This window comes from Marinomonas sp. BSi20584, assembly GCF_002792415.1.
Lineage (GTDB): Bacteria > Pseudomonadota > Gammaproteobacteria > Pseudomonadales > Marinomonadaceae > Marinomonas > Marinomonas polaris.
This window is the reverse complement of sequence record NZ_KZ454876.1, coordinates 1-57,671: the sequence shown is the minus strand read 5'-3', so window position 1 is coordinate 57,671 and position 57,671 is coordinate 1. Positions and strand designations below refer to the sequence as shown.

Here is a 57,671-nt window from a genome sequence, read left to right as displayed (position 1 = left end):
TTGGTTAGTCGACCGCTTGATGCGTAACTTGCTAGTCGATATCACAGGTAACACGCATCGTTCTGAATTCTGTATTGATAAGCTTTACGCAGCTGGCAGCGCCAGCGGTAGACAAGGTTTATTGGAATTCCGTGGTTTTGAAATGCCACCGCATCCGCACATGTCTCTCGTGCAAATGCTGTTGTTGCGCTGCTTAGTTGCACGCTTCTGGAAAGAACCGTACAAAAAGCCTTTGGTTCGTTGGGGCACCAGCTTGCATGACAAATTCATGCTGCCACATTTTGTTTGGCAGGACGTTAAAGAAGTGGTCGAAGATCTTCAGCGCCATGGTTTCCCATTCAAACTAGAATGGTTAGCACCATTTGAAGAGTTCCGTTTCCCTCATTATGGTCGTCAAAAAATCGATGACATGGAAATTGAACTTCGTTGGGCAATTGAGCCTTGGCATGTTCTAGGTGAAGAAATCACCGGATCGGGTACTGCTCGCTACGTAGATTCTTCCGTCGAACGTTTGCAGGTAAAACTATCTGGCTTAACCGATGGACGTTATGTGCTTAGCTGTAATGGCCGTCGCGTGCCGATTCGTTCTACAGGTCGCAAAGGCGAATACGTTGGCGCGATTCGCTACAAAGCTTGGGCGCCACCATCTGCCTTGCACCCAACACTAGGGACAGATACGCCACTAATATTTGATTTAATCGATACATGGAACGGCTTATCTGTGGGCGGTTGTACTTATCATGTGTCTCACCCAGGTGGACGTACGTATGACAATGTACCAGTCAATAGCAATGAAGCGGAAGCTCGCCGTGTGAACCGTTTCTGGGATCACGGCTTCACTCAAGGCACGCTATCTCCACCGCCAGCCTTCAGTGCATTGCGCTCTTTTTACCCGAATGGAGACGAGCCTCGTGCAATGTCACCACCAGCTGAAGAGCCAATGAATGAATATCCGCATACATTAGACCTAAGGAAGCAGTATAATGTTCTCTAATAATTAATTTTTTAGGCTCAAGCACATTATGCAACTTCAAACAGGTACTTTTATAACGTCGGTGATAGATGAGAAACCGACGTTATCTTCCGCCTATGATAAACCGATAAATGCTTATGATGAGGCCTTCACGGAAGATCGCCAACCGCGCGCACATTGGGAAGCACTGCTGCGTAACATAAGCAATCTTTCAGACGAGGAAATGCTCGACCGACAACGTCGTGCTCAGCGTATCCTTCGTGAAGACGGAGCTACCTATAATTTAACCAGCGACCCACTCACGCCAAGTGTTTGGTCGCTGGATCTTATTCCCAATATTATTCCGACCGATGAATGGCTTGAGATAGAGCAAGGTTTAGCTCAGCGCTCAAACTTATTCGATCTGATCTTAAAAGACCTCTATGGTCCGCAAGAACTGCTGAAAAACGGCATTATTCCTTCTGAGATTATTTTTAGCCATCCAGGATTTTTACGTCAATGCCACGGTGTTATGGTTCCCGGTGCTCATCAATTACTGCACCATGCGGTGGATCTAGTACGTGACCATGCGGGTCAATTCCAAGTCATTGGCGATCGTACCCAAGCTCCAAATGGCGCGGGCTACGCATTAGAAAACCGTACCGTGGTATCGCGTGTTATTCCGAACAGTTTCCGCGACAGTCAAGTGCGTCGTCTTGCAGGATTTTTCCAATCCTTCAAAAATATGCTGACGTCTCTTGCCAGTCAATGGACAGATACGCCACGTATCGTCATGCTGTCTCCTGGTGCTTATAGTAGCACCTATTTCGAACAAGCCTACTTATCAAACTATCTTGGTTTTCCATTAGTTCAAGGCAGCGATTTAACCGTACGTAATGGCGCGGTATGGATGAAATCTTTAAATGGCTTGGCACGTGTCGATGTTATTTTACGTCGTGTCGATGACGCCTACTGCGATCAAGCCGAACTAAGAGCCGACTCTTTCCTAGGAGTTCCAGGTTTATTAGAAGTAGTACGAGCAGGTAACGTCGTGCTTGCTAACCCATTAGGTAGCGGCATTTTAGAAGCGCCAGCATTAGTTAAATTTTTGCCTGCCATCAGTGAATTTTTGACAGGTAAACAACTAACTTTACCTTCTGTAGCAACCTGGTGGTGTGGTGATAAAGACGACTTAAATTATGTTATCGCCAATCTTAGTAACCTGATTATCAAGCCTGCGATTCGTAGCCATAGCAGCAACAGTATTTATGGTCACACGCTAAGCGAAAAGCAAAAACTTAATACCATAGAAAAAATCAAAAAAGCCCCGCATCTATATGCTGCGCAAAGTTATGTTCCAGGCTCTATGTCGCCTATTTGGTTAAATGGAAAAATACAAGCTAGGCCAAGCCTATTACGAGCTTTCACCGTTGCTAACCCAACCGGCTACACCGTCATGCCTGGCGGTTTATCTCGTGCTGGCGAATCGACAAAAGATTCCATTGTCACCAATATGTCTAGCTCAAAAAGTAAAGACACTTGGATCATCGCCGCAGAGCCAGAAGCGCAAAGTAACTTAATTACTGATCAAGTTTTATTACAAGACGAAGCCTTACAAGCTAATTTACCAAGCCGAGTGGTAGAAAACTTATTTTGGATGGGGCGTTATGCTGAACGTGCAGAAATCAGTATGCGCTTGCTACGTACCATTTTTAAACAGATGAATGGTATTGACCCATTACCAGAAGAAAGCCGCCGTATGTTACTTGAAATGGCGTCTACGCAAACTGGCTGCTTGCCCGGCTTTATGGAAGCAGACGAAAAGCTCCTCGCCAACCCAGAAGCTGAACTCGTTTCTATCATAACTGATGGCAGCCGAGCGGGATCCGTCAAAGCTAACCTGCAAGCCATGTTAAGTTGTGGCGAGCAAGTGAAAGAAATGCTTTCTGCCGATACTCGTATCATCATCAATGAGCTGCGTGACCATATTCATGAGCTAGATCGTGCTTATACCAATGGTTTACCTTCTGCACCGGAAGAATCGTTAGACAGTCTTGTTACCTCTTTGTTGGCGCTGTCCGGTTTGAACCATGAAAGCATGTTACGCGGACTCGACTGGACGTTTCAAGAAATTGGCCGTCGTACCGAACGTGCATTGCAAACAGCAACCTTGTTACGCTCTGCGCTCACTACGCCACTATCATCTGGACCGCAACAGCAAATTCTAGAATCCGTTTTATTAAGCGTAGAAGCACTTATTTCCTTCCGTCGCCGCTATCGTAATCGTGCTCGCGTTGCTTATGGATTGGATCTATTGATGATTGATGGTACTAATCCACGCTCTTTACTTTATCAAGTAGAGCAACTGCGTAAATACATCAGAGAACTGCCCAGAAATGAGACAACAACAGCTGGCCTAAGCCCTGAAAATAAAATCATTTTAAAATCGCTAAATGATATTCAGCTTGCCGATTTGGAAGAGCTTGCCAAAATTGATCCAGATAGCCAAAGCCGTCTAAAACTAGAGCAACTCATGACCGAGTTTTTAGCTCAACTTGAGCAATTCACCGTTCTCATTAGCGATAAGTATTTTGACCATACCGCTGGCCCGCAGTCTTTGACTGAAGCCATCAGAGGAACAAATGTATGAGGTACCGCGTTCGCCATATAACGGAATACACTTATGGAGCGCCAGTGAGCTTATGTTACAACATGGCTCACCTCCTACCGCGAGATACGCGCAATCAGCGCTGCTTGAATCAGAAAATACAAATCAATCCGCCACCAGTTTATCAAAACGATGGCGAAGATTATTTCGGTAATCAGACGTTTTATTTTTCGATTCAAGAAGCCCATAAAAAATTGGTGATTGATGTCACCACTGACTTTGAAATTTCACCATTGAATGTACTTCAATGGCAAATACAAAGCACGCTCACTTGTGGTCAATTACGCGCGCAACTAAGTAATCCAAATACACCTGAACTGCGCATGGCAAAAGAATATCTACTGGATTCTCCGCAAATACGTTGTTCAGAAGATTTAAAGGCCTATGCTCTAAGCACTTTTACAGATGACAAACCTGTCTTACAGGCAGCATTGGCTTTCACTCATAAGATCTTCACTGAATTCAAATTCGACCCAGCTAGTACAACCGTTGCGACGCCACTTGAGCAAGTACTAAAACAGCGCAGCGGTGTATGTCAGGATTTCGCTCATTTAGCCATTGGCTGTTTGCGTTCGGTTGGCATTCCAGCTCGTTATATGAGTGGCTACCTAGAAACCTTGCCCCCACCAGGACAAGAAAAATTGGTTGGTGCGGATGCCTCCCACGCATGGTTCGCGGTGTTTATCCCTGAATTAGGTTGGGTAGAATTTGATCCAACCAATGACCTAATGCCAAGCGATCAGCATATCGTCACTGCATGGGGTCGAGATTATGCTGACGTGACACCACTTCAAGGCGTTATTTTTGAAGGTGGCGGCTCTCAGCAACTTGCCGTTTCGGTAGATGTAAAACGAGTCTAACCAAATAGCTTGGTAAGATACGAATAAGTCTTTGCTCGACATAGTTTGCTCGACACAGTAAGTCGATGCAAAGACGCTTTTACTGCGCTTTTTATTACAACCTCGGCCAGTACAATTATCATCCAAAAGCCATACTACATAGCATGTAGAGCCGATATAAGGTAAGCTTCGCGAAATTCTTGCATAACCTGACCTTTCAGCTTAGCACCTGCCTTTATAAAACATGAGAACATCTATGAGTTTCAACAAACTTGGGCTTTCTGCCCCCATCTTAAAAGCCATTGAAGATCAAGGCTATACTGAGCCGTCTGCAATTCAAGCTCAGGCAATACCAGCCATTCTTGAAGGCCAAGATGTGATGGCCGCAGCCCAAACAGGGACAGGCAAAACAGCCGGTTTTACCTTACCCTTGCTTGAAATTCTAAGTAAAGGCGAAAACGCACAAAGCAATCAAGTTCGCGCTTTAGTATTAACACCAACTCGTGAATTAGCAGCGCAAGTCGCTGAAAGCGTCAAAAATTACGGTCAGCATCTGTCTCTTAAATCGACAGTAGTATTCGGCGGCGTTAAAATCAATCCTCAAATGATGGCACTACGTCGCGGCGCGGATATTTTGATCGCAACGCCTGGTCGCATGATGGATTTATACAACCAAAAAGCAGTACGTTTCGACAAGCTAGAAATCCTAGTGTTAGACGAAGCAGACCGCATGCTGGACATGGGCTTTATCCATGACATCAAAAAAATCCTAGCCATTCTGCCGAAGAAACGTCAGAACTTATTGTTCTCTGCGACCTTTTCACCAGAAATTCGCCAGTTAGCAAAAGGCTTGGTAAACAACCCAATCGAGATTTCCGTTACGCCACGTAATGCGACAGCGGTCTCTGTGGAACAGTGGTTGCACCCAGTCGACAAGAAACGCAAAACTGAGTTGTTAATTCAACTTATCGCTGCCGGTCGTTGGGATCAGGCATTGGTCTTTTCTCGCACTAAACACGGCGCAAACAAGATCACTAAACAATTAGAAGACGCTGGCATTCGTGCTAGCGCCATTCACGGCAACAAAAGCCAAGGCGCACGTACTCGCGCCCTATCAGACTTTAAAGAAGGCCGTATTCGCATTCTTGTCGCGACAGACATCGCGGCGCGTGGACTGGACATCGAACAACTACCTCACGTAGTCAACTTTGACCTACCAGATGTAGCAGAAGATTACGTTCACCGTATCGGCCGTACTGGTCGTGCTGGCGCAACAGGCAAAGCCATTTCATTGGTAGCTGCCGACGAACTAGATCAATTACGAGCGATTGAGCGTTTGACTCAGAAGCTAATTGAACGTCGTTACGAAGATGATTTCATGCCAACACACATGTTGCCTGATACCACATTAGATACACGTCCAATCAAGCCTAACAAGCCAAAAAGACCGCGTGAACAAACCAATGCTCCAAGACAAGGTAATGGCGCGAAACAAGGCAATGCGCCTAAGTCTGGCAATCGTCGCCCTAGTGCACCAAAAGCAGAAATGACACCAGGCCAAGGTCTTCGAAGCAAGCCTTTAGCACCAGCGCGTCGTAATCGTAAACCAGATTAATTCTCATCATCTAATCTGCTAGAATAAATAAAGCCACAGTGAGACTATCTCACTGTGGCTTTTTTGAAAAAATAATAAACGAAATTCACCAACATCAAGGACGTGTTATGGGAATAGTAATCCTCCCTCTTTTTTTATTTTGGGTAATCTGCTTTCTTTTCTCGCTTCGAATCGGCTATGTCTTATTGAAAGAAGAGAAGCTGTTTGTCTACAAGATACTACCAACTATAGCCGCCATTCTTCTCGCCATTATGTATATGAAGCACTCTATCAATCAGTTTGAAGGTAGTGAGTCACTCTGGGCATTTGAAATAATATTTTTCTTCTTGTTTAACCTTGATGCTGCACTCTTATACCTAGCTGCGTTTTTAACCTACTTCCTCATCAAGAAACGCATTAAAAACCCATCAATTAAGTCCCTAATTTTCATTATCGCGTTATCTATTTCATTAGGAACACTGCTTGGCTCATTTAGTAGTGAGAGCTTTATGGAAAAACATAATATTGAACAAACTTATTGAATTTAAATAAGCATATATAGAAGCAGAACAACACCGAAAAATATAAATGAAATTAATATAGGTAAAAACCTATAAACTAAAAAAGGATAAAGTAATGGGATTGATTTTAGGGCCAATTTTGATTTTTTGGATTATTGCAGCTGGATTTTCCATTTATATGGGAAATACTTTATTAGAGGATGGTCAATCATTTATAGCCTATTGGATTGTGGTTATAACAACATTGGTTTATGTTTTGCTGAATTTAGTCATTCGATTTGGCAATAAAAAAGAGTTGTGGGCATTTGAGATTCCCTTCTTTTTCGTAACCAACAAAGTTAGCTTGTTTCTATATGGACTGTCGCTTTGCCTTTACATTTTAAGAGGAGCTCCGCCAGACCAAGAATACGCCAACGGGTTGATCTTCATCATAAACGCTACCGTTACGTTTAGCGCGATTATAGGCACATTTAGTAATGATGTTTTCATGAAGACCTTCGAAATAAAGCGCACTCATTAGGTCTAAAAGCAGATCAAGCTCTTATCATGAAAGCTTGATCTGTTATGTAGCTAACTCAATTTATACGAGCTGATCTCTTTCAGCACATTTTCAAAACGTTGTTTGGCTTGACCAGATCCTTCATCAGTTTTATTGACCAAATCCAGAATTCGCTCTGAACGCTCGCTGACATTTTGAATGTTACGGTTAATCTCTTCAGATACTTGTGATTGCTCTTCTGATGCTGTAGCAACTCGCTCTATAGTCTGAGTAAGTAACTCAATAGCATCAAATAAGCCTTGCATCATGGTGACATTTTCACCGACCACACTAGACGTTTGTGTTGCCATGCTGGAACATTTATCCATGGATTGTAGGGCACTCTTACCAGAACCCACCAAGGCTTCAATCATAGAACGAATCTCTTCAGTCGAATTTTGTGTACGCTGAGCAAGCGTTCTCACTTCATCGGCAACTACAGCGAAGCCTCGTCCTTGTTCACCAGCACGAGCTGCTTCTATCGCAGCATTCAGTGCCAATAGATTTGTTTGCTCTGCAATGGATTCAATGGTTTGCAAGATAGTACTGATTTGCTCTGTATGACCAGTAACCGACTGCACCGCTTTATATCCGCCATCCACTTCTGAAGATAAATTGGCGATGGACTGTAGAATAGTCTGCATCCGCGCTGAACCTTGAGTACTTTGCTCTCGAATATTGTCCGTCGCTTCTGCTGACGATTGCATATCTTGAGAAATAGTATTACTCGTTAAAGACATCTCTTCTACTGCTGACGCCATAAGGTCGGTTTGATTAAACTGATCTTTGGTTTCTTGCAATGCATTTCTCGAATAGCCACTCAGCACGTTCATACTTTCTTTGGATTCAGACGCCATATCGACCATCAAATGAAAAGATTCACTCAAATGGTCTAAATGGACGTTTAAGTACTGAATAATCTCGCCAAGCTCATCTTTTGATGTATTTTCAATTCTTCCGACCAAGTTACGATCAGAAGACACATTTGATAACGCTTGGCTAATACGTTCAACGCGCTTAGAAAGAGATCGAGTAAGGGAAAATGCCAACCAAATAACAGGAGTAATTAATAGAATAAAACCGATAACTAACCCATTTCGATAAAGCTCACTGCGGGAAGTCAACGAAGCGCTAAGGATATTAATTTCGGAACTGATTTTGTCGGCAACGCCTTTTATCAAGCCTATTTTGGCTGTAGCAAGCTCAAACCAGTCAGCAGGGCCACTCACGGATGAAACATCTTTTGTCGCTAAAAAAGCATCAGTAGCTTGGGTAACTGCCTGCCATTTCTCGTTTTTCATGGCAGCATTCAGTAACGCTTCTTCTTTATCTGACGCAGTCACAATAAAATGCTCTAACTGATGATGCTCGTCTTCTATAAAGGCCGCGATCTGTGACTGACGCATAAAATTAGTCGATTTAGCGGCATACACGCCATTTAAAGCACCACGATACTGGCCTGCGCGCTCTTTCATCCACAATAAACTTAAACGGGCCTCAAGTGCCTTGGCGATTTCTCGATTACTAATATCTAGAATGACGCGTTGAATCGAATTTAACGCTTGGCGATTCACCTCAGAATAAAAATCAAAAGCGCCATTATCAGCAGCCAAAGCATCTACTTTTTGTCGAACTTTATTTTTGTCCTGCAACATTGTTAAAACAGGAGTTCGTAAACGATCCAAACGTTCAGAAGTAAGCACCTCGAAAGCTCTATCATCTATATTTTTAAGCGCCGCTTCTGCATTATCGGCTACTTTACGCTGCGCCAACAAAGCGTCCTTGCCGCTGCTACCCTTACTACCAAGGAAACCAGCACTTAAACCACGTTCAACCGCAAAGTTATGCGCTACGCCATCTAAAATGGTCGACAACTTCACCATATCTTCGGCAATACGTCCCTCATGAACACGTACATTTAAATCTTTAACTAAAAACGCCACAATAATAATGGCAAACAGAGATGGTAAAATGCCAACAATGGCTACCGATTGAGATATTTTGAGATTGGAAAATAAGGACACGAGCCTCTCCTTGTCGTTGTTATTAAGCAAGCTTAGATCAAATCATGCACTTTGCATGCCCAGAACTTAATTTTTAAATTATCCAAATTTCGCTACTTTCCTTTTAACCTCCTCGCTTTTCATTCTTGGTTTATTTAATAAGTCACAAAAAAACCACCCGGAGGTGGTTTCTATAAATAAGATGTTGTTACGCTTTGCTATTAACTATTTTTCAGCTCAGCTTCTGGCGCTTCATCTTGTTCAAACACACTCGAATCAGTATGACCAAGCCACTTCGAGGTAATACTACCAGCCGTCATCGCACCATTTACGTTCACAGCAGTGCGCCCCATATCGATCAAAGGTTCGATAGAAATCAACAAGCCAGCTAATGCAACAGGCATATCTAAAGCAGACAATACAATTAAAGCCGCAAATGTCGCGCCACCACCGATGCCCGCAATACCAAATGAACTAATGGTTACGATAGCAATAAGTGAAATAATGAAGCTTGGATCTAATGGATTAATGCCTACCGTTGGTGCAATCATCACAGCCAACATCGCAGGATATAAACCAGCACAGCCATTTTGCCCCATCGTCGCACCAAAAGAAGCAGAGAAATTGGATTCACCTTCACCGTTACCTAGACGTTTAACCTGAGTATCGATATTCAACGGAATCGTTCCCGCACTAGAGCGAGAAGTAAAAGCAAACAACAATACAGGTAGAACTTTCTTAAAGTAGCGAAGCGGTGAAATGCCATTAAATGCCAACAAACATAAATGCATGACTAAAATAAGCGCCAACCCCACATAAGACGCCACAACAAAGTTAAGCAAAGTCAAAATATCGGAAACATTTGATCCCGCAACAACCTTGGTCATCAACGCAAGAATACCGTATGGCGTAAGGCTTAACACCATACGAACTAAGGTTCTAACGATAGATTGAGCTACATCAACAAAATGCTCAAAACTTGCACCTAACTTTGGTTCAGCACGAGCAACCGTTACGCCAGCTACACCAACAAAAGCTGCAAAAATAACCACAGCAATAGTTGAAGTTGGACGACTACCCGTTAGATCGGCAAAAGGGTTGCCAGGGAAGAAAGAGGTAATCATGTCAGCAAACGATACACTTGCTAGTCCATCAAGGCGTGTTTCCAATGCTGCACCACGCGCCATTTCGCGAGCACCCTGCACAATACCATCCGCAGACAAACCAAATAAGTTGCTAACGAAAACACCGATCAAAGCAGAAACAGCCGTCGTCGCCAATAATATGCCAATAATGCCACCAGACATCTTGCCCAAAGAGCCCGTGTCTTTCACCTTAATAATAGCGCCAATAATAGACACTAAAATCAATGGCATTATGATCATCTTCAGCAAACTAATATAACCATAACCAACGATATTTACGTACTCTAATGTCTCGTTAGCTTCAGCGCTGCCAACACCATAGATAAATTGCAATGCAGCACCAAAGGCAACACCTAAACCCAAACCAGTGAATACCTGAGTGGATAATGTCTTTTTCGCTTTTTGCAGTTTGAACAGCAATGCGATCAACAAAGCGAAAACTGCTAAGTTAATAATGGAATACAACATGGAGAGAAAACCTTAAAAAATAAATCATAGAACACCGACCCCTTACTCATCTAAACATCAATAAATAAGGTAAATCGATAAGTTGCCGCCATGTTAACAAAATGCTGACTAAATGGATAAGAAGGAAATATGATTAACTTATATAAGAAAAATGTATAAGGATGAAACTTGAGCGCATTACAAAATACTCAAAAATCACAAATCGTCACACATATTAATTTGCACAAATGAACGAATTCGGTTTGTATTAGAGAAAGTAGAAACGCCCCACCCAAACTCGGCATTCAAAACTTATTACAAGGACGTGAATGGTGACTAGCAAAAAACGGATATTCAAACGATTATCTATCAGAATTCTAGTCGCAAACATGTTCCTTCTGGCTATTGTTATTACAGCCTCTGTTGCCATTTCACTGCAGTACAGTGCCAGTAAAAGAATGGCCGTCAGCCATATGTTATCTAGCATGAATTTACTTTCTGACCATATGAGCGACAGCGTTTATAGCCTAGAGAATGATGCAAAACAGACTGTCAGCTTACTTGCAGAATTAATCAACAGTGATCTATCTGATGCGAGTATCGAACGTAAAAGCAGTTTATTTGCTCAGTTCTTAAAAAAACGTCCCGAGCTATACAGCCTTTACATTGGTGACAAACAAGAACATTTTTTTCAGCTCATCAACCTAGATTCAGCCAAAGATATAAGACAACGAATGGGTGCTCAGCCAGATGATCGTTGGGCTGTTGTCGAAGTCTCAGGCAGTAATGAAAGACGTCTACGACAAACCTACTTTTACACCTCTACTTTTCACCTTAATCACCAGCAAACGGAAAACAGCAATTTCTACCCAACTGAACGACCATGGTTCGCAGCTTCAGCACAAAATGATATCTATAAAACCCCGCCTTACCTTTTTCAGCATCTACAAATATCCGGGCAAACCTACGCTCAACGAATACGTAATACAGACCAGGTAATTGGCTTAGATATTCTCTTATCGTCTTTATCTGATCAACTGTCTCTATCTTCATCAAAACTAATTAATGGGCAAGAACAAGCTTTTTTGTTTAGCCAAAATGGAGAAATTATTGCCTCGAACATTAATAGCACCCACTCTGTTATCACACCTGAAATACAACCAATACTATTAAGTCAGCAACAAAAAGAAGCCATCACCAATCTAGGTCGCCTTAAAGTATCTAATCAGAATGATTGGCGCCCTTTTGACTTCAGCGAGTCAGGAGTACCAAAAGGCTACTTTATCGAGTTGATGCAAATGATTAGCGCTATGACAGGTCTTAAGTTTGACTACATAAATGGCTTCAGCCGTGAACAACTTGTCCAAAAATACAAAGATGATGGGATTGATATTTTACTGTCTGTACAAAAAGCTCAAAACACAGATATTGAAGGATTATACAGCGTTCCATTGCGAGATATTCCGTATGCCATTGTAACAAAAAATATCACGCAAGAACCAAAGTCCTTAAGTGACTTAAATGGAAAAACCGTCGGCTTTTTAGGCCGCTGGTCAGTCCTACCAATGCTCAAAACACACTTTCCAAACATAAAATGGCAAGAGTCCATCACCGAACGAGATCTCATTTCACGCCTACAATCCGGACAATATGACGCCATTATAGGTGCATCTCCTGTCCTAAAATCGACAATAAGCATAATGGAAGCTGAAGGCTTACAAGTGTACGATGAATTAGTAGAAATCAACAATATCGTACCTAGTCACTTTTATCTGGTAACAAAAGAAAAGCAAAAATTTGCGCTCGATTTAATCAATCAGGCATTAAGTCAAATTACACCTGCTCAACGAGATGCTCTAGATGTTGCTTGGCTACAGCAGAATACCCAGTATATGCAAGATCATCTTGATATTCCCTTTAAAAAATTAATCAAAACTGCTGATGATCCAAACGCTAAACAGCCTCTGATTATCAAAAAAAATGACGGTACCCGCTACTATATTTTTATCAAAAATATAGGTAATGACATATTCACCAAACAATACTTTACCGCTGTCATAACAGAGAAAATGCTTTTCCAACAAGCAACTAAAGAGGCTTTTCATTCAGCATTATTAAGCGCCTTAGTGATGGTGATCCTATTACCGATTATCTGGCTTTTCAGTACGCCGATAGTCCGTCCCATTCGACAATTACAGCGAGTAACAGAGAAAATCAAACTACGCCAATTTGACGATGTAGCATTTGTAGATTCCAATATCAAAGAAATCTGGCAACTGTCCAACTCCTTTGTTTCAATGTCACAAGATATTAAACAGCACGAAGCCAGCCAAAAAGGATTTATGGAGGCATTAATTCGTCTAATCGCAACGGCTATAGATGACAAGTCGGCACATACTGGCGGTCATTGCTATCGGGTTCCTGAACTTGGATTGATGCTTTCTGACGCCTTAGAAAAAGCCGAAGAAGGCCCTTATAAAGCGTTCAAATTCGCCAATGACAATGAACGACTAGAGTTCCGCATTGCCGCTTGGTTACACGACTGCGGCAAAATCACCATGCCAGAACACATCATAGACAAAGGCTCAAAGCTCGAATGCACTTACAATCGCATTCATGAAATTCGCACACGTTTCGAAGTCTTATGGCGTGATGCAGAAATAGATTACTTACATAAAGTACATATTGAAAAGCAAGATCCTACCATCGCCTTAACGGTATGGGAGGAACGCCAAACAATACTTCAAGAAGAATTCGCTATAGTTGCCAAAGCAAACGTCGGCAGTGAATTAATGAGCGAAAAAGACAGACAGAAAATAAAAGAAATTGGCGCGCAAGAATGGATACGTCATTTTAGTAATCGCTTAGGCTTATCCCCTGCAGAAGAAATGATGCTCGCCAAACAAGCTCAAGCAGGCAATCTAGAAAGTGAACAGCTTGGCCAACAAGCAGTGATAGAAACCTTGCTGTCCGATAAACTAGAACACATTATCCCACGACTTAAAAATATCAACTATCCACCTTCCTTGGGTATAAAAATGACCATACCAAAACATCAATATAACCAAGGTGAAATCTACAACTTAACGATAAAAAAAGGCACGCTTACTAAAGAAGATAGATTTAAAATCAATGAACACATCATCAGCACCATTACTATGCTGGAGAGCTTGCCATTCCCGCCTGAACTGAGCCGAGTACCTCATTACGCTTCCACTCATCATGAAAGAATGGACGGCCAAGGTTACCCACGAAAGCTCAATGCAGAACAACTCAGCCTTCCTGATAGAGTCCTCATGATCGCCGATGTATTCGAAGCTCTAACAGCCTCAGATCGACCTTATAAAAAAGCCAAACCAATAAGCGTCGCTATCGACATCATGTTTAACATGTGCCAAGAGGGACACCTCGATTTACAGCTATTTCGCTTCTTTTTAGAAAGTGATACCTACTTAAAATACGCCGAGAAATTCTTACCAAAAGACCAGATCGATACCGTTAATATCAAACCTTACTTAGAAAACTTACCTAAAAAACGCACCTAGAAGACTTACCTAAAGATAGGCTAAAAACATCCCCCTCTTGCGCAGATTCGTTATATAACGCAATATATAACGAATCTATATAAATCCTATTTTCAGACAATTCTATAAGGATAAATTCATGCGGTCATTCACCTCACTAAGCATCATGCTATTAAGTTTCTTGGTGCTTAATTCCTCAACTTACGCAGAAGAAATCCATGCTGCGGTAGCATCAAACTTCACGGCCCCTATGAAAGACATAGCCAAACAGTACGAAGAAGATTCGGGTAACAAAGTCATTCTATCTTTTGGTTCCTCAGGTAAATTCTTCGCCCAAATTCAAAACGGCGCTCCGTTTCAGGTATTTCTATCGGCTGATGAAAACAAACCTGATGCCTTAGAAAAAGCAGGATTAATCGTTACAGGTACTCGTTTCACCTATGCTATTGGTGCCCTAGCATTATGGTCAGCTAAGCCTGATTTTATCGATAACAATGATGCTCGTTTAAAAAGCGGTGATTTTAATAAATTAGCATTAGCCAACCCAAAACTTGCGCCCTATGGCGTTGCTGCAACAGAAGTATTAGAGGAGTTAGGACTAACAGAATCAACTAAATCAAAATGGGTAATGGGCGAAAACATTTCACAAACCTATCAGTTTGCCAGTACAGGCAATACAGACTTAGGATTCGTTGCACTGTCACAAATCATGAGTGAAGGGCGAATTGCAAAAGGCTCAAGTTGGATCATTCCCACTGATCAATACAGCCCTATACGCCAAGATGCCGTATTATTAAAAAGCGCAGAAAATAGCACTGCAGCAAAAGAACTACTTGACTACCTACGTAGTGACAAAGCTCGTAGCATCATTCATTCATACGGTTATAAAACGGAATAACACCACAGCATGCTTTCTGCGTCAGACCTAGAAGCCATTTGGCTAACCTTTAAAGTAGCGACAACTGTTACTGTTATTTTACTGCTCATTGGAACCCCAATCGCATGGTGGTTGGCACGTACCCGCTCTCGCCTAAAAGGCCCAGTCGGTGCCATAGTCGCGTTGCCACTAGTTTTGCCTCCCACTGTGCTGGGGTTTTATCTTTTGATAGCAATGGGACCCAATGGCTTTATTGGACAACTAACTCAAGAATTGGGGATAGGAACACTACCTTTTACTTTTTGGGGTCTGATAGTCGCATCAGTGTTTTATTCTCTGCCCTTTGTCGTACAACCCATACAAAACGCCATTGAAGCAATTGGAGAACGACCATTAGAAGTAGCAGCCACTTTACGAGCTGGCAGCTGGGATCGCTTTTTCACTATTGTCTTACCATTAGCAAAGCCCGGTTTTATTACTGCGGCGATTTTGGGTTTTACGCATACTGTCGGTGAATTTGGGGTTGTCTTAATGATTGGCGGCAATATTCCCGGACAGACTCGCGTTGTATCAGTGCAAATCTACGATCATGTTGAAGCACTGGAATATGACCAAGCCCATAAACTTGCCGCTATCATGGTGATTTTTTCATTTTTAGTGTTGCTCGGTCTGTATAGCTTTCAACGAAAAAATACACTATGGGGAGCGAAGTGAGCATGCCAACAAACAACACCACAACAGAGAATACAGAAAGCATAGAAACTACCGAAAAAGGCCTGTATGCCAAATTCCACCTACAACACTCAAATACAAAATCATCAGGTTTTGCTTTAAATGTCGACCTTACTCTTCCGGAAAGTGGCGTGACAGCTATTTTTGGACAATCCGGTTCAGGGAAAACCACCCTACTACGCTGCATCGCAGGACTAGAGCGAGCACAACAAGGGCACTTCATAATGAAAGGGGAGATATGGCAAAACGATACTATTTTCCTACCGACTCATAAACGGCCATTAGGCTATGTGTTTCAAGAATCTAGCCTCTTTACCCATCTAACCGCAAAAGGCAATTTAGATTACGCCATAAAACGCAGTGGCATTCCTCTGCCAGCCAACTTATATGAACAAGTCATTGACTTAATGGGCATCGAATCTGTACTGGCGCATAATTCACAGCAACTTTCAGGTGGTGAAAAACAACGTGTTGCCATCGCCCGAGCCTTACTGATTCAACCCAAAATATTACTCATGGATGAACCCTTAGCATCGCTAGATAATTCAAGAAAACAAGAAATTCTGCCCTACCTAGAAAAGCTTCGTACTACCCTCAAAACCCCCATCTTATATGTCAGCCATTCCGTAGAAGAAGTCATGCGCCTAGCGGATCATGTGGTGCTGATGCAAGACGGCAAAGTGGCCACTCAAGGCTATATAGAGGAGGTTTTTTCGCAGCTTAAATCACCACTGCTGGTGAATAATGACACTGGCGTCATCTGGCAAGGCAAGATTATTGAACAAGACGATAAGTGGCACTTATCAAAAGTATCTTGCGCAGGTAGCGACTTATGGATTCGTAACAACGGCGACACTCTAGAACAGAATGTTCGAGTAAGAATACTCGCCACTGACGTAAGTTTAACGCTCACTTATCATGAAGATTCCAGCATATTGAATCGACTACCAGTAAAAGTCCTCGAAATTGTTGCAGACAAGGACCCAGCCATGGCGTTAGTACGATTACAAACAGAGCAAAATACGCTTATAGCAAGATTGACCTACCGATCCGTTGAGCACCTAACCTTAACAGAAGGAAAAGTACTCTGGGCTCAAATTAAAAGTGTGGCTCTTGTAAGGTAATCACATAAACAGAAAAGAGATAAAGAGACTCAGAAGAGAAGAGAATCTATTCGTCTCTGAGTAATATCACGCTTGGAGCCTTAAATAACGCACAAGCTTTATTACCCACTTCTAGCGCTAATTCCGTGGCACTGATGTTGGTAATAATCGCGGACACAGACTTTCCCCCCCCAATATCTAACGTCACGTCCGTATTAACTACACCTGGTAACAAACGCGAGATCGTACCAACCAGCTTGTTTCGAGCACTGGTGACAACACCTGTATCAGTACTCAAAATCACTGAAGAAGCCTTGATCAAAGCCACTACGTCACGGCCTTTATTCAGCGCAAGTAGCTCAACACTTTCCTGAGTAATCATCGCAATTATCGATTGATTAGTACCGATATCCAACTCAACCTCAGCATTTACAGCACCAAGAGTAATATTACTAACCGTACCTCGAAATTGATTTCTTGCACTCGTTTTCATACTCTCACTCTTCATAAAACTCGCCACATCATTCAAGGTATGCAGCTTATCACCTAAACGCTCAATGAATTTTTGATGCTCTTCCTGCAAAGCTTGAAAGCCCGAAATAACCCGATGGCCCAACTCGGTTAACAAAGTTCCGCCGCCGTGCGCGCCGCCGGTAGAACGAACCACCAAAGGCTGAGCCGACATATTATTCATCGCATCAATACGATCCCAAGCGGTTTTATAACTGATCCCCACCTGCTTTGCCGCCTTAGAAATCGAACCACACTCATCAATAGCCGCCAACAACTCAATTTGCGCAGATGCAAAAGATTTATGCTGCTCGGTTAACAGGAAAACCTCCCCCTTCAATCCAGCCAACGCTGTTTTCTTATCTGTCATAAAAACCTGTTTGCTAATTGCATCTATAATCTTACTAACCAGTTTATATTAAAGACAATTTTAATACCCATGGTATTAAAAAACATCATCAGATAAACCAACGAGAAGAAGTAACAAACTTAATATCGAGAGAGTAATCATGACATATCAGGATGTGAAAGCGAGGGTAGTGGCTTACACAATTTACTGTAGCATTCGCGCGGCATCTTATTTTAGTTAACTGCGAGGTAGTGGAGGTTCTGCCTTACCCTCTAGAGCAGCTTGAACAAGTGATCCTAAAAATTTCGCGAAAGGCTTTATGTTTTGGTTAGTACTTGCCTCTTCAAGTGCTGCCATATAGTCATTGCGTTTTTCTAGCGGCACAATCGTCCAAGGATAGCCACCACTCGCAAGCATTGCATTCATTAAAAAACGTCCCGTGCGGCCATTCCCATCCATATAAGGGTGAATATAAACAAATATAAAATGCCCAAGCACTACGCGCACAGCGGCATCTTCTTCTCCTTGTAGCAACTCAAAGAATGCGGGCATCGCATCCCGCACAGCCTCTTTACTTGGAGGCGTGTGCATGGAACATCGGATAAATACAGGAGCATTCCGATAACCTGCTAAATCGGCAGGCTTGTGGATACCAGCCGTTACTCCGGGCGCAAACATTTCGCGATACCATACTCGATGATCATTATCGACGACTTCCCCTGCATTATGTCCATCAAGTATTTGTTCTATACTTTTGCGCACGGCTTGATAAGCTTGCCAGTATCCTCGGGCGGCTAAAGCATTTAACCTTTCTTTATCGTCGGTATTTTGTTCTGGGTTCCAATCTCCAGCTCGAACACGGTTTATTAGCTCTGGTGTTACGCGATAACCCTCGATAGAAAGCGAGTGATAGGCGTCTGTTACATACACGTCTTCAACATGCTTCATGTACACGGTTTTATAGACAGTTTGCGAAGGAGATATTGGAAAGTGCTCTATCACTATTTCCCGCATATCCTGCCACATAAGCCGAAGACGATTTACGTATGGGGATTGCTCTCGTCGAGAGAAGCTTAGGCTTGACTGACATTCAAACGGGTCTGACTCTCGCAAATCATACCCAGCTGCTCGCATTGTGCTCAAAATATCATCGGCAATTTGATTGCGGCCAATATTCCTGAATGCGCCAGCTAAACGACCAGCAATAGAGCTATGCCCCCCGTCTAACAGTTGCTCTAGGACGTCGGATGCGTCACTAATCATGGATAATGCGGCACGCATGTCTGTTGGGTTTTGAGTGAAACTTTGTTTACTACAAGCAATTAATGCAGCGGAAAGACTGTAGATGCGCAGCCCATTTTTGACACTAACTTTACCACGTTCAGGGAGAGAAGAACGGATATCCAAAAGTGACGTACCATGAGGTAATGCTGTTACATTGTTCCGTGCTTTGATGGCTCGAACCAATAACTGTTTTGGTACTGTCATATTTTCAGAATGAAGCGCGATAGATTGCTCAGGTGACAAACACCAATCATCACCTTTTAAATAATTAAGGTAAGCCGCACAAAATTGCCAAAAGGACGCATACCAAGCCGTGCTTTCACCACGCGTTTCATCGGGTCTCGCTGGCACATACCATCCCTTGATAACTTCCTCAAGGAAGCCATTTTGAACGAGGCGTTCACGATAAGTGCGCGAGAGCTCAGCAGAACGTATAGCCACTAAGCCATTTTTTTGGAGTTGATGAAGGGCTTCTAATGCATCAGCCAGTTTTTCGGAGGGGGTTGCCATTGTACCTGCTCTTCCTATTTGCCTGTGAATAGATTCGCTTATCGTACGTACGTATCTATTATTCGCTTATTGAGTTGTACTACTATTCGCTTATTGAGTTGCACCACTATTCGCTTATTGAGTTGCACCACTATTCGCTTATTGAGTTGTATCACTATTCGCTTATTGCGTCTAATCATAATTCGCTTATTGTGCTGGATAGGTAGTGGGCGCTGAGCATTCAAAAGTAAACTCCTGCCAGAGCATTAAAACACTGTCACCGTGGAATTAAGGCAAGAGGTGTTAGAAATAAATAGTTCAGCCCAATCTGTCTCTCTGAGAGCTAACAACCATTATGCCTTAGGGGGCGATTTAAAGTTATCTCAGAACTTATTGATATCGATGAAATTGACCGTTCCAAGAGGGTTGTCAGGGGGCTTCAACGAAATATTGCAAATTACTTTTGCGCGCATTATTGAGAATTACTCAACGCTAGCGGAAACGAGTCAGGACGTCGGACACGGTATAGCGGCTGATATTCAAACAAAAGAGTGGATAAATGACTATCATGTTTGGGCAAAAAATTGCTTTAATATTTGTCATTGAGGTTCTCTTTCTAGTAATGATCACTTCCTGGCAACGTATTAGGTGCAACCAAGTGTTGACGCTCCTCTTGCAAAGCCTGAAAACCGACAATCACACTTTGACCAAATTCCGTCAACAGCATCCACCGCCTTACGCACTACCAGTTAAGCACATCACTCAAACTCAAGGCTGACTAGACATGTTATTCAATGCATCAATACGATTCCATGCTGTCTTATAAATGATCCCCACCTGCTTAGCAGCCTTGGAAATGTATCTATCGCCACCAACAACTCAATCTGTGCTGACGTAAAAGGTTTATGCTGCTCAGTTAAAAGTCTCTTCAGCCCAGCCAACGCTGTTTTTTTATTATCCATGGATACCCGTTTCAAAATCACACTTAAAAGACTATTAATCAGTTTACAGGTATTCAGTAATTACGGCGTATATTCTAACCAACGGCCCCCCAAAGAGTACTTTTCAGACAATAAAAAAGCCCCGATAAGTCAGTTTTCACTAACCTATCGAGGCTTATTTTATATGGTGGGCCTGCCCAGACTTGAACTGGGGACCTGCCGATTATGAGTCGGATGCTCTAACCAACTGAGCTACAGGCCCTAAAAGCGTTGCAGATTATATCGATATGCTCGCCACTTGCCAAGAAGTGCATGCAATTTATATGTAATAAATCTTCGAAAGTGGTTGATTACCCGGCTATTTTTTAACCAACCAATTACTCAGCCCTCTAGTTCTCTGCGTTTTACTCGTTTTTTATTTATCGTTAGCGACTCATTTAAACTCGCTCAAAAGCATGCCGAATGTCGGTATAGGTAACTTTCGTCTTAATGGCTTCTAACGCGATCAGGTGTAAAAGCTGTTCACGAGTGGTACAAGCATCTGGCAAGATGCTGACTTGATAAAGATCGGCGGCATCAGAAATCGCAGTATGAGTCACGCAGTTTTGCGTCATCATGCCGCAGATCACTAGACGATCTACCGCCAGCTCTTCTAGCACTTGCGTTAGGTTTGTCTCTTGAAAAGCATCGGCGTGTTTTTTGATGATCACTGGCGCATCAGGTGCGGCGTCTAGAATCGCTTGGTGAAGTTTCACCCCTTCGGTACCTTCAACAAAAAATGGCGATTCGCCAGCTGCTACATGTTGTACAAGTACAATGGCGGCATTTTGTTCTTTTGCTGCGTTAATGGCATTAAGAATTTCTTTTAACGTATTGTCAGTATTCCACAGTGGAAAATTACCTTTTTCGAAATAATCGTTTTGTGGATCGATGACTAATAATGCAGTGCGGCTCATAAATTGGCTCCTATTAAACAAAGTATTGGCAAGCACAGTCGTCGTGCAAAAACCTCTATCTAGAATCGCAAAACTATGGATTCCATTACAGTGTCAAATTTGACATATTAGAGGCCTAAAATGACAAACAGGTGATTCCTTGAAACATTATCAAATCGCTGTACTTGCTTATCCTCATTCTCTTTTATCGGCTGTTTATGGTTTTACTGAGACGTTCAAGCTTGCCAATGAAGCCTGTGAAGAAGCAGGTTTAGAAGTTCGTATTACCACCCATATTTTGCATGAAGCCGACCTTCTCAAAAACCAAGAGACTCAACAACCTTATCACGCGGTGCTATTGCCTCCCAGTTTAGAAAAAGCCAGTTACAGCGAGAGAAATACCTGCATCAATAATTTTTTAATCACACAACATCAACGAGGCGCTATGCTTTGTAGTGCCTGCGCAGGCGCGTTTTTCTTAGCTTACACCGGACTCACAGATAAACGCGTAATGACGACACATTGGGCGTTGGAAGGTTTGTTTAAAGAACGTTTTCCTCAGCAAGCCATGGATACTTCGAAGATATTGATTAATCAAGGCGATATAGTCAGTGCTGGCGGTATGATGTCTTGGATGGATTTGGCCATGGAACTAGTACAAGTACTGACGAATGATAATATCGTTCGTCAGTTAGGCAAAACATTAGTGATTGATACAGGTAAAAGAGAGCAACGCTACTACCAACAGTTTCAACCTAATTTCGACCATGGTGATGCGGCGATTTTGACGGTTCAGCATTATTTACAAGGACATTATGCGGAACTGCAACGCACTGAAAGCATGGCCGCTCTCGCTAAATTAACACCGAGAACCTTTTTAAGACGCTTCGCTAAATGCACTGGATTCAACCCAAATGAATATTTGCAGCGTATCCGTATTCAAACGACTTGCGATGCCTTAGAACAAACAACGCTGCCGTTCGAGAGCATCGCCCTACAAGTAGGATATGAAGATGCGGGCAGTTGCCGTAAAGCCTTTCAGAAGATTATGGGATTAACTCCCAGTGCTTTTCGCCAACGTTTTGTATCTTCTATAACAAGCTAATCAAGCAATTATGTAGCACAAAATAAAAAAGCAAAACCTCTGGTGTGGTTTTGCTTTTTCTATCTATTATTAGCCATGCTCAATCTACAGCTCTCGATCAAAAACGCTCAATCTACAATAAAGAGCGTTGCTCCTTCAGAGGTCGAAGAGCGATGTGGCTCGGCATCATCAGCCACTTGGTAGCTCATACCTGCGGATAAAACAAAGGTACGACCGTCTTTTAGTACGGTTTTCAGCTCGCCACTCATGCAAAAAAGAATATGCCCTTTTGTGCACCAATGATCCGCCAAATACCCAGCAGAATACGTAACTATTCGCACACGAATATCACCAAATTGTTTAGTCTGCCAATACGCGAATCCACTTTCACCTTTGTGGGTCGTTTTTTCGACGCCTTGCCAATCTGTAATGCCAAAGGGTAAATCTGTAATCTTCATAAAAACGCCTTAAAATCCTTCTATTAACAAGACAATGCCGCACCATTTGAGCGGCATAACATAATAAGTAGTAAGCGTTAGCGAGGAACTTTGGTCAAGCACTATATTAATAGATTCGAACAATATTTAAGATGTTTAAGCTATCTCTATTTGGTAACAAAACGTCTCTGCTGCACCATGAGAAATCCGGTATTCCAAAGGCGTTTTGTCATAACCATAAGCCACTCGTTCAATGACGGCAACAGGACTGTTTTCAGCAGTTTTTAAAGCTTCTGCAATGCATTTATTAGCAGATTTAATGGTTAAGGTTTCTTTCGCCGAAGCGATAAGTTGCCCGCATTGTTGTTCATAAAATGGATAGAGCAAATTACCAAACTCTGATAATTCTAAATCAATAAGGCTGGTAAAAAGTAACGCTGGCAACCAAATTTCTTCCGTTAATACCACTCGATCTTCCAAAAAACGCAAACGCTCAAGACAAATAGCCTTGTCATTCACATCTATTTTTAATGCATCAGCTGCTGGCTGTGGTGGCTTTTTGAGTGTTCTGGATAGCAATTGGCTTGTGGGCATAACAAAACGCCCGTCGGAAGACATCTGACGGAAAAAGCGAAATAAAGAGGCATTAAAATCGGGGCGACGCACAAAAGTACCACGACCTTGACTACGGTAAAGCAAACCATCACTAACTAAGGTGTCGACCGCTTTGCGAATCGTTCCAATGGCAACATCATAGGTTTTTGTCAGCTCACTTTCAGTAGGAATTGGGGCATCCGGCAGCCAAGTTCCCGCGCTAATATTTTCTAGCAATTCATCACGTACCTGTTGATATAGGGGTAAACGTTGGTCTCGCCCCTGCTTAAATAACGCCATTTTGATCCCTCATTTGTAAAGAACATTATTCTAATCCCCATACAGTAAGCCGTCTACGATTGTTGACTTAATATTCATATAAACATATATTCATATATATGAATTACATAAGTACACAATTCTCCTCATAATGAACAAACTTAACCGCATGAATGTAAAGGTCTCTTTATGATTTCTGACACTAATTTGCCAGTAAAAGGTATAGACACCCACGCGCATATTTTTCGCACCGATCTGCCTATGACAGCAGAACGAAGGTACGCTCCAGACTATAATGCGCTGCCTGAAGACTTTTTAATGCAGTTAGCAAATTACAACATATCGCATGGTGTTTTAGTTCAGCCTAGTTTTTTAGGTACTGATAACAGTTTTATGCTGCAAGCCTTGCATCAATATCCTCAGAAGCTTAAAGGCATTGCGGTCGTAGACCCTAGCATTAGCGATAACGAATTAGATGAGTTGGATGCGGCTGGTGTAGTGGGTATTCGTCTAAACTTGATAAATAAGCCACTGGAAAATTACACGACTCCTCTATGGCAAACATTTTTAACTAAATTAGCAAAACGTAAATGGGTTGTTGAGATTCAGCGAGAACTAGACGATTTAGCAAGCTTTTTACCGGCTATTTTAGAATCTGGTGTTGAGGTCATTATCGATCATTTTGGCCGTACATTGCAGGGTATCCAACCAGCCAATCGAGCACACCAAGACTTCTTAGATTTACTAAGCAGCGGCGCCCCCATCTGGACAAAAATTTCAGCCGCTTATCGCTGCAATGCCAATATTGAGCAAGCACAAGCAATGTTAGCAATATTGCGCACGGCTTATGGGCACTCAGAACTTTTATTATGGGGAAGTGATTGGCCAAACACACAATTTGAAACACAAACAGATTACACAGAACAATACGGTTTTATGGAAGCCTTACTACCCAGCACGGATGAGCGGAATAAAGTACTAATTACCAATCCAAGCAAGCTGTTTAAGTTTTAACCGGCAACCAAATAAGAAATGTAAAGAGAACCATAAAATGAGTCTACTTGTTGTTGGAGCAATCCTACTATCCATCATCCTTGGTTATAAAACCCGTATTAATATCGGGCTTTTCGCCATCGCTTTCTCCTATTTAATTGGTAGTTTTGCGCTTGGATTAAGCCCTAACGACATCATCAAAATGTGGCCATTGAAGATTTTCTTTATCATATTCTCTGTATCGTTATTTTATAGCTTTGCCATTATCAATGGGACGTTAGAGAAACTGGCCGAACATCTTATGTATCGTTGCCGACACTTTCCTCATCTATTGCCATACGCTATTTACATTACGACGACTATCATTTCAGCATTAGGCGCAGGTTATTACACCGTTCTGGCCTTTATGGCGCCTATTACTTTATTACTTTGCCAACGAACTGGCATGAGTATGGTGATTGGTTCTATGTCAGTAGGTTATGGCGCACTGACTGGCGCAAATTTTATGTCTAGTCAAAGCGGTATTATTTTCCGCGGCATAATGGCAAACGCTGGCGTGACGGAAAACCAAGCATTCATCAACTCTATTGGCATTTTCCTAAGTACCGCAGTTATTCCTTTAATCGTAATTACGGCATTGGTTTTCTTTACTAAGCATCGTAGCACCATTGCAAAAGGCGGCTACCAAGCAGACCTTCCTACAGCGTTTAACAAAGAACAACGTCAAACATTGACGTTAACGCTGATGATGATGGGCTTAGTCTTGCTTGCACCAATTTCACATCTTTTATTTCCAGACAATCAGACGATTACCTTCATTAATTCCAAAATGGATATTGGTTTGATTGCTAGCGTGTTCTCCGTGATCGCACTATTGCTTAAATTAGGTGACGAACGCAAAGCCATCGCGTCTGTGCCATGGTCAACGCTTATTATGATCTGCGGTGTGGGTATGTTGATTTCTGTGGCAATCAAAGCCGGCACGATCAACGACCTAGCGTCTTGGATCGGTACTTCAATACCAGCCGTTTTAGTACCAGTTGCATTCGGTATTGTGGCGGCCTTTATGTCCCTTTTTGCCAGTACATTAGGCGTGGTTACACCAGCGCTTTTCCCAATCGTACCGTCAATTGCTCAAAGCTTGTCACTGGATCCGATGATGCTATTCATCTGTATCGTAGTCGGTGCGCAAGCCACGGCAATATCACCTTTCTCCTCTGGGGGAAGTTTGATTCTAGGTGCCTGCCCAACAGAAGAAAGCCGAACAAAACTGTTCCCTCAACTTCTGTTTCGCGCAGCACCACTGGGCTTTGCCGCAGCCCTAATCTTTAATTTGCTGATCACCTTTGTGCTTTAGCACCCCCTAAACCTCTTTGGGCGTATGCATCGCTTGGTGCTGCGCCCTTTTTTTATATGGAGATACATTTATGACCCTTTCACTGCGCACTCGCCTTCTGAGTGTCAGCATTATTGCCGTCGTTATAACGACAGCTTACTTAGTCTCAGAAACAACGCATTCCCTGACTCAGCAAATGCGCGATTCACTATTAAAAGATGTCCGCCATTTTTCAAAAGCCTATGGCGATAACACGAGCGAGTGGCTAAACAGCCGCAAGGTCATTGCAGAATCGCTTGCTAATACATTAGAGCGAGCACCTGAACAATCGCCCTATATAGCTATCAAACAAGCCTACGATAGTGGCAAGTTTGCCTTAACCTATTACGGCAATAACGACGGTAAGATGTATCGTCAAGATCCGGCATTAGACGCAAAACGCGCTGACTATGACCCACGCCAAAAAAGCTGGTACACCGAAGCCATGAGCATTAGTAAAGCCAGCATACTCGGCCCAAATCTAAGCTCTACCACAAAAGAGTTGGTTATTATTTTAACCAATCCAGTAACCAAAAATGGCCAGACATTCGGTATGGTTGGTGCAAACCTAAGTTTGAATCAATTATCTAAACAGGTTGCCGAACTTGATATTCCAGGTTCTGGCTCTGCCATGATGGTGTCATCTAACAACGATATTATTGCTCATGCAGACAAAAATATGGTGATGAAAAAAGCCGAATCTATTTCGCCTATTTTCGCGCCTAAATTCCTATCAAACTTAGCAAGAGAAGATAAGCTAGTAGAAGAAACCTTAGATGGGAATGAGGTCTTTGCCTACGCTCAGAATATCCCTAACACGGATTGGACCTTAGTTTTCACCATGGATAAAAGTGAGCTAATGGCGCCAGTTTACACAGTATTAGTTCGCCAAACTATCACCGCCTTGGCTCTATTAGCAGCCTTCAGTTGCTTCTTATATTGGTTGTTTAAAGTACTCTTTAGTGACTTAAATCGTGTTTCAAAAGCCTTGCAGAATATATCCAAGGGCAAAGGCGATTTACGCGCTCGTATAGAAGTAAAGCGAGATGACGAGATTGGCATACTGGCACAAGGTTTTAACGACTTTGTTAGCCACATGCACGGCGTTGTAGAACGTCTAAAAGTACTGTCTAAAGATGTAGCGGACGAAGCACATAACGTCTCGAATTCCTCTACTCAAAGCGCTTCTCGTGTTGCCACTCAGCAACAAGAAATCGACATGGTTGCTTCTGCCGTCACCGAAATGGCTGCCGCAACCAATGAGATCGCAGGCAATGCAGAACAAACTGCAAAAGCCGCTAGCCATTCTGTTGAACTTGGTCAAAAAGGCAGCGCTCAAGTACAAAAGAGCCGTAACTCAACTTACCAGCTTGCCAACGAAGTGAGCCTTGCCACTAAGCAAATCTCAGCTTTGGATCACCATGCCCAACAAATCAGCGGTATTTTATCAACCATTACTGGCATCGCAGAACAAACCAACTTGCTGGCACTAAACGCTGCTATCGAAGCGGCTCGTGCAGGTGAACATGGTCGTGGTTTTGCCGTAGTTGCCGATGAAGTACGTACATTGTCCCAGCGTACTCACTCTTCTACAGAAGAAATTCAAAAGATGATTGAGTTACTACAAGAGCAGACATCAAAAGCAGTTACTTCGATGCAAAACAGCAGTGCTAAAGCGCAAACCAGTGTGGCCGATGCGGATGCAGCAACAGAAAGCCTAGAAGAAATCGCCAATGCTATCATTAGCATTTCAGACATGGCAACGCAGATCGCTACCGCCGCTGAAGAGCAAACAGCAGTAACTCATGAAATAAGCCAAAACAGCGAAATCATTCGCCAAGTGGCGGCAGATTTAGCCGATGAAAGCAAAACAGGTGTAGAGCAGTCGAAACGACTTAGCCTACTTGCTAAACAAGTCGACACAGAAGTCGGCCAGTTCCAAATATAAGTTCTAATCACTCAAAAAAACTGGACGGAACTATTTTCAGAAAGAGATAATTCCAGAACAGGACATCAAAATAACAAAAGCCTCGCTGGCAATACTAGCGGGGCTTTTTCATTAAAACGAAAGCTCACGACTGTAGATATATCATCAAGATCTTTTTAAAAATTTAAGCAAAAAAAAGTGATGGCTCAAAAAATGAGACATCACCAAAAAAAAGGGAAGTACAGAATGAATCTTTAGCGATTTAAAGAAACATCACCCTAAAAGAAGGGCTACTGACGCTACTTAAAAAATAGAAAAAACTACAAAGTAAGATAGAGAACAGGTTCATTGTCGAATCTGATAAAGCTTTACCAAACTCGCGGAAATTCAAAAGGTTTGAAGGGAGTCCATTCGATAGATTAGACGATATATTTAAGATCTAAAGGCCTTCAACAGAACGTCATAATAAAAAGAAAAATGACTCAAAACAATGCACACAAGGCATCATGAACATTCTTATCTCGTTCCAGCATTTGTGTGCAAATTGATGAAAATTCGCAAGAACCTGTCATTAAAACATAACAAAAGATCACATAAAGCATATCCATTATTCTTTATGCGATTCAAGAACCTATCAAGATTCAAGAACCTACCGATTATGCTTACTTCAAAGATTGGATATCCGTTAACACCCATGCACTGTTATGCTGGGTAAAACCAATTTTAGGGTAATAATCTACCGCCTGAGGAGCAGACAAAAGAATCAAAGAACACTTAGGCTGCAACGCTTCCTTGGTCATTCGCACCAAGGTTTTACCAATACCTGATGACTGCACAGATTCATCTACCGCCAAGTCAGATAAATAACAGCAAAAGGCAAAATCCGTCACCGAACGAGACACGCCCACCAGAGCCTCACCCTGCCATGCTGTAATCAACAAATTGGAGTTTTCCAGCATAGCGTTTACGGTCTCTAAATTATCAATAGGACGACGTGCACCTAATGTAGTTTTCGACAGCAGCTCAATAAACTGAGCCGCCGTAATCGCCTGATTTACCTTGTATGTAATAGCCAGTTCTGTGGATTGCTCAACGGACATTATTCGGACTCCTTTAAAGTTAGCTAGCGCTACGCCAAAGATATTATTTAGCATTTTTTCGTATAAACAATCCATTTTAAATTGGTTTTGTTTGTATAACTGTTTACTTAACCTTTCCTTGTCTTTAACACCTCAGGCTAGATCTCATTTCATCAAGGAAAACAGAAAATGACTTTTAAAAAACGACTCAGTATATTGCCCTTAATTATTAGCGCTACGGTGGCTAGCCAACAGCTTATTGCAAAAGACATCACCTTGCTCAACGTATCTTATGACCCAACTCGCGAACTTTATCAGGCATTTAATCCGCTGTTTATCAACTATTGGAAGCAGCGTACTGGTGATGACGTAACGATCAAACAATCCCATGGTGGCGCAGGCAAACAAGCACGTGCTGTGATTGATGGTTTGCAAGCCGATGTAGTGACGTTAGCATTGGCCTACGACATCGACGCGATTGCCGAAAAAACTGGCAACATAGATCCAAATTGGGAGGAAAAACTCCCCAACAACAGCGCGCCTTATACATCAACCATCGTTTTCTTAGTTCGAAAAGGCAATCCTAAAAACATCCAAGACTGGGACGATCTAGTCAAACCCGGCACCCAAGTCATCACGCCTAATCCAAAATCCTCTGGCGGTGCTCGTTGGAATTATTTGGCGGCTTGGGGTTACGCAGAAGAAAAGTACGGCAGTGAGGAAAAAGCCAAAGACTATATTAAACAGCTATTTAAAAATGTCCCTGTGCTAGACAGTGGTGCCCGTGGCGCAACCAATACCTTTGTTCAACGTGGCATAGGCGATGTATTACTTGCATGGGAAAATGAAGCTTTTCTAGCCATTAATGAACTAGGCCCAGAAAAGTTTGAAATTGTTGTGCCATCGGTATCTATCTTGGCAGAACCTCCTGTCACAGTGGCGGATAAAATCGCTGAAAAACACGGCACAAAAGAAGTGGCAGAAGCCTATTTAGCCTATTTGTATTCACCTGAGGCACAGCGTTTGGCGGCAAAACATTACTACCGTCCAGTTTTGCCAGCATTGGCAGATCCTAAGGACATCGCGCGTTTTCCAAACGTTAGAACGTTTACTATCAAAGAAAAATTCGGCAACTGGCAGCAAGCACAGAAAACTCATTTTAGTGATGGTGGGGAGTTTGACCAGATATATACCGTTAAATAAAAGCCAATCGCCTTCTAACCTCTTAATCTCGTAACCATAAATGCAAAACGGACGCTCCATCAGCGTCCGTTTTGCATTTAACGTTTTACTTTTACGAGACCGTTGTACAAGAAAAGCTAAATCACTTTTCTTCATAAGCTTCCCATTTATTCTTAGTTCTGCTGCATAAACCATCTCCATAAACTACAGACTTTAGACATTCTGGAGTCAGTAATGAACACGCTTCGTCAATTTTCGGTGTTACCCGGATTTGGTTTATCTCTGGGTTACACCTTGGTGTATTTATCCCTCATTGTACTGGTTCCCATCAGCGCGATTTTTATCTTCACTAGTCAGTTAAGCCTGTCTGAATATTGGCAAGTCGTCACCTCGCCTCGTGTTATAGCGTCTTATCAATTGTCATTTGGCACATCATTTTTAGCGGCTGCCATTAATGCCGTCTTCGGCGTGTTGCTGGCTTGGTGTTTAGTACGTTATTCCTTTCCCGGTAAACGCATCGTCGACGCCTTAATAGACTTGCCTTTTGCTTTGCCTACTGCGGTTGCTGGTATCGCCTTAACCGCTTTATACGCAAAAAACGGTTGGCTTGGACAAATCATTGAAGGTTATTTTGGCATTAAGGTGGCTTTTACGCCGATTGGTATTTTGATTGCGTTGGTGTTTATCGGCCTGCCTTTTGTGGTGAGAACGGTACAACCTGTATTGGAAGAAATTGATACAGAATTGGAAGAAGCCGCGTCAAGTCTAGGTGCGAGTCGTTGGAAAGCTTGTCGCTATGTGGTTTTACCAGTCTTGTTACCCGCCATCATGACGGGCTTTGCCCTAGCTTTTGCCCGTGCGGTGGGCGAATACGGCTCGGTTATTTTCATTGCCGGTAACATTCCTATGGTGTCCGAAATCACGCCCTTAATGATCATCAGCAAGCTAGAACAATACGACTACACAGGCGCGACAGCTATCGCTTCCGTCATGTTAATTGTGTCATTCATCTTATTACTACTGATTAATTTATTGCAGTCATGGACAGCCAAACAAACAGGAAGGAACGCTTAAATGAGCACACTTGCTATACAAACGCACGCTTCACAAACAACACGTTTTGAAAAGAACGCCGCAACACGAGAACCCAACTGGGTAAAATATTTACTGCTAGGAATCTCATTAAGTTTCTTTGCGCTGTTTTTGTTGTTGCCGTTAATCGCTGTCTTCACCGAAGCCTTACGCAAAGGATTAGAAACTTATTGGCTAGCATTTACGGATGCTGATGCCCTGTCCGCCATTACTCTTACACTAACCGCCGCGCTGATATCTGTGCCGCTTAATCTGGTTTTTGGCGTGGCAGCCGCGTGGGCCATCACAAAATTTGAGTTTAGAGGTAAACAGATTTTAATCACCTTTATTGATCTGCCTTTTTCCATCTCGCCGGTCATTGTTGGCTTAAGTTTGGTACTTGTATTTGGTGTTCATGGTTGGTTTGGTGAGTGGTTAATCGCCAACGACGTCAAGGTTATTTTCGCCTTACCGGGCATTGTACTGGCCACCATCTTTGTGACCTTTCCATTTGTCGCGCGCGAACTGATTCCACTCATGCAAGCACAAGGCAAAGAGGAAGAAGAAGCTGCCATTGTGCTGGGTGCGAAAGGCTGGCAAACCTTTTGGTACGTGACCTTACCGAATATCAAATGGGGCCTGTTGTATGGCGTAATTCTCTGTAACGCCAGAGCCATGGGCGAGTTCGGTGCTGTATCCGTTGTGTCTGGTCATATTCGTGGCGAAACCAACACCCTGCCCTTGCATGTGGAAATTCTTTACAACGAATACAACTTCTCGGCGGCTTTCGCAGTGGCGTCTTTATTGGCTTTATTAGCCCTGCTGACCTTAGTCATCAAAAGCTATGTCGAGCATAAAATCAGCAAAAGAACGAATGGATAATAGGTGATACATGAGCATTAACGTAAAAAATATACACAAGCAATTTGGCGAATTCACCGCCCTTGACGACATATCACTAGACTTTCCATCAGGCGAATTAGTGGCGCTACTTGGCCCATCTGGCTGCGGCAAAACAACCTTGTTGCGCATTATCGCTGGACTAGAACAAGCCGATCTCGGCGACATTATTTTGGATGGCGAAAACGCCTCAAACACGCATGTTAGAGATCGTCAGGTCGGCTTTGTTTTCCAGCATTACGCCCTATTCAAACACATGACGATTTTCGACAATGTCGCCTTTGGTTTAAGAATGAAACCCAAAACACAACGTCCATCTGAGTCAAAAATACGCGAAAAAGTACTCAGTTTATTGCAGCTTGTGCAATTGGATTGGTTGGCAGATCGCTTTCCTGCACAACTCTCTGGCGGCCAGCGTCAGCGTATCGCCTTGGCGAGAGCCCTAGCAGTCGAACCACGCGTTTTGTTACTGGATGAACCCTTTGGCGCCTTAGATGCAAAAGTACGAAAAGAACTACGTCGTTGGTTGCGAAAACTCCATGACGAGCTGCATATCACCTCTATTTTTGTCACGCACGATCAAGAAGAAGCACTAGAAGTCGCCGACCGAGTGGTTTTAATGGATCACGGCAAAGTAGAACAAGTCGGCACACCAGAAGCGGTTTACAATCACCCACAGACGCCCTTTGTATTCAGCTTTTTAGGTTCGGTGAACGTGTTTCATGGCCGTGCGGAGCAAGAGCATTTACAGGTTGGTAATGAACAATTGCGTCACCATAATGATTCTTATGGCCATGCCCAAGACGTGTTTGCCTTTGCCAGACCCCATGAATTAAAAATCGTCGATAATAATCATCACGAAGGCGTATCCGCACGAATAAGCCGTATATTATCCTTTGGTATCGAAACCAAGGTGGAACTGGACGGTCTTAACGGCACACATTACGAAGTACACTTGTCCCAACAACAGCGACAAGCTCAGCTATTGCACATTGGGCAAGAGGTCAAATTAGTCCCCTCGGCTTTAGCGCTCTTCCCTAAAGAAATAGAAACACTACGACTTAGCGAACAACAAGGATAACGACCAGTGAATTTTCAGCAATTACGTATTTTGCGAGAAACCGTCAGACAGGATTTCAATCTGACGGAGGCGGCTAACCACCTTTTCACGTCGCAATCAGGTGTTTCTAAACACATCAAAGATTTAGAAGACGAGCTAGGTGTCGAACTGTTTGTTAGAAAAGGCAAACGGCTGCTCGGACTCACCGAGCCGGGCAAAGAATTAATCAAAATTGCCGAACGGATTCTGTTGGATGCCAACAACATCAAAAACTTAGCAGATCACTATCGAGACAATGACAGTGGCGAACTCACCATCGCCACTACTCACACTCAGGCGCGATATATCCTGCCGGCGGTGATTACCTTATTTAAGCAAAAGTACCCAAAAGTCCATTTGAAGTTACATCAAGGTAGTCCAAGCGAAATTGCTAAACTGTTACTCGCCGGCGAAGCAGACATTGGTATTGCCACAGAGACACTAGGCGACATCGCCGAATTGGCAAGTTTTCCTTATTACAAATGGACGCACACCGTCGTCGTGCCCAAAGATCACCCATTGAATCAGCATCCTCAACCTCTGACATTAAAAGCCATCAACGCTTATCCGATAGTCACCTATCACGATGGGTTTACTGGCCGAGCCAATATCGAAAAAGCCTTTCGGCATACGGGAGAAAAACCGAATATCGACATGTCAGCCTTAGATGCGGACGTCATCAAATCGTATGTGGAATTGGGCATGGGTGTGGGGATTATTGCTTCCGTCGCCTACGATGAAAAACGTGATACAGATCTGGTTATCTTACCATCACAACATTTATTCGAACCGAGCTGGAGTAAAATTGGCTTACGCCGAGGGCATTATTTACGCCAATACGCCTATGACTTCATTCATTTATGCGCAGACAGCTTAACCGCCGACGTCATAAATGCAGAGATAAAGCCCGAATAGCTAACGCCCTTTTAAATTAGCGCTCTGCCGACAAAACCCGCAGCGCTACACCAGCGGCTGAAGTACGATTTTCGACACCGAGCTTTGGAAAGATTTGTTCTAGATGCTTGTTGACTGTGCGCGGGCTCATTTCGAGAATTTCGGCGATTTCTCGGTTGGTTTTACCGTTGGCAATCCAATGCAATACTTCTGATTCGCGATCCGTTAGATCCAGCTCTTTCTTCAATAAAGCAGGGCCTGCCGGTTTGTCGCCGTCTTCCAGTCGTAATAGCACTTCTTTTTGCTCGGTGACGCCCATCATTTTCAATGCCAAAGGATATTCCAAACCGCTGAGTTTCAAGACGTTGCCGACCACAGGTTGATGAGCTAACCAAAGACGTATTTGCAAGGCTAATTCTGTACTTTGCCATTCACTGCTGGCGCGCGCTTTGGCAAGTAAGGCATAGGTTTGCGGCGTTGCCCAAGCAATTCCCCCTGCATAGGTTGTCGTCATTAAATACTGTCCCATACTATCAAGTGCTGATTGTGCATTGTTGCTCAAACGAGCATTAGACAAGTGTACACGCATGCGAGCAATCAACTCATTGGGTTGAATTGGCTTAGTGAGATAGTCTACGCCGCCCGCTTCTAGACCACGTACAATGTCATCGGTATCGCTCAAACCTGTCATGAAAATAACCGGGATCGACGCCAATCTTTGGTCGGCTTTTAGTGCTCGGCAAGTTTCAAAACCATCCATATTCGGCATGATGGCATCGAGCAAAATGATGTCAGGACGAATCCGTCGAGCAATGGTTAAGGCTTGCTTGCCTTCAAGGGCAACAAGCACATCCATATTGGCCGTTTCCAAGGTGTCATGAATTAGGCTCAACGCATCTGGCGAGTCGTCGACCACTAATACGATGTCACTTTTATTGCTTGGGGTTATCATCACTGGTTCCACTTTATAGAGCTCATTATGAAGAATGTTGCTGTATATACTGAGCAATCGCATCGAACTGAAAGCTTTGATACAAGCTCTCTAATTGCTGCAAATGGCTCGGGGCAATCACGTCTGTTTTAGCCAACTGGTCCAACACGCCACGCACGCCTTTTTTGTAACCCATTTCCGCGAACGCCATCAACTCGCGCACACTTTCATGGTCTGGAATGGCGACTGGTTGTTGCCCATCTAACACTTTCTGCTCGTGTTCTTCGCTGCTGCCAGAGAGTTTCTCAATAACAATCGGTGCCATGGTATCTAATTCAGTTTCTTGATACACCCAATCAAGCACTAGCCAATGTTTAATCGCATCCAGCAAAGCACTGTTGTTCACCGGTTTGACTAAATACTGATTAAACGCCGCTTGCTCGTCAGGCTTACGCTGATTCTCTTTAGCATCGGCAGACAACATAATTATCGGAGTGCTGTAAGCGCGATCTCGCAATAGCTTGGCTAAGCTCAAACCATCCATGCCGGGCATCGACACATCCAATACGAATAGATCAGGCGAGCAGGACTCTAGCTCATCCAAGCAGCTTTCAGCATCGGCAGCTTCCAACACATTAAAACCAAGCGGCACGAGAATATCAGACAACAAACCACGCACCACAGGATCATCGTCCACTACCATCAGAGTACGCTGATAACCTCGATAACTCACGATGCGTTTGTATTCATAAGCAGAGCTATCCCCTTGGCTGACCCAAGGCAACATCAGGCTAACGCGAAACTCACTGCCCTCGCCGACCACAGAATGAGCTTGTATATCACCGCCCATGATTTCCGTCAGCAACTTCACTATGGTCAAGCCCAAGCCTGTGCCGGGTAAATTGCCAGTACTGACGTCGCGGACTCGCTCAAACGGATCAAAAATGCGCTTTAAATGTCCTTCTTTAATACCAACGCCCGTGTCTCGAATAACAAACTCCGCCACTTGATTGCGATAGTTCACTTCGAACAAAACCGAGCCTTTTGGCGTGTATTTCACCGCATTTGACAACAAATTGATCAAAATTTGCCGCAAACGCTTTTCATCCGTCACCACATGCTGAGGCAAAGGCGCGAGAATTTTCGATTGTAATTGAATGCCTTTGTCACGAGCCTGCATGGCAAACATACTATTTAGCTGATCGATCAATTTCGGAAAATCCACCGTATTGCGGTACAGATCAAATCGTCCTGCTTCAATCTTCGAAATATCCAACAAACCTTCGATCAAATCTGCCAAATACAAACCGCTGCGATGAATAATATCCAAGCCATTCTGATGCCCAGATGGCGTATTGGCTTTTTCTGACAAAAGTTGCGCGTAGCCAATAATAGATTGCAGCGGCGTGCGTAATTCATGGCTAATACCTGTTAGATAACGACTTTTCGCTTCATTTGCCCGCTCGGCTTGTTCTTTTGCATTTTGTAATGCACGGTCAGTTTCTTGGTGAGCGTCAATCTCACGAATCAATTTTCGTGTTTGGCGATTCGACTCTTTCTGCGCCACCACTCGGCTTTCATGCGCCAACACAAACAACCACGACAAAACGCCAGATACTATTAATAAGGTAAAAAACAGCGCCAACATGGTGTCTTTCAGCAAGACAGCTTCATTCAGCGAACTAGGTGCCATCTGCCGATAAATCAACATCATCAGTGCCGCGTTAATGATATTGATCACCAGCAACAAAGACGCAAAACGACCAAAACGAGAACTCAGTGCTTTTACCAATCCCTTGGGCAAAAACAGCTTTAAGAAATAATCACTCTGCTGACCAATACTCGCCTGCGGCTTGCAACTGTCTAAACAGCGCACATCCAAGGAACAACACAAAGAACAAATTGGCTGCATGTAGGCAGAACAAAAACTCATGTCTTCCGTTTCGAAAGCATTCTCACAAATCCCGCAGGTCAAGGTGACATACTTAGGGTTGCGCTGTCTTGCTAGCTCGATCATCGGAATCAGCTCTGGGCTTTGGCGCGCAAGGTAATATTTGCCCTTGGTGAGCCAAGCAATCAGCGGCACAAACACAAAACAAGAACCCAGCGAAATAAAGTGACACAAACTTTTCGCCACTTCACCAAAGACACCTAAATAACTCACTAAACCTAACGTGGTCGCGATCAACATCGAGCCTGTTCCTACAGGATTAATGTCGTATAAATGCGCGCGTTTGAACTCGACGTAATTGGGACTTAACCCCAAGGGTTTGTTAATCAACAAATCCGCCGACAAACTACCCAACCAGCTCACCGCGGCGATGGCAAACACGCCCAAAATCGCGCCCAAGGCTTGATAAATGCCCAACTCCATCAGTAATAACGCAATGGTAACGTTGAATACCAACCAGACGACACGCCCCGGATGAGAGTGGGTTAAACGCGAGAAGAAATTGGACCAAGCAATAGAACCAGCATAAGCGTTGGTTAAATTGATTTTCATCTGACAGATAAACACAAACACCGCCGCCAGAATCAATGCGGTAGTGGGCGAGGTAGTTAAAAAGAAAAAGATGCGCTGATACAAATAGGTTGGGTCAGTGGCTTGTATCGCGGAAGCACCATCTGAAATAGCTAAGTAGGCCAAAAACGAGCCCAATAGCATTTTGATCGCGCCAATAAACACCCAACCAGGGCCAGCTAAAATAAGCCAAAACCACCAGCGTCGGCGGTTTTGTTTGTTCTTGATCGGAAAAAAGCGCAAATAGTCGACCTGCTCGCCAATCTGCGCCATCAAGGCAAATAACACAGACGCCGCGGAACCAAACAATATCCAATCAAAATGCGTGCTTTGCGGTAAATCCACTGGCGCGTATTGCGTCCAACCTTCGAAGTTTTGGTATTCCTGCGAGACCACCACGCCGATAGCCGCCACTTGCAACACCAACCAAATCCATTGGGTGCCATTTTGAAAACGACTAATAGCGCGAATACCGTGTGTCACAATGGGAATAACAAAAATCGCCGAGAGCGCATAACCTAAGGCCAACGGAATCCCCAAGAGAACTTCCATCGCCGAGGCCAAAATAGCCGCTTCAATGGCAAAGAAGATAAAGGTGAACGATGCGTAAATCAGTGAGGTGATGGTTGAGCCAAGGTAGCCAAAACCAGCACCTCGGGTCAGTAAATCTATGTCCAAACCATGCTTAGCGGAATAATATGCAATGGGGAAACCGGTTATAAAAAACACCGCTAACACAGTGAGAATCGCCGCCACCGCGTTGGTAAATCCGTACGCCAGAGTAATAACAGCGGCCAATCCCTCTAGAGCCAAAAACGCCGTTGCACCGAGCGCTGTATGACCGACGCGCTCGATGCTCATGACATGACCTTGCTTGGAGCTGCTGTCATGCCTAGAAGTGTAACGCAAGGCGTAATCTTCCATGGTTTGGTCGGCGACCCACTTATTATAGTGGCGTCGCACTTTAAAGATCTTTTGTGCAGCCGTCATAAAGTCTCGCGGTCAGGCTATAAAATACCATACAGCCAATTAGACAAAAGCAAGTAACAAACCTGCTGTCGCAATAACAAAGCCACTAATTCGTGTCGCGAACGATGACGTACCAATTTTCGTCATCAACTGACCTAACCCAAGTCCAACTAAATGCAAGCTAGCCGTTGCCAAAGCAAAGCCCAGCGCATATTGCAGACCATTGGCATTCAAAGGCATTTCCATACCGTGAGCGGCACCGTGGAATAACGCAAAACCACCCGCAATCATCACGCAAACCGCCGTTGGTAAACGCTTAGCAAACAACACCAAAGCGCCCAAGACGATGACAGACAATAAAATACCTTGCTCAACAAATGGCACATTCAAACCCGCCACAGCTAAGCCGCCACCTAGCAACATAGTCACAACAAACGCAGCTGGAATCGCCCACAAAGCGCGACCTCCAATGCTCGCTGCCCAAAGACCAATCGCCACCATAGCCAAAAGATGATCCAAACCGCCCATTGGGTGAGCAAAACCCGTCATAAAGCTAGAAGCTTGTTCATGCCCTGGATGAGCAAGAACAGAACCTGACGCTAATACCGAAGCTGCTACCAACAAACCTTTTGTTTTCAATGCTCTTTCTTTCAACGCATTCATAATTTTTCTCCTAATATTTTGTAAATCTGAACTTAATACTTCCCAAAGACGTTACGAGCGCAGTAGTCGTTTAAACGACGGCTTTTGCCGCTGGTATTTCTTTTGCTTCAAGCATCCCTTCAGACACAATGATTTGAATAATCTCATCCAAGCCTTGGGCTTTTTTTAGATTCGAAAAAATAAAAGGACGATCACCTCGTTGAATCTTGGCGTCGTGTGCCATCACATCCAAAGACGCCCCAACCAAAGGCGCTAAGTCAGTTTTATTAATAATCAACAAATCGGACTTAGTAATACCCGGGCCGCCTTTACGAGGAATCTTGTCACCAGCGGAGACATCAATGACATAAATCGTAAAATCGGATAGCTCTGGGCTAAAGGTCGCACTCAAATTGTCGCCACCACTTTCCACAAACACCACATCCAACTCGCCATGGCGCTCTAGTAATTGATCAATCGCCGCCAAGTTCATCGACGCGTCTTCACGAATCGCCGTATGCGGACAACCGCCTGTTTCGACACCGATAATACGATCTGCATCCAAGGCTTCATGCTGAGTTAAGAACTTCGCGTCTTCTTGGGTGTAAATATCATTGGTCACCACGGCAATGTTGTAATGGTCACGCATCGCACTGCATAAAGAACGCAACAAAGCCGTTTTGCCTGATCCTACTGGACCACCTACACCAATTCGTAATGTTTGTTTTTTCATGCTAATTCCTCTTAAAACTATGTTCCTTCAATAAATAGGAGCGCCGCTTCGCCTAAGACCGAAACAGCCGTGAATATTGTGTTTCGTGCTGTGCACTGGCAATGGCGATGGCAGGTAACCCTGCGCCGATGCGGTCTTCTTCAATGGTTAACGACATGGCAATGGCATGTCGAATATCTGTCTGTAACTCACCTAGCAATTCTTGCGCTTGTGTTTGCCCAAGGGGGACTAGCTTGGTTGCAGCAGCAATTTGGTTTTCCAACCAAGACCAAGCAAAGCCCAATGAAGCAAGATCAGGTTTTAGGTTCCAATGGCTCGCTGCAATGGCAAACAGGGTGACAAAGCTCATTTCGTCTAAACGCTTAAACGGCGTGTCTATTTGCAAACTGCCCATCAAGCGAAACAAGGCTTCGCCCATGGCGGTGTCGTTTAATCGCAACTCTTTGGTTTCTCGACACGCCAAGACCAAATCATTCAGTTCGAGTAATCGCTCTGTATCCTGTTGTTTTGCCGCCGCCATGCAAAGCTGCAATACGGGCAAATCAATCCGCGCCATAGACTGCTGCAGCTGCAAACCGATCCAATCGGACACTTCAGCTTTGTTTTTTACCCAACCTTGGTCGATGGCGTATTCCATGCCTTGGGAAAAGGCAAAACCGCCCACTGGCAAACCCACACTGCTTAGCTGCAAAAGCCGCAATAAGCTGATGTCAGTGGTGACAATGTTACTGGTGACTGTGTTAGTGGTGACTGTGCCCATGACTATAAGCTCCAGATTCTGGGACAAAAACGCCCTCTTCATGGGTAACGATCAAGCCAAGCATGTGCAGCATGTCTTCTAAAACGTGGTCAGGTTTGATGCGCAACCAGCGTTCACCAATTTGGATTTTGGTGTGGCGATTACCCAAGTGATAACAGGCTTTGGAAAAAGCCTCCCAGTCTTCACAGCTGGCATGGGCGACGTCTTCCACCGCGCCATTAACTTGAACTATCTTGCCGCATTCGGACTTTAAAAACTCACCCACTAACAAAGGTTTACCACGCTCAAGAAAAACTCGAACTTCTTCGTTGTTATCGCCTACCAGTTTTAAACGCCCACGATCACGCTGTTCGTGAGTTAAGGTCACCGTGGTGTGGACTGGATCGTGACAATGTGTGCCTAATCTTTCATAAATATCTAGCATCGTATATTCCTAAAAAAACGTTCCTAAAAGAGTCTCTAAAAAAGACTTCTCTAGAATAATGTATACAGCTGAGCCAAGGGCAAGACTTCCGCAGGCTCACAGGTTAATAATTCACCATCGGCGCGCACTTCATAGGTTTGCGGATCGACGGTAATGTTCGGCAGCCAATCGTTGTGAATCATGTCGAGCTTGGAAATATTGCGTGTGTTTTTGCACGCTACCAAAGTTCGATCCAAACCAAGACTTTCCTTCAAGCCATTATTCAGCGCCGCCTTAGAAACAAAGGTCACAGACGTCGCCGCTGCGGCTTTGCCGAATGAACCAAACATAGGACGATAATGCACTGGCTGTGGCGTCGGAATAGAGGCATTTGGGTCGCCCATTGGCGCACTGGCGATCATGCCGCCTTTAATAATCATCGAAGGTTTCACTGCAAAAAAGGCTGGCTTCCACAACACTAAATCCGCCATTTTACCCGGCTCAATCGATCCGACTTCATGGCTAATACCATGAGCAATCGCTGGGTTAATGGTGTATTTAGCAATGTAACGACGGGCTCGAAAATTATCCGCGCCAAGCTCTTGGTCTTCTGGTAATAAGCCAAACTGCTGCTTCATTTTATGAGCTGTTTGCCATGTACGAGTCACAACTTCGCCTACTCGTCCCATGGCTTGGGAATCAGACGAAATCATGCTGAACGCACCGCGATCATGAAGAATATCTTCCGCAGCAATGGTTTCTTTGCGAATACGCGAATCAGCAAAGGCCACGTCTTCTGGAATATTGCTGTCCAAATGGTGGCACACCATCAACATATCCAAATGCTCGTCTACTGTGTTGCGAGTATAAGGACGAGTGGGATTGGTCGAGGATGGCAAAACATTCGGATTAGAGCAAGCTTGAATAATGTCTGGGGCATGGCCGCCGCCCGCACCTTCGGTGTGATACGTATGAATAACGCGATCTTTAAAGGCGCCAATGGTGCTGTCAACAAAGCCTGATTCGTTCAAGGTATCGGTGTGAATCGCCACTTGCACATCGTACTTTTCCGCGACACTCAAACAGCAATCAATCGACGCTGGCGTGGTTCCCCAATCTTCGTGTAGTTTCAGACCACAAGCACCCGCTTCTAGCTGTTCTTCTAAGGCTTCTGGCAGACTGGCGTTGCCTTTGCCCAAAAATCCCAAATTCATCGGCATACTGTCGGTGGCTTGTAACATCTTGCCAAGATACCAAGGTCCCGGTGTACAAGTCGTCGCTTTGGTTCCCGTCGCTGGGCCAGTGCCACCGCCAATCATGGTGGTGACGCCAGAGGTTAAGGCTTCTTCAATTTGTTGCGGACAAATAAAGTGAATGTGCGCATCGATGCCACCCGCGGTCAAAATAGAACCTTCGCCAGCTATAACTTCGGTACCCGGCCCAACCACAATATCGACGTTATCTTGCACGTCTGGATTGCCGGCTTTACCGACTTTAAAAATGCGGCCTTCTTTGATGCCAACGTCGCCTTTCACGATGCCCCAATGATCCAGCACCAAGGCGTTGGTAATCACCAAATCCACGGCAATATCATTGGTCACTTGGCTTTGTCCCATACCGTCGCGGATCACCTTGCCGCCGCCGAATTTCACTTCGTCGCCATACACGGTGAAATCTTTTTCCACCTGAATCCAGATATCGGTATCGCCTAAACGCACGCGGTCACCAGTGGTTGGACCGAACATTTGCGCGTAACTTTGTCTATCCATCGTCGCCATTATTCTGCTCCTCCCAGTTTGCCCATGACTTCACCACGGAAGCCATAAATGGTTTTCGTGCCGGCGTATTCAACCAACTCCACTTCGCGACCTTGACCGGGTTCAAAACGCACCGCAGTGCCAGACGCAATATTCAAACGAAAGCCTTTCGTCACTGCGCGATCAAAAGACAAGGCAGGGTTCACTTCGTAGAAATGATAATGGGAGCCAATTTGCACAGGTCGATCACCAGTATTTTCGACACGAATTTTCACCGTCTTGCGACCCACATTGAGTTCAATAACGCCTGCGGCTACCTGTATTTCACCTGGAATCATGGAGGTTCTCCTTCCCTAATTTATAGGATTATGAACGGTGACAAGTTTCGTCCCATCTGGGAATGTGGCTTCAACTTGTACTTCATGGATCAATTCCACTACGCCGTCCATCACTTGTTCCGCACTCAATAAGGTTTTACCAAAGGCCATTAATTCCGCCACGGTTTTGCCATCGCGAGCGCCCTCGATAATTTCCATGGTGATGTACGCCATGGCTTCAGGGTAATTCAATTTCAGGCCGCGGTTTAAACGACGTTCGGCAAGCAAGGCGGCGGTAAATACAAGCAGCTTGTCTTTTTCTCTAGGAAGGAGTTCCATTTTAATGCTCCGTTATTTAACTTTATGATTGTTTTTATTGAACCAAAAAAGAGCACTCGCACCTTTTTAGGTCGACCAAATTCTCGGTTCATTAGATTCTTTGTTCATTAATGCGGGACGAATATCGCGCCAGCACTGGATAAATAGCTGTTTCACTTGTTCTGAATCATCGTGAAGGCTGCGAACTAATATGTACTCACCTACCATGCTTACGCCACTTAATGACCCATGTTGGGTACAGTGCTGGCGCAGGGAATCAATCAATTCATCGTGATTGACTGAATCAAACGGCCCCGCAATCATCAAACCATTAATAGGTTTGCCATCTAGTCCGGCTTTGGCGCTAAAAATAGCTCGGCTGTTATCATCTATCACCAATCGCTCACGAACTTTAAGACGACCGCTCTGACGAATCTCAAAGCCTTGCTCTGCGTGGCCTTCGCCAAAATCTTCTTTGTTAGCTGGCAAGCCAAAGCAAGTAATTTCCCAGCCGATAAACTTGGCGTTGTCAGCAAGATCGATGCAGTTTTCAAGGCGAGTATGAGCATTCGGATAAAGAATGGTTTCTTGTGGTAACCATTCCATTAAGCTGTTCTGAGCGACGTTCAACTGGGTAATTTGATGTTGTAGGGTTTTATCTTTACGAGCACGATAAACACGCCCAGCACCTGGAGTAGTGATTAAAACGTGAGTATTTTCGGCTAAGTTTGCCGTAATCGTGAGACGATCCCCCGAAACCAAACCGCCCGGTGGATGCAATAAATAGACGTGCGCAGTATCTCGACCTTCAGGATAAAAAGGCTTCTGCACGTACAAAGGCCCTTTGTGATCACAGGTTTTCAACACGGTACCGCGAGTTGTTTGACAAAAGCCTAAGGTCAGAAACGCATGCCAGTGAGAAGCTTCCCCCGTCACTGGCATGTTTGTTTCTGGCAGCGGCTTTTGGTCGTATTGTTCTTCCAAAGCAAGATTATGTTTATTATTCATTGATGCCCTATAAGCGTCTTTCGCGTGGCTGCTGATTCCAACCAATGCAAAAACTAGACCGCCAAATACTGCTTTATCAAAGTATCGTTAAGGTTCTCCATTTTATCCGCCGCAACAATACGTCCCTTTTCCATCAAACGAAATTCTTTACCCACACGACGGGCGAAGCCGAGCTTTTGCTCTACCAAGATGACGGTCAAACCTTCTTCCGCATTGAGCTTTAAAATCACATCGCCAATTTGCTTAACAATGTTGGGCTGAATGCCTTCGTTAGGCTCGTCCAAGATTAAGACTTTTGGTTCTAATACCAAGGCACGGCCGATGGCAAGTTGCTGTTGTTGTCCACCAGATAAGTCGCCACCGCGACGATGAAGCATGTCTTTCAATACTGGGAAAAGCTCGAAGATTTTCTCTGGGATGTCTTTCGGCGAGTCCTTCGTTCGCTTGCCTCGCACTGGCAAACCAATGCGCAGATTTTCTTCCACGGTGAGCATGGGGAAAATGTCTCGGCCTTGAGGGACGTAACCAATACCTGAGTAAGCGCGTTTTTCTGCGCTTTGCTTGTTTAGCGTTTCGCCTTCCATGGTGATCTCGCCACTTTTGATTGGCAACAAGCCCATGATGGCTTTTAGCAAGGTGGTTTTGCCCACGCCGTTTCGCCCCATGATGCAAGTAATCGAACCGGGGACTATCTCTAAATCCAAGCCCCAAAGAATCTGCGTGCCGCCGTAAAGTTGATCAACTTTGTTAATTGAAATCATGCCTTGGCTCCTGTTTGCGCTTTCTCGCTTGCTGCTTCTTCACCTGCGGCTTCTTCACCAAGATAGACTTCAATAACGTCTTTGTTACTTTGAATCTGATCCATCGTGCCTTCGGCCAACACAGAACCTTGATGCAATACCGTTACCGTGCGAGCAATACTGCGCACAAATTCCATATCGTGTTCGACCACAATAACCGTGCGTTCACCCGCCAGAGACGTTAGCAGTTCAGCCGTTCGTTCGGTTTCTTGTGCTGTCATGCCGGCTACAGGTTCATCGATCAACAAAAGTCTTGGCTCAGCCACCAGCAACATACCGATTTCTAACCATTGCTTTTGACCATGAGACAAGGCGCCCGCCAACATGAATCTATGCTTAGCCAAACCGATGGTTTTTAATACGTCATCAATACGGTCGATTTGTGTCGGTGTTAAACGCGAGAACAAAGTTGGCAATACGCGCTTATCAGTTTTAAGAGATAACTCTAAATTGTCGAACACGGTTTGCTCTTCAAACACGGTTGGCTTTTGGAATTTACGACCAATACCAAGCTGGGCAATTTCAGCTTCGTCTTTATTCAATAAGTTGTGATTTTGCCCAAAGAACACCGTGCCTGAATCACACTGAGTTTTGCCAGTAATCACATCCATCAAGGTGGTTTTACCCGCGCCATTAGCACCGATCAAACAACGTAATTCACCGTCGTTGATATAAAGATTAAGGTTGTTTAGCGCCTTAAAACCATCGAAGCTCAGGTTCAAATCTTCCACATAGAGAATCATATTGTTGTCGACATTGACGGCAGCTTGCTCTGGCGCTAGAAATGGCCATACCTGATCGCGACGAAAAAACTCTCGGGTGCTGTCTAACGTTTTAGAGGGTAAGGTACTCATGCTTGCGACTCCTTATTCATAACTGTATTTCGCTTGGCCTTTAGCTGCCCATACAAGCCCATCAAGCCTTTTGGTAAATACAAGGTAACCAGAACAAACATGGCACCCAAGGCGAACAACCAAGCATCCGGCATAATCGCGGTAAAACGGGTTTTCGCGTAGTTCACCAACAAGGCACCGATCACCGCACCAATCAAGGTGCCACGACCACCCACCGCTACCCAAATCACCATCTCGATAGAGTTGATAGGAGAAAATTCACCAGGGTTGATAATGCCGACTTGTGGTACATACAAAGCACCGGCAATGCCTGCAATCACAGCGGAATAGACAAACAACCATACCTTGTATCTATCGGTACGATAACCAATAAAACGTGAACGAGATTCCGAATCACGAATCGCCAACACCACCTTGCCAAGTCGAGAGGACAAGATCTTCTGGCTAACCACGAAGATCACCGCCAGCAAAATCGCTGTGATCAAAAACAAAGCCACCCGTGTGCTGTCAGCTTGCAGACTGAAACCAAGGATTTCTTTAAAATCGGTCAAACCATTATTGCCGCCAAAGCCCATTTCGTTGCGGTAGAAAGCCAGCAACAAGGCATAGGTTAAAGCTTGCGTCATGATGGAAAGATAAACGCCAGTTACACGAGAGCGGAACGCCAACCAACCAAACACAAAGGCTAAGAGACCGGGAACCACCACCGCCATCAACATGGCGAACCAGAACTGATCCATGCCCAGCCAAAACCATGGCAATTCTTTCCAATCCAAAAACACCATAAAGTCAGGCAGCAAAGGATTACCGTAAACACCGCGATCACCGATTTGGCGCATCAAATACATGCCCATCGCGTAACCGCCCAAGGCGAAAAATGCCCCATGTCCTAAACTCAAAATGCCGCAATAACCCCAAATAATATCCACCGCCAACGCCAGCATGGCGTAGCACAAATACTTACCTAAAAGCGTGATGGTGTAAGTGCTGACATAGAAGATCGAGTCGGCGGGTAAAAACAGATTCGCGGCCGAAGCCAAAATCGTTACACCTAATAAAATCACCACAAATGGCAAAGTGTGTTTGCCCGTCGAGCGCCCTTCAGAAAACCAAGCTGTAAGACGTGTCATTCTGCCGCCCTCCCTTTTTGTGGAAAGAGTCCCTTAGGACGTTTTTGAATAAAGAGAATAATGAACACCAACACCAGAATCGCTGCGAGAACCGCACCAGTGGTTGGCTCAAGAAATTTCGTCGCGATACCCAAAGTGAAGGCCGCAACCAAGGTTCCTAACAAGTTACCCACACCACCGAACACCACCACCATGAAAGAATCGATAATGTAAGATTGTCCCAAGTTAGGCCCTACGTTGGTCAATTGGCTCAACGCCACACCTGCAATACCCGCGATACCAGAACCCAGACCGAAGGTCATAGCATCCACCCAATTGGTTTTCACACCCATGGCTTTTGCCATGTTGCGATTTTGCGATACCGCACGAACGTTTAGACCAAGGGGAGTTTTCTTCAATACAATCACCAAGACGATAAATACCAGCAAGGCAAAAGCAAGAATGTACAAACGGTTCAACGTCAAAGACAACACTGGGTTTATTTCCCAAGAGCCGCTCATCCAGCTAGGCGTAGAAACTTGACGGTTAAGCGGTGAGAAAATCGTCCGCACCAATTGCTGCAAGATCAGACTAATACCGAAAGTAGCGAGCAAGGTTTCTAATGGACGACCATGCAAGCGGCAAATCACCAAACGCTCGATCAACACCCCCATCAAACCCGACACCAAAAAGGCAGCAGGAATCGCTACCCAAATTGAATAATCGATGTAATTCGGCATCATCAACTGCACCACGTACGTCGTGTAAGCGCCGAGCATAATCATTTCGCCATGGGCCATGTTAATAACGCCCATTACCCCAAAGGTAATCGCCAAGCCAATAGACGCCAGCAACAACACAGAGCCAAGGCTTAAACCAAAAAATAACTGATCGACAAAGGCAAAACGATTCGCCCGTTGTGCGATTTTTTCTAAGGCGATATTCGCAGCACTCACCACCGCCGTATTGTCATCACGAGTTAAGGTAGTCAGTAGGTTTCGAACATCGTTTTCTAAACTAGAGGAAAGCTTTTCAATCGCAGCGATACGGTTAGACGCTGCCAATTCCGTTTGTGACGCAGTATTCATAGCCAACGCCAATCCCATAGCGTCTTTTACTTTTTTATTGGTCTCGTTCGGGTAAAGACCTTCTAACACTGCCACTGTGCTACCATCTAATTTGGACAGTAATTCGCGTACGGCATTTTCACGCACGCTTGGCGATTTGGAAGTAAGTTGAATACGGGCAATGGCGTTACGCAAATACCCACGTAAGTTATTGTTCACACGGATTTTGTCGACATCACGCCTATCAATGCCAGCGTTGATTTCGTCAGTAAATACGTCTTTGTAATAAGTTTCGCCGTTGCTTTCGAATTCACCAATGACCTTTTTTTCTGCCTTGATGTAATACAAGTTACCGTTTAGTAAGGTGCGTAGTAGCGGCAGAACGGTTTCATCGGATACGGCTTCGATTCTGACTAAAATAGGCTCCATGTCTTTGATTTTGGCTTCGCCCAACTCTGCAAGCAAAGGGTCCAAAGAAGCCGGTTCAGCCGCATGAGTAGAAAGGGAAAAGAGCCCAAAAAGACAGCAACAAAGCGCAATGCAATGTCTCAAGGTGATACGTCTCAAGGTCATACTCCAAGTGTCGTAGGTTTATTGCGATAGCATTCAAAAACACAACGCTAAAAAGAAGTTAGAAGCTTGTTCGAAGGTAAAAAATAACTCTCTGGCTAACTCGCTAATTAGCCTGCTAGACAGAGAGTCGAGGTTACCCCTGGGAATGGGTCAAATTAGTAATTCTGACCAGAACATGTCTTAGTTTTGGTGTTGTAGTTACCGCACTTGATCGGCGCCGTCCAATCTGAAATCAGATCTTTAGAACCAGGTAAGAAGTCAGACCAAGCATCACCTGCAACCACACCATCTGTTTCCCAAACCACTTCAAACTGGCCATCGTCTTGGATCTCGCCAATCAGTACAGGCTTGCTCAAGTGATGGTTTTTGTTCATTACTGCAATACCGCCAGTAAGGTTTGGTGTTGTTTGACCGATCATGGCTTGCTCAACCGCATCAACATCCGTTGTGCCCGCTTTCGTTACCGCGTTTGCCCACATTTTGAAACCGATGTATGTCGCTTCCATTGGGTCATTCGTTACGCGATCAGGATTTTTTGTGTATGCATGCCAAGCCTTGATGAAGGCTTCGTTTTCAGGCGTGTCTACGCTTTCGAAATAGTTCCAAGCCGCCAAGTGACCAACCAACGGTTTCGTATCTAAACCAGAAAGCTCTTCTTCACCCACAGAGAAAGCCACCACAGGGATGTCTTCAGATGAAATACCTTGGTTACCCAATTCTTTGTAGAAAGGCACGTTGGCATCACCATTGATGGTAGAAACTACTGCTGTTTTCTTACCTTCGCTACCGAATTTTTTGATGTCAGACACTATCGACTGCCAATCAGAATGACCAAATGGCGTATAGTTGATCATGATGTCTTTAGCAGCAACGCCTTTACCTTTTAAGTAAGCTTCAAGAATTTTGTTGGTGGTACGTGGATAAACGTAATCTGTTCCGGCTAGCACAAAACGCTCTACGCCAAGATCGTTCATCAAATAATCCACCGCAGGAATCGCCTGTTGGTTTGGCGCAGCCCCTGTGTAGAACACGTTTTTAGACGACTCTTCGCCTTCGTACTGAACTGGGTAGAACATCAAACCGTTCAACTCTTCCAATACAGGCAATACCGATTTACGAGAAACCGATGTCCAACTACCAAAAATCACATCCACTTTGTCTTTGGTTAATAACTCACGACCTTTTTCTGCAAACAATGGCCAGTTTGATGCTGGGTCAACCACCACAGCTTCGATCTTCTTACCTAGCAAACCACCCTTTTTGTTTTGCTCATCCACCATCATCAAGACAGTGTCTTTAAGCGTGGTTTCAGAAATCGCCATCGTGCCAGACAATGAGTGCAACACACCGACCTTGATTGTGTCTGCTGCTAGCGAAGGAAGCGCAATAAGCGTTGCACCAGAGAGCACAATCGCAGATGTAAGCGTTTTGATTTTCATAGTTGGAGCCGTCCTATTGTGATTTATAATATTGTTGAGTCTTCAGGTGAGGTTTTTAGAAAACGTTCTAACACCTCAAATCCGTAGAGCCAGTATTAAAAAATCATCGATAGAAAGGTATGCGCGAAATGACTTACGGGGATACGTCAAATGACGTATACGACGTTTTTGTTCCCTCCCCTTTCTGCAAGCAAAGGGGTCATACCCCTTTTCCCCCCGATCTTGCCAATTGTAAGTAGGTCGCGGCTTTAGCCCGACGCGGAATTTAAGTTCCATTCGAACGCTTTGTATTCCCAACCTTTATTCCGCTCTTAAATTCAGGAAAAGGCTGGGCGTGTAACTTTTGTCCGGTGCCTAATAAAAGAACGCGCAAAAGTAACCAAAAGGTCTCTTTAAGAGAGATTGCCTCGTAAACCCTTTTGTATAGATGTTTGTCTTCTGACCTAACGCACAGAAGGCATAGATTGTTTTATCTGTTGTAAGGAAGGATATTTTTAACTGACCCTGAAGCTCCATAAGGTCGCGCAACTTCGTCGCGTCGAACTAACTTCTTCGGTGATGCAACTCTTTCGTAGGGCGCGATTAGGGAGGTACGACCGTAATCAGACGATTTAAAGCAAAGCTTTCATTTTCTAAGGTAAGTCGTCCTTTAAGGCGACATCAAGGTTTGTAAGCTAAAAACTGGTAGCTAACTAGAAAGTCTTTTAGTATCAATGACTATTATTGAGTCGGTCACAGCAGCTTTGTTATAACGAAAAATCATTCACCCATTATATTAGGTCAATATTTACTACTATCTTAAAGGAGCAAGTTCATGCCAATAGTAACTATCCAACAATCTCCAGGTCGTAGCAAAGAGCAAAAACAATTATTGATTCAACGAATTACTGAAGCATTTGAAGAAGCCTATGAATTACCACCTGAAGCCATTACAGTATTTTTCCAAAACTTCAATGATGAGCATTGGGGCAAAGCAGGCAAATTGCATTGCAATAGAAAGTGACATTATCGTCCACTCATTGTGTTGAAGAAACAGCAATAGGATCTTATATAAGCGGAGCGTTGAAATGATTGAGAATGCAGTACTTCCACCCTATAAAGGATCGTGTCTTTGCGGTGCAGTAAAATATTCTGTTGATAAAATCGAAAAGGAAATGGCGCACTGTCACTGCTCAATGTGTCGAAAATTTCATGGCGCGGCGTTCGCGACCTTTGGTGAAGCTCGTGCAGAGAATTTTCATTGGCTGTCGGGCAAAGAAAACTTGAAAGAGTATTTGGGCGTCAATGGTAGCAAAAGACTATTTTGTAATAACTGCGGTTCAAGCCTTGTGTTTATGTCATCAAACGACATCGGAGAGTGTGTAGAGTTCTCACTGGGAACTCTAGATTCAGACATACCAAACAGACCCGATGCCCATATATTCATGCATTATTCTGCTTGTTGGAATCCGGTGACAGACGGTTTGCCGCAATATTCAGAAGGCAGAGGCAGTGCCGAAAAAACATAAAGATTAGTTTCAGTTACGGTCTTCTGATTTCCATTCAAACGCTTTGTATTCCCAACCTTTATTTCGCTCTTTAATTCCGACCGTAATCAGACGGTTTAAAGCAAAGCTTTTATTTTTTGTGGTCGTCTTTTTGAAGATAAAGCAATCAGCTTTAACTTAAATATCATCTGGCTTAAACAATAAACTGTTGTCGTATTTTTGCTTTTGTATTTTGTCGCATTTTTGCATACACTAAGAGGCAGTTTCAGGAGGCGTGGTATGACTATATTAGATAAAGTAAAAACGAGAGTAAGGCGTTCTAAGCGTTCTGTATTTTTACGCGCTGATTTTACTGATATAGCAGATTACGACCAAGTAGGACGGGCATTACGTACTTTAGTCCGTGAAGGTAATGTGATGAAAATAGGCTACGGATTGTACGTTCGCGCTAGAGAAAACCGTATCACTGGCAAGCTAATGCCAGACAATCCAGCTGGGACGGATGGTGTTATGATCGAAGTGATGGAAAAGCTTGGCGTTGAATACCAACTGGATGAACTTTCTTCCATGAACATGGTTGGCGAGAGTACACAGATTCCAGCCAACATCAAAATCCGCCCCAAAAGTCAACGTTTTAAACGCAAAATCATAGTAGGAAACCAACGTGTCAACGTTGCTTAACTATTTCGCTCATCGAGCAAGGCTTGCCAACCTTCTAAACCATCTTTTAACCCTAACTGAGTGCTCAAACCTTCCAACGCATCCAATCCTCGTTTGAGTCCAATCGAAGAGGCTATTTGGTAAGCATCCAGCCAAGTGTTAATGGCTTTATCTCGCTGGTTATTCTTATAATAGATATGACCTATATTAAATAAGGTATTGCACAGGCCTGCTTTATTGTCAATTTCCTTTTGAATCGCCAAAGATTGTTCTAGGTAGCTTGATGCCGTGTCTTTGTCTCCTTTGGAAAGAACAATGGTTGCCATATTATTCAGGGTAATGCTTTTTCCTACTTTATCGCCTATCTCTTCTTTTATCTTTAAAGATTGTTTTAGGTATCTTAATGCCGTGTCATTATCACCTTTGGCCTTATAAATTTGCGAGATATTATGCAGCGCAACGCCTACGCCAGCTTTGTCGCCGATTTCTTCTTTAATCACTAAGGATTGCTCAAAGTAACTTAATGCTGTGTCTTTGTCTCCTTTGGAAAAAGCAATATCTGCCATATTATTCAACCCTCCTTTATCGCCTATTTCTTCTTTTATCTTTAAAGATTTTTTTAGGTAACTTAGTGCCGTATCAATATCTCCTTTATCGCTGTAAATTCGCGAAAGATTATTCAATGTAGTGCCTTCACCAACTTTGTCACCGATACTCTCACTAATATTTAAGGATTGTTCTAAGTAGCCTAATGCGATGTGGTAATCGCCTTTGGCTTTATATATTTGAGAGATATTATTCAGTGTAGTGCCTTCGCCAACTTTATTTTCAATACCTTTGTATATGTTTAATGCCTTTTGCAGAGGCGGTAGAGCCTTGTCGTAGTTTGATAGGTGGAGATAAATAATAGCCATCTGGTTTAACGCAGTTGCTTTCGTATAATGATTGCTGGTTTGTAGTAGCGCCGGTAGCCAAGTTTTAAGTGGAATGAGGTAATGGCAATGTAAGGTGAGTTGTTTGACGATACGAAGGGCGACATCATGCTGAATAATTGACTCTTCTTCATTTAGACTGGCGTTGAGTAAGATTTTCCACCATGTGAAAGCAGTTTTATTATCAGGGTAGTCAATTGCGCAGCGATGTAGACTTTGTTGGGTACTGTTTGGGGCGAGTTTTAATGCGTGTATGAGTATGCGACGCTTAGCGGCTGTGGGTTTATTGGTTGGGAGAGTATAGTGTTGTAATAGGAAGTATTCCCCAAGAAGATCAGGTTGTAAGTAACCACCTTGGTGACCAACTAAGATTTCGATGCTTTTCATTGCACTTTCTATTTCTTTTTCTGACCCGATTAGCTGACAGGCAAGTAACGTTTGAATGTTATCTTCTTCTTTTTCCCAATCAAACCCACCTATTAATGTGGCAAAGGCGAGTAGGTCGATAGCTTGGTGGTATTGTTCTTGTGAAAGGTCTGCAAGTAGGCGCTTCCACGCGGCAATTTCCCTTTGGTAGATATTGTCCAATAAATCTAAATGTTGCCATTGACGAATGTCGGAAAAGGAATTGTATGCCAGTGCAATTGCTACCATGCCTAAAAACAGAGGACTGCCTTTTGTAGTGAGTTCATGAATTGTTTCCCAAATCGCGCTGTCTTTTTCAGGAAGTTTGTCACTGGCATCTAAGCTAGATAAAAAGCTGGCAAGCGCTGTTTGTTGGTCCGTTTTATTCAACGGCATCAGTTCAAGTGGATCAGATTGTGTATAAAAAGCATTTTTTCGAACTAAGGCTGCGCTAGATCCTGTGGTAAGGTGTTCCCACCAAGCTTGATTTTTGAACTCCCTTTCTAATATTAAAATTCGCACAGGACAGAGATAATCGTCTTTATGTTGAATTACATGGTCTAACCAATTAGCGATTTGTTTACTATATGAAGCCGCATAATCAATAACTATAATCGTGGGTTGTAACGGCGCCCATTTATGCAAAGCATCATGTACATCGAGTTTTGAGGCGTGTAAAAAACCCACCTCCCAAAGGTAATCATGACGAGCAATGGATTCTAAAGCCAAACGACTTTTACCTATCCCACCTGCACCAGATATGGCCCACCAGCTAAACATGGTTTCTTGATCATAAAATTCGTCAAGTCGATTTAGCTGAGCATCACGGCCAATTAAATCGGAATGTTGCTTAAAGTAGGTCAACCAAATAGCACTGCCTTTTTCTACGTTTTCAGCTTGGGATTTGAGCTGGTCAACGGACTTCAAATCTAAATCGAATGAAAGCAAATCAATAAGGTGATGTAGATTATTACTAATACCAAGTTGTTGCTGATGGTTTTTTTCTTGTGCCAAAAGTAGATGCACTAGACCTTGTTGTTCAGCATTAAGTTGAGTCCAACTTGGTGTTGCTTGTAGCTGCTTTAACTGTTCAGGGTCGGCTACCTGCATAGCGCTTTGATAAGTCTTATCTGTACGAGTTTTCAACGTATCGAGTAACGTGCGGCTCAACTTTTCATACAAGGGTCTGTGGGATAAATTATCATGTAATTTATTTATCCAAGACTGAGCTACCACTTTCCCAAGTTGAGACAGCCTGTTAAGCACAAAAGGAATAATATATTTTAGAGCAAGTCGTGAGGCGGCTTTGTTAATGCCATAATCTTCATGTAACCAATCAGCTAACAGCTTCACACTGTCTTTATCTGTAAAAAAAGCCTCGAATTTAGTGAGCTCTTCTATCACTTGATCGAAAGTTAAATCTACAGAAATATTTGCTTCGTTCTCACCTTGGTTTTCCATGAACTATCCATGCTTAAAATATGTTCTATATAAAGCTAACCAGTACTAAGGGCTTGGTCAACTTGCTTTTTATTAGAACGGACTAATTCATGCTAATTAAACGCCCTTTCTATTAAAGTCCACCAACAATACCAACGGCTTCGTCTTAGTAAAAACTACTATCACCTTAGAAGTCAGCCTCTTCCAACCACTCTATCAATCCCATCGCTCCGTCTTTATTTTTGGTTCTATCTGGGTAGATGAGGTAGTAGGCTTTTCTTAGGGGAAGTGTGATTGGGCTGAGTGTGATGAGTTGCCCTGTTTTCAGTGCGTTTTGGATGAAGAGTCCTTGGCCGAGTAGTAGGCCTTTGCCTTGTATGGCGGCGTCGATCGCCATGCTGAAGAGGTTGAATTGTGGGCCTTTGTTGGTTTTTCGGTTGCGGTAACCTGCGGCGGTTAGCCAGTCTTGCCAGTTGGGTAGGTATGGATTCTCCTCGCCCCAGTCGATATGGATCATTGGTTTTTCAAGTAATGCATCTAAATCCCCCTGTGCTATTCCGTTAACGAGTGATGGACTGGCGACCAGGTGTACTTCGTCTTGGAATAGAAAATCGTGGTTCAGTGATTTGTCTTGTTTACCAAAGCTGATGCTTGCATCACAGCGGCTCAAGTTGAAGTCTACCGATGTATGGCTGGCTTCCACTCGTATTTCTAGGTCTGGGTGTTGTTCCATTATGTGCAGTACTTTGGGCATTAACCACAAGCTCGCAACGGAGGGTAATGTGTGGAGTGTAAAAATCGTTTGCTGCTTTAATTGGTCTAAGCTGGCTTGTCCACGTTGCAGGTTTTCAATCGCTTGGTTGGCAAAGTATAGGTATTGCTGACCTGCTTGAGTCAGTTCCACACCCAGTTTTGAGCGTTCAAACAGCGTTGTGTCTAGATGAGATTCTAGCTGTTTTGTTTGTTGACTGACGGCCGCTGGCGTTATGCACAAGGCTTTTGCCGTTTTCGTAAAGTTGCCTGTGTACGCTGCGTTTATAAAAGTGATTAAGCTGTTCAGGTTAGGCAGTTTTAACATGATGCTCTCGTAGAATGAAGGCTGTGCAAAACGTGGTCACTTATTAACATTATTGTTAAGCAAAAATTAATGATGAGTGTATAAAATATTGATTTAACTGTTTTGCTAACTTCATTAATCTGGACGATATCCTTGGCAATATAAAAGATCAAAAACTAAAGGGGAACACTAATGTCGTTATGCAATATTATTAATGAGACAACTTACCCTATTGAAGATAATGACTTTAGAGAAGATTGTAAAAAGACTTTGGCAGAAAACGGGGCTTTGGTCTTGCCTGATTTCCTCAATCATAAGGCGATTCAAGCCGTTATTGAGGAAGGCGAGGCGAAGAAAGGTCTTGCTTGGTATACCAAGTCTACTCATAACGTTTACTTAACGAATGTCGATCCAAGTTATGATGCTGATCATGCGAGAAATAAGCAGGTCATTTCGTCTAAAGGCTGTATTACGGACGATCAAATTGATGGCGATTCGCCATTACGACGGCTTTATGATTCGGCTGTATTTCGAGCCTTTCTTGCCAGTGTGTTAGACGAAGAGGCGCTGCATAACTACGCTGATAATCTTTCGTCGATCAATTTGCATTACGCCAGCGAAGGCCAAGAGTTAGGTTGGCATTTCGATAACTCGTCATTTGCCATTACTTTGTTAATTCAAAAGCCTGAGAGCGGCGGTATGTTTGAATATATTGAAAACATGCGTGACGCAGATGCTGGAGAGATGAATTATAGCGGTGTTAGTGAGGTTCTCGCGGGACAGAGAAAGGTCAAAGAATTGGCAATCGAGCCCGGTGCTTTGGTGCTTTTCCGTGGTCGAAATGCCATTCACCGAGTCACACCAACACAAGGCGATACCACTCGTATGTTGGCGGTTCTCGCCTATAACTCACAGCCCGGAATTGCGTTATCAGAAGCGGCAAGCAAAACCTTTTATGGTCGAGTGAATTAAGGACAATACGAACGCTTTAAAGCGCTCGCATCATGACTTTGGCATCTTCGCCGTAACTCTCGTTTGCTTGTTGATTCGTCACTTCAACAAAGCCATGTTTTTGCCAAAACGGTACTGAAACCAATAAAGCGCTTTGGAAACCCGCTGTGGTT

At 43.8% G+C, this 57,671-nt stretch carries 48 protein-coding genes and 1 tRNA gene (1 of these 49 running past the window's edge); 23 read left to right on the top strand and 26 right to left on the bottom strand.

Translation table 11 applies throughout. From position 1 onward, the window contains the following. The 6 genes from TY87_RS09090 to TY87_RS09065 form a co-directional block, all read left to right on the top strand. Positions 1-994 carry the end of a transglutaminase family protein gene (locus TY87_RS09090; RefSeq protein ID WP_100186841.1) on the top strand. Its footprint begins 2,366 nt before the window's first position, so 994 of the gene's 3,360 nt are visible here — the last part of the coding sequence; the start codon falls outside the window, past its left edge; its stop codon occupies positions 992-994. A gap of 28 nt (positions 995-1,022) precedes the next feature. Continuing rightward, positions 1,023-3,602 (top strand): circularly permuted type 2 ATP-grasp protein, encoded by a 2,580-nt coding sequence (locus TY87_RS09085; protein WP_084122443.1) that lies wholly within the window; start codon positions 1,023-1,025, stop codon positions 3,600-3,602. Beyond that, on the top strand, positions 3,599-4,480 hold the full coding sequence (locus TY87_RS09080) for a transglutaminase family protein (protein WP_100186840.1): 882 nt from the start codon (positions 3,599-3,601) through the stop codon (positions 4,478-4,480). Before TY87_RS09085 ends, TY87_RS09080 begins: the two co-directional genes overlap by 4 nt. A gap of 235 nt (positions 4,481-4,715) precedes the next feature. Further along, positions 4,716-6,074 carry a DEAD/DEAH box helicase gene (locus tag TY87_RS09075; protein WP_100186839.1) on the top strand — a complete coding sequence of 453 codons (1,359 nt, stop codon included), beginning with the start codon at positions 4,716-4,718 and terminating at the stop codon, positions 6,072-6,074. Between the two features lie 107 nt (positions 6,075-6,181). Then, positions 6,182-6,595 carry a hypothetical protein gene (locus TY87_RS09070; protein ID WP_100186838.1) on the top strand — a complete coding sequence of 138 codons (414 nt, stop codon included), beginning with the start codon at positions 6,182-6,184 and terminating at the stop codon, positions 6,593-6,595. 94 nt (positions 6,596-6,689) lie between these two features. After that, positions 6,690-7,094, top strand: coding sequence for a hypothetical protein (locus TY87_RS09065; protein WP_100186837.1), 405 nt, complete (start codon positions 6,690-6,692; stop codon positions 7,092-7,094). Positions 7,095-7,144: 50 nt separating this feature from the next. Here TY87_RS09065 and TY87_RS09060 read toward each other — a convergent pair whose 3' ends face one another. Further along, positions 7,145-9,136: a methyl-accepting chemotaxis protein gene (locus tag TY87_RS09060; RefSeq protein WP_100186836.1), complete on the bottom strand. Its 1,992-nt coding sequence runs from the start codon at positions 9,134-9,136 to the stop codon at positions 7,145-7,147. A gap of 200 nt (positions 9,137-9,336) precedes the next feature. Next, positions 9,337-10,728: an L-cystine transporter gene (locus TY87_RS09055; RefSeq protein WP_100186835.1), complete on the bottom strand. Its 1,392-nt coding sequence runs from the start codon at positions 10,726-10,728 to the stop codon at positions 9,337-9,339. 311 nt (positions 10,729-11,039) lie between these two features. On the opposite strand from TY87_RS09055, the gene TY87_RS09050 reads away from it, so the two are divergent. The 4 genes from TY87_RS09050 (at position 11,040) to modC (ending at position 16,964) form a co-directional block, all read left to right on the top strand. Then, on the top strand, positions 11,040-14,252 hold the full coding sequence (locus tag TY87_RS09050; RefSeq protein WP_198432066.1) for an HD domain-containing phosphohydrolase: 3,213 nt from the start codon (positions 11,040-11,042) through the stop codon (positions 14,250-14,252). Positions 14,253-14,370: 118 nt separating this feature from the next. Beyond that, positions 14,371-15,129, top strand: a complete 759-nt coding sequence (gene modA / locus TY87_RS09045; protein WP_100186833.1) for a molybdate ABC transporter substrate-binding protein — start codon at positions 14,371-14,373, stop codon at positions 15,127-15,129. Positions 15,130-15,138: 9 nt separating this feature from the next. Continuing rightward, entirely contained in the window at positions 15,139-15,822 is a 684-nt protein-coding gene (gene modB, locus TY87_RS09040) for a molybdate ABC transporter permease subunit (RefSeq protein ID WP_012068696.1), read from the top strand. 2 nt (positions 15,823-15,824) lie between these two features. Next, the gene (gene modC, locus TY87_RS09035) at positions 15,825-16,964 is read left to right on the top strand and encodes a molybdenum ABC transporter ATP-binding protein (protein ID WP_100186832.1); all 1,140 of its coding nucleotides are present in this window, start codon (positions 15,825-15,827) and stop codon (positions 16,962-16,964) included. 46 nt (positions 16,965-17,010) lie between these two features. On the opposite strand, the gene TY87_RS09030 is transcribed toward modC, so the two are convergent. The 4 genes from TY87_RS09030 to TY87_RS09010 all read right to left on the bottom strand — a co-directional run bounded on the left by TY87_RS09030 (position 17,011) and on the right by TY87_RS09010 (position 21,472). Beyond that, positions 17,011-17,823, bottom strand: coding sequence for a TOBE domain-containing protein (locus tag TY87_RS09030; protein WP_100186831.1), 813 nt, complete (start codon positions 17,821-17,823; stop codon positions 17,011-17,013). A 216-nt stretch (positions 17,824-18,039) separates the two neighbouring features. Beyond that, a complete protein-coding gene (locus TY87_RS09025) occupies positions 18,040-19,596 on the bottom strand; it encodes a Fic family protein (RefSeq protein WP_100186830.1) in 1,557 nt (518 codons plus the stop codon). A gap of 1,105 nt (positions 19,597-20,701) precedes the next feature. After that, positions 20,702-20,778: transfer RNA gene (locus TY87_RS09015), tRNA-Ile, on the bottom strand. A 175-nt stretch (positions 20,779-20,953) separates the two neighbouring features. Beyond that, the gene (locus TY87_RS09010; protein ID WP_100186828.1) at positions 20,954-21,472 is read right to left on the bottom strand and encodes an isochorismatase family protein; all 519 of its coding nucleotides are present in this window, start codon (positions 21,470-21,472) and stop codon (positions 20,954-20,956) included. A 139-nt stretch (positions 21,473-21,611) separates the two neighbouring features. On the opposite strand from TY87_RS09010, the gene TY87_RS09005 reads away from it, so the two are divergent. Beyond that, the gene (locus TY87_RS09005) at positions 21,612-22,556 is read left to right on the top strand and encodes a GlxA family transcriptional regulator (protein ID WP_100186827.1); all 945 of its coding nucleotides are present in this window, start codon (positions 21,612-21,614) and stop codon (positions 22,554-22,556) included. A 107-nt stretch (positions 22,557-22,663) separates the two neighbouring features. On the opposite strand, the gene TY87_RS09000 is transcribed toward TY87_RS09005, so the two are convergent. Continuing rightward, complete coding sequence (locus TY87_RS09000) at positions 22,664-22,993, bottom strand: DHCW motif cupin fold protein (protein WP_072840237.1); 330 nt, start codon at positions 22,991-22,993, stop codon at positions 22,664-22,666. Positions 22,994-23,128: 135 nt separating this feature from the next. Beyond that, the gene (locus TY87_RS08995; protein ID WP_100186826.1) at positions 23,129-23,866 is read right to left on the bottom strand and encodes a GntR family transcriptional regulator; all 738 of its coding nucleotides are present in this window, start codon (positions 23,864-23,866) and stop codon (positions 23,129-23,131) included. Between the two features lie 168 nt (positions 23,867-24,034). On the opposite strand from TY87_RS08995, the gene TY87_RS08990 reads away from it, so the two are divergent. From TY87_RS08990 to TY87_RS08980, 3 genes are all read left to right on the top strand, one after another. Beyond that, positions 24,035-24,859 carry an amidohydrolase family protein gene (locus TY87_RS08990; protein WP_100186825.1) on the top strand — a complete coding sequence of 275 codons (825 nt, stop codon included), beginning with the start codon at positions 24,035-24,037 and terminating at the stop codon, positions 24,857-24,859. Positions 24,860-24,896: 37 nt separating this feature from the next. Continuing rightward, complete coding sequence (locus TY87_RS08985) at positions 24,897-26,195, top strand: SLC13 family permease (protein WP_100186824.1); 1,299 nt, start codon at positions 24,897-24,899, stop codon at positions 26,193-26,195. 70 nt (positions 26,196-26,265) lie between these two features. Further along, entirely contained in the window at positions 26,266-28,161 is a 1,896-nt protein-coding gene (locus TY87_RS08980; RefSeq protein ID WP_100186823.1) for a methyl-accepting chemotaxis protein, read from the top strand. Between the two features lie 641 nt (positions 28,162-28,802). Here TY87_RS08980 and TY87_RS08975 read toward each other — a convergent pair. Continuing rightward, positions 28,803-29,240: a GNAT family N-acetyltransferase gene (locus TY87_RS08975; RefSeq protein ID WP_198432065.1), complete on the bottom strand. Its 438-nt coding sequence runs from the start codon at positions 29,238-29,240 to the stop codon at positions 28,803-28,805. A gap of 168 nt (positions 29,241-29,408) precedes the next feature. Here TY87_RS08975 and TY87_RS08970 point away from each other — a divergent pair, with 168 nt between their 5' ends. The 5 genes from TY87_RS08970 (at position 29,409) to TY87_RS08950 (ending at position 34,386) form a co-directional block, all read left to right on the top strand. Next, positions 29,409-30,422 (top strand): sulfate ABC transporter substrate-binding protein, encoded by a 1,014-nt coding sequence (locus tag TY87_RS08970; RefSeq protein ID WP_100186822.1) that lies wholly within the window; start codon positions 29,409-29,411, stop codon positions 30,420-30,422. A 213-nt stretch (positions 30,423-30,635) separates the two neighbouring features. Beyond that, on the top strand, positions 30,636-31,475 hold the full coding sequence (gene cysT, locus TY87_RS08965; protein ID WP_100186821.1) for a sulfate ABC transporter permease subunit CysT: 840 nt from the start codon (positions 30,636-30,638) through the stop codon (positions 31,473-31,475). Next, positions 31,476-32,354 (top strand): sulfate ABC transporter permease subunit CysW, encoded by an 879-nt coding sequence (cysW, locus tag TY87_RS08960; protein WP_100186820.1) that lies wholly within the window; start codon positions 31,476-31,478, stop codon positions 32,352-32,354. A 10-nt stretch (positions 32,355-32,364) separates the two neighbouring features. Further along, on the top strand, positions 32,365-33,453 hold the full coding sequence (locus TY87_RS08955; RefSeq protein ID WP_100186819.1) for a sulfate/molybdate ABC transporter ATP-binding protein: 1,089 nt from the start codon (positions 32,365-32,367) through the stop codon (positions 33,451-33,453). Positions 33,454-33,459: 6 nt separating this feature from the next. After that, positions 33,460-34,386, top strand: a complete 927-nt coding sequence (locus TY87_RS08950; RefSeq protein WP_100186818.1) for a CysB family HTH-type transcriptional regulator — start codon at positions 33,460-33,462, stop codon at positions 34,384-34,386. Positions 34,387-34,402: 16 nt separating this feature from the next. Here the strand turns inward: TY87_RS08950 and TY87_RS08945 are convergent, their stop codons facing one another. The 15 genes from TY87_RS08945 to urtA form a co-directional block, all read right to left on the bottom strand. After that, complete coding sequence (locus TY87_RS08945) at positions 34,403-35,317, bottom strand: response regulator transcription factor (protein ID WP_100186817.1); 915 nt, start codon at positions 35,315-35,317, stop codon at positions 34,403-34,405. 25 nt (positions 35,318-35,342) lie between these two features. Further along, positions 35,343-38,807, bottom strand: a complete 3,465-nt coding sequence (locus tag TY87_RS08940; protein WP_100186816.1) for a hybrid sensor histidine kinase/response regulator — start codon at positions 38,805-38,807, stop codon at positions 35,343-35,345. Between the two features lie 39 nt (positions 38,808-38,846). Then, complete coding sequence (locus tag TY87_RS08935) at positions 38,847-39,449, bottom strand: HupE/UreJ family protein (protein ID WP_100186815.1); 603 nt, start codon at positions 39,447-39,449, stop codon at positions 38,847-38,849. Between the two features lie 70 nt (positions 39,450-39,519). Continuing rightward, positions 39,520-40,161 (bottom strand): urease accessory protein UreG, encoded by a 642-nt coding sequence (gene ureG / locus TY87_RS08930; protein WP_100186814.1) that lies wholly within the window; start codon positions 40,159-40,161, stop codon positions 39,520-39,522. Between the two features lie 52 nt (positions 40,162-40,213). Next, the gene (locus tag TY87_RS08925) at positions 40,214-40,921 is read right to left on the bottom strand and encodes an urease accessory protein UreF (RefSeq protein ID WP_100186813.1); all 708 of its coding nucleotides are present in this window, start codon (positions 40,919-40,921) and stop codon (positions 40,214-40,216) included. Beyond that, complete coding sequence (locus TY87_RS08920) at positions 40,902-41,345, bottom strand: urease accessory protein UreE (RefSeq protein WP_072840222.1); 444 nt, start codon at positions 41,343-41,345, stop codon at positions 40,902-40,904. Before TY87_RS08920 ends, TY87_RS08925 begins: the two co-directional genes overlap by 20 nt. A 50-nt stretch (positions 41,346-41,395) precedes the next feature. Further along, positions 41,396-43,102, bottom strand: a complete 1,707-nt coding sequence (gene ureC, locus TY87_RS08915) for an urease subunit alpha (protein ID WP_100186812.1) — start codon at positions 43,100-43,102, stop codon at positions 41,396-41,398. After that, positions 43,102-43,419 (bottom strand): urease subunit beta, encoded by a 318-nt coding sequence (locus TY87_RS08910; RefSeq protein WP_100186811.1) that lies wholly within the window; start codon positions 43,417-43,419, stop codon positions 43,102-43,104. The genes ureC and TY87_RS08910 overlap by 1 nt, the downstream gene beginning before the upstream one ends. 15 nt (positions 43,420-43,434) lie before the next feature. Next, positions 43,435-43,737 carry an urease subunit gamma gene (locus TY87_RS08905; protein WP_100186810.1) on the bottom strand — a complete coding sequence of 101 codons (303 nt, stop codon included), beginning with the start codon at positions 43,735-43,737 and terminating at the stop codon, positions 43,435-43,437. Positions 43,738-43,803: 66 nt separating this feature from the next. Then, positions 43,804-44,724, bottom strand: coding sequence for an urease accessory protein UreD (locus TY87_RS08900; RefSeq protein WP_100186809.1), 921 nt, complete (start codon positions 44,722-44,724; stop codon positions 43,804-43,806). 53 nt (positions 44,725-44,777) lie between these two features. Then, on the bottom strand, positions 44,778-45,485 hold the full coding sequence (gene urtE, locus TY87_RS08895) for an urea ABC transporter ATP-binding subunit UrtE (RefSeq protein ID WP_072840217.1): 708 nt from the start codon (positions 45,483-45,485) through the stop codon (positions 44,778-44,780). Next, positions 45,482-46,378 carry an urea ABC transporter ATP-binding protein UrtD gene (gene urtD, locus TY87_RS08890; protein WP_100186808.1) on the bottom strand — a complete coding sequence of 299 codons (897 nt, stop codon included), beginning with the start codon at positions 46,376-46,378 and terminating at the stop codon, positions 45,482-45,484. The genes urtE and urtD overlap by 4 nt, the downstream gene beginning before the upstream one ends. Then, on the bottom strand, positions 46,375-47,508 hold the full coding sequence (gene urtC / locus TY87_RS08885) for an urea ABC transporter permease subunit UrtC (protein ID WP_100186807.1): 1,134 nt from the start codon (positions 47,506-47,508) through the stop codon (positions 46,375-46,377). The genes urtD and urtC overlap by 4 nt, the downstream gene beginning before the upstream one ends. Next, positions 47,505-49,127, bottom strand: a complete 1,623-nt coding sequence (gene urtB, locus TY87_RS08880) for an urea ABC transporter permease subunit UrtB (RefSeq protein ID WP_100186806.1) — start codon at positions 49,125-49,127, stop codon at positions 47,505-47,507. Before urtB ends, urtC begins: the two co-directional genes overlap by 4 nt. Positions 49,128-49,282: 155 nt before the next feature. Beyond that, positions 49,283-50,566 carry an urea ABC transporter substrate-binding protein gene (gene urtA / locus TY87_RS08875; protein ID WP_100186805.1) on the bottom strand — a complete coding sequence of 428 codons (1,284 nt, stop codon included), beginning with the start codon at positions 50,564-50,566 and terminating at the stop codon, positions 49,283-49,285. 814 nt (positions 50,567-51,380) lie between these two features. Here urtA and TY87_RS08870 point away from each other — a divergent pair. The 3 genes from TY87_RS08870 (at position 51,381) to TY87_RS08860 (ending at position 52,734) form a co-directional block, all read left to right on the top strand. Then, positions 51,381-51,569, top strand: a complete 189-nt coding sequence (locus TY87_RS08870; protein WP_100186804.1) for a tautomerase family protein — start codon at positions 51,381-51,383, stop codon at positions 51,567-51,569. Positions 51,570-51,633: 64 nt separating this feature from the next. Then, a complete protein-coding gene (locus TY87_RS08865) occupies positions 51,634-52,074 on the top strand; it encodes a GFA family protein (RefSeq protein WP_100186803.1) in 441 nt (146 codons plus the stop codon). 258 nt (positions 52,075-52,332) lie between these two features. Continuing rightward, positions 52,333-52,734 (top strand): DUF6088 family protein, encoded by a 402-nt coding sequence (locus TY87_RS08860; RefSeq protein WP_100186802.1) that lies wholly within the window; start codon positions 52,333-52,335, stop codon positions 52,732-52,734. Here TY87_RS08860 and TY87_RS08855 read toward each other — a convergent pair. Together TY87_RS08855 and TY87_RS08850 are read right to left on the bottom strand one after the other, a co-directional pair. Beyond that, the gene (locus tag TY87_RS08855; RefSeq protein WP_100186801.1) at positions 52,731-55,511 is read right to left on the bottom strand and encodes a tetratricopeptide repeat protein; all 2,781 of its coding nucleotides are present in this window, start codon (positions 55,509-55,511) and stop codon (positions 52,731-52,733) included. The genes TY87_RS08860 and TY87_RS08855 overlap by 4 nt on opposite strands. A gap of 166 nt (positions 55,512-55,677) precedes the next feature. Continuing rightward, a complete protein-coding gene (locus TY87_RS08850) occupies positions 55,678-56,568 on the bottom strand; it encodes a LysR substrate-binding domain-containing protein (RefSeq protein WP_100186800.1) in 891 nt (296 codons plus the stop codon). Positions 56,569-56,739: 171 nt separating this feature from the next. Here TY87_RS08850 and TY87_RS08845 point away from each other — a divergent pair, with 171 nt between their 5' ends. After that, on the top strand, positions 56,740-57,519 hold the full coding sequence (locus tag TY87_RS08845) for a HalD/BesD family halogenase (RefSeq protein ID WP_100186799.1): 780 nt from the start codon (positions 56,740-56,742) through the stop codon (positions 57,517-57,519). The last annotated feature ends 152 nt before the right edge of the window (positions 57,520-57,671 follow it).

Coding starts and splice junctions, on each gene's coding strand:
- TY87_RS08970 (WP_100186822.1), top strand. CDS start 29,409: ATGACTTTTAAAAAACGACTCAGTATATTGCCCTTAATTATTAGCGCT.
- TY87_RS08955 (WP_100186819.1), top strand. CDS start 32,365: ATGAGCATTAACGTAAAAAATATACACAAGCAATTTGGCGAATTCACC.
- TY87_RS09055 (WP_100186835.1), bottom strand. CDS start 10,728: ATGTTGTATTCCATTATTAACTTAGCAGTTTTCGCTTTGTTGATCGCA.
- TY87_RS08995 (WP_100186826.1), bottom strand. CDS start 23,866: ATGGCGTTATTTAAGCAGGGGCGAGACCAACGTTTACCCCTATATCAA.
- TY87_RS09030 (WP_100186831.1), bottom strand. CDS start 17,823: ATGACAGATAAGAAAACAGCGTTGGCTGGATTGAAGGGGGAGGTTTTC.
- TY87_RS08935 (WP_100186815.1), bottom strand. CDS start 39,449: ATGAATGCGTTGAAAGAAAGAGCATTGAAAACAAAAGGTTTGTTGGTA.
- TY87_RS08990 (WP_100186825.1), top strand. CDS start 24,035: ATGATTTCTGACACTAATTTGCCAGTAAAAGGTATAGACACCCACGCG.
- TY87_RS08865 (WP_100186803.1), top strand. CDS start 51,634: ATGATTGAGAATGCAGTACTTCCACCCTATAAAGGATCGTGTCTTTGC.
- TY87_RS08855 (WP_100186801.1), bottom strand. CDS start 55,511: ATGGAAAACCAAGGTGAGAACGAAGCAAATATTTCTGTAGATTTAACT.
- TY87_RS09075 (WP_100186839.1), top strand. CDS start 4,716: ATGAGTTTCAACAAACTTGGGCTTTCTGCCCCCATCTTAAAAGCCATT.
- TY87_RS09000 (WP_072840237.1), bottom strand. CDS start 22,993: ATGAAGATTACAGATTTACCCTTTGGCATTACAGATTGGCAAGGCGTC.
- TY87_RS08985 (WP_100186824.1), top strand. CDS start 24,897: ATGAGTCTACTTGTTGTTGGAGCAATCCTACTATCCATCATCCTTGGT.
- modB (WP_012068696.1), top strand. CDS start 15,139: ATGCTTTCTGCGTCAGACCTAGAAGCCATTTGGCTAACCTTTAAAGTA.
- ureG (WP_100186814.1), bottom strand. CDS start 40,161: ATGAAAAAACAAACATTACGAATTGGTGTAGGTGGTCCAGTAGGATCA.
- TY87_RS08980 (WP_100186823.1), top strand. CDS start 26,266: ATGACCCTTTCACTGCGCACTCGCCTTCTGAGTGTCAGCATTATTGCC.
- urtA (WP_100186805.1), bottom strand. CDS start 50,566: ATGAAAATCAAAACGCTTACATCTGCGATTGTGCTCTCTGGTGCAACG.
- TY87_RS09065 (WP_100186837.1), top strand. CDS start 6,690: ATGGGATTGATTTTAGGGCCAATTTTGATTTTTTGGATTATTGCAGCT.
- TY87_RS08870 (WP_100186804.1), top strand. CDS start 51,381: ATGCCAATAGTAACTATCCAACAATCTCCAGGTCGTAGCAAAGAGCAA.
- cysT (WP_100186821.1), top strand. CDS start 30,636: ATGAACACGCTTCGTCAATTTTCGGTGTTACCCGGATTTGGTTTATCT.
- TY87_RS09070 (WP_100186838.1), top strand. CDS start 6,182: ATGGGAATAGTAATCCTCCCTCTTTTTTTATTTTGGGTAATCTGCTTT.
- ureC (WP_100186812.1), bottom strand. CDS start 43,102: ATGGCGACGATGGATAGACAAAGTTACGCGCAAATGTTCGGTCCAACC.
- TY87_RS08860 (WP_100186802.1), top strand. CDS start 52,333: ATGACTATATTAGATAAAGTAAAAACGAGAGTAAGGCGTTCTAAGCGT.
- TY87_RS09085 (WP_084122443.1), top strand. CDS start 1,023: ATGCAACTTCAAACAGGTACTTTTATAACGTCGGTGATAGATGAGAAA.
- TY87_RS08910 (WP_100186811.1), bottom strand. CDS start 43,419: ATGATTCCAGGTGAAATACAGGTAGCCGCAGGCGTTATTGAACTCAAT.
- TY87_RS08925 (WP_100186813.1), bottom strand. CDS start 40,921: ATGGGCACAGTCACCACTAACACAGTCACCAGTAACATTGTCACCACT.
- TY87_RS08905 (WP_100186810.1), bottom strand. CDS start 43,737: ATGGAACTCCTTCCTAGAGAAAAAGACAAGCTGCTTGTATTTACCGCC.
- TY87_RS09010 (WP_100186828.1), bottom strand. CDS start 21,472: ATGAGCCGCACTGCATTATTAGTCATCGATCCACAAAACGATTATTTC.
- TY87_RS08975 (WP_198432065.1), bottom strand. CDS start 29,240: ATGTCCGTTGAGCAATCCACAGAACTGGCTATTACATACAAGGTAAAT.
- TY87_RS08845 (WP_100186799.1), top strand. CDS start 56,740: ATGTCGTTATGCAATATTATTAATGAGACAACTTACCCTATTGAAGAT.
- TY87_RS08945 (WP_100186817.1), bottom strand. CDS start 35,317: ATGATAACCCCAAGCAATAAAAGTGACATCGTATTAGTGGTCGACGAC.
- cysW (WP_100186820.1), top strand. CDS start 31,476: ATGAGCACACTTGCTATACAAACGCACGCTTCACAAACAACACGTTTT.
- urtE (WP_072840217.1), bottom strand. CDS start 45,485: ATGATTTCAATTAACAAAGTTGATCAACTTTACGGCGGCACGCAGATT.
- TY87_RS08850 (WP_100186800.1), bottom strand. CDS start 56,568: ATGTTAAAACTGCCTAACCTGAACAGCTTAATCACTTTTATAAACGCA.
- urtD (WP_100186808.1), bottom strand. CDS start 46,378: ATGAGTACCTTACCCTCTAAAACGTTAGACAGCACCCGAGAGTTTTTT.
- TY87_RS08900 (WP_100186809.1), bottom strand. CDS start 44,724: ATGAATAATAAACATAATCTTGCTTTGGAAGAACAATACGACCAAAAG.
- TY87_RS08940 (WP_100186816.1), bottom strand. CDS start 38,807: ATGACGGCTGCACAAAAGATCTTTAAAGTGCGACGCCACTATAATAAG.
- TY87_RS08920 (WP_072840222.1), bottom strand. CDS start 41,345: ATGCTAGATATTTATGAAAGATTAGGCACACATTGTCACGATCCAGTC.
- TY87_RS09080 (WP_100186840.1), top strand. CDS start 3,599: ATGAGGTACCGCGTTCGCCATATAACGGAATACACTTATGGAGCGCCA.
- modC (WP_100186832.1), top strand. CDS start 15,825: ATGCCAACAAACAACACCACAACAGAGAATACAGAAAGCATAGAAACT.
- urtC (WP_100186807.1), bottom strand. CDS start 47,508: ATGACACGTCTTACAGCTTGGTTTTCTGAAGGGCGCTCGACGGGCAAA.
- TY87_RS09025 (WP_100186830.1), bottom strand. CDS start 19,596: ATGGCAACCCCCTCCGAAAAACTGGCTGATGCATTAGAAGCCCTTCAT.
- urtB (WP_100186806.1), bottom strand. CDS start 49,127: ATGACCTTGAGACGTATCACCTTGAGACATTGCATTGCGCTTTGTTGC.
- modA (WP_100186833.1), top strand. CDS start 14,371: ATGCGGTCATTCACCTCACTAAGCATCATGCTATTAAGTTTCTTGGTG.